The following is a 40659-nucleotide window of genomic DNA, read 5'->3' as shown; positions in this document are numbered from 1 at the left end:
AGTAGCGGGCATTATGATACGCCCCGGTCAGATAGACAGGGGAGTATCATGAAACCCGTCATTTTTGCTTAAAAGCAACAAAGAAGCAAGAAAATAACAAACTGTGTGGCAAAAATTGGCTCCCAGCAAGAAATTCGAAGCCGAAAAGCAACAAAAACAAGATAAATCAAGAAAAATGTTTCTTTCCACATCCGAGAAATCTCCCCTTCCGGAAAATTGCTGTGGGCACGAAGAAAGGCAACAAGTGAAAAAGCAACCTCTGTATATATGGCTTCGGTTAGTTTTTTCCCATTGGGACGTAATATCACCTATTTTCAAATTTTCAGATACTGTCCGAAAAGTAATATATACAACCAATGCCATTGAAAGTTTAAACTCAACATACAGGAAAGTTAATCGTCAGAGAAGTGTATTTCCAAGCAACAAGGCATTGTTGAAAGCTCTGTTCCTTTCAACCTTTGAAGCAACGAAGAAATGGACAATGACCTTAAGAAACTGGGCTCAGGTGTATGGAGAACTGAGCATTATTTACGAAGGCCGTTTGCCTGAATAGCATAAAAAATACCCAATATCAAGGATGAATATACGCCCGTTATAAAATGGGCGTCCTTGACATGGGTATTTTTATATGCTAGTTATATAAACAAGAGCTGCAAGCTCATTTCATGAACTTACAGCTCCATCACTTATCATAGAATGTCTATTTATAGACTTTATTTCACAGACTCAAATAACAAATTATTCTATTTTTCTCATTTAGCAAATCTGTTTTAATAGCGTTGACAAATGTGTAAAACGGAACGCTACATTGAATGCTGTGCAAAAGTCACCTCGAAAATCGTTCCCCCAGTCTTGCCTGATTTGATACAAATACTGCCATCATGTACTCTAACGATTTCACGGACAAAAGCAAGACCTAGCCCTACGCCACCCAGCTCACGGCTTCTGGATTTATCCACACGGAAGAATGGCTCGAACACTCTCTCCCTAAGCTCCTTTGGTATTCCGCTTCCCGTATCTTCTACAGACAGATAAACATGCTTGTTTCTCTGATATGCGGTTACTGTAACCTGTCCCAGTGGATGATTATATTTGATGGCATTCTCAACCAGATTGTATACAAGCCTGTAAATAAGGATATCACTGCCTATCATAGTGGCATTCTCACATTTTCCAATCAGCTTTATATTCTTTTCTACGGCAAGAGGCTCAAGGTCTGCCAAAACCTCTTCAACAATAGCATCCAATATAATTTTATCATCCCTTCCCACCGTCTGAAGCTCACTCATGTCAAGAAGAGTCTTTACCATCCTGTTTAATTTATCATTTTGTTCCGTAACCATTTTTATGGTCTGCAAAGTGTCTGCATCATTTCCCGGGTGAGAGGCAGAATTATATAAATCAAGCTGTACCTGCATTAACGCTAATGGAGTACGTAGCTCATGTGCTGCATTTGCAGTAAACTGTCTCTGTACCTTAAATGCTTCCGACAGACGCTCAAGCATCTTATTATAAGAAATACCCAGCTGGTTCAGTTCCTTAACATTGTTTTCCTCTATTCTTGAATCCGACAGATTCTGAGCCTGTACCTCTTCAATTTTATCTGAAAACTCCCTGATTGGTCTGAGTGCATGCCCGCTTATAAAATAAGTGACGGCACCTCCCAAAAGCGCCAGCAAAACCGTGATTATCAGACTGTTTCTTTTATAGTCGGCCTTATTATTGTACACCTGAACCGAAAATTCATCCGCAAACTCATCCCACTTATCGTCCGGTATGCTGATATATATTTCATCTGATTTGTTTCCTTTTTCATTCCCCTGTGACTCTACCGCATCCTGCAGAGAATCGATGTAATGCACACCATTTTTATAGACAAACATAGTCAGGCAGCCACATATAATAGCAATACACAATGTAGTAATGCACGTAAGTCTCCACTGTAGCGACATTCTTTTCATCTGTCAGACTCCTCCCGTATTTTATAGCCTTCACCTACCTTGTTCTGAATGGGATCATATCCCAGCTTCGCCTTAAGCTTTTTTCTAAGTGAAGACATATGTACCCTGATTGCTCCGCTAAAGCTGTCTGCCGTGGCATCCCACACATGCTCTATCAGCTCCTCCTGACTCACTGGTCTGCCTATATTGATAAGTAAATATTCCAAAATACCATTCTCTTTTCTTGTCAGTGAAACCGGCTCTTCCTTTGCATATGCCTCGCGTTTAATCGTATCAAACTTTATTTCTCCGTATTTAAGACATATATCATTCTGTACAAATTTTCTTCTTGTCAGGCTTCTGATACGTGCCTCAAGCTCCTGCAGATGGAATGGTTTTTCCATGTAATCATTTGCTCCTGCATCCAGTCCCTCTACCTTATCAGCAATCTGACCTCTCGCAGATAATATCAAAACCTTAGTTTCATCATTGTATTTTCTAAGCTCCTTAAGAAGCTCCATGCCATCCATCCCCGGCAGATTCAAATCCAAAACTATCAGATCATAATTCTCCGACAGTATACATTCAAGAGCCTCTTTCCCATCATAACAGATATCCACCTCATAACCGGCAGAATACAGACTCTTTGCAACCATATCACATATTTGTTTCTCATCCTCAACAATTAATAATCTCAAAATGTTCTCCTGCTTCTTAACAATAATTTTACAACCTATATTGTATAATACCAAAGTCAGCTGGTCAACAATACAACAAAAAGGAGCAACATTATGTTGAAATACCAAAAAACATGTCAAATCATTCTGCTTATCCTTGGTGTATCCATGATAAGCTATGGTGCAGTCAGAGGTGAGGCGGCTACAGTGCTTGGTAAAGCAATAAAACTATGTCTGGAGTGTGTCGGAATTGGATAAGGAAAAGAAATTACTATCAAGAAAACTGGCAAAAATACGTGGCTGGATACAGGCCGCGGCAACGCTGCTGACCAATATTCATATTCCAAATTTATTTAAGGGTAAAATATATCAGGGCAATGCAAAAACAGTATGCGTACCCGGATTAAACTGCTACTCCTGCCCTGCCGCGACAGGAGCCTGTCCAATAGGGGCATTTCAGGCAGTTGTGGGATCATCAAAATTTAAGTTTTCATACTACATAACAGGATTTTTTATTTTACTCGGTGTAACTCTCGGCAGATTTATATGTGGTTTTTTGTGCCCATTTGGATGGTTTCAGGATTTACTTCATAAAATACCTGGAAAGAAATTATCCACAGCCAAACTAAAGCCTCTTAGGTACCTAAAATATGTCATTCTTATTGTTTTCGTTATACTTCTTCCGATGCTTGTAACGAACTCTATAGGAATGGGAGACCCGTTCTTCTGCAAATATATTTGTCCTCAGGGTGTTTTAGAGGGTGCTATACCGTTATCTATTGGAAATGCTGCTATCCGTTCTGCGCTGGGAAAGCTTTTTTCTTTCAAGTGTATGATTTTAATTGCAGTGATTATACTAAGTATCTTATTTTACAGGCCCTTCTGTAAATGGATTTGTCCGCTTGGAGCAATCTACTCATTATTTAATAAGGTCAGCCTGCTCAAAATCACCGTTGATAGCGGCAAATGTGTCGGATGCGGTCAATGCTCAAAGGCATGTAAGATGGATGTGGATGTGTGTAAGACACCGGATCACCCCGAGTGCATACGCTGTGGTGCCTGCATAAAGGCCTGTACGAAGGACGCCATCTGCTACCGGTTTATGGGAAAATCATGCCAAAAAAATGACAACAGATAGCTATTAAACATTTTACTATTATTTTAAAGGAGAAATTACTCATGAAAAAAAAATTATCATTTATTTCTATTTTTACACTCTGCATAGCATTATCACTTACAGCATGTGGCGTAAAGCAGGCTTCCACAACAGATTCTAAGAACACTCAGACTGAAGCCGGCTCAGAAGCATCCGGCAAATCAGATTCCAGGCGTGATGATTTATATCAGCAGGAAAATCAGCTTTTTGCAGATCATGCTGATGTGTGGAACAAGGCATTTGGCATGATGAACAAAAGCGACGCCGATCCAAACGGAAATTATGCTGATTATCTTGCCGGTACCGTAGAATCAAACAAGAATTCATTCACACACGATGAGCTTAAAACACTTAATGAGGATATTGAAATCATACGAAAAATCGAGGAACAGATAGCAGAGCTTGAAAACAAAAATACATCATCAGACGATAACAAGAAGGACAGCTCTAAAGCCTCATCTGTATTCAGTGATTTTTCCGGTGAGGATTTTGATGGCAATAAGGTTGATGACAGCCTGTTTTCCGGTAATGCAGTAACAGTTGTCAATTTCTGGTTTACCGGCTGCAAACCATGTGTCGCTGAATTATCCAAGCTTAACGAATTAAATGATGCTATCAAATCAATGGGCGGAGAAGTTGTTGGCATCAACACAGAGACCTTCGATGGCAATAAAACAGCTATCAAAGAGGCTGCCTCTGTTCTTGAAAGCCAGGGTGTCAAATATCGTAATCTGTCAATTGACTCCTCTAGTGCTGCTGGTAAATATGCCTCAGAAATCATGGCCTTTCCAACAACTATACTTGTTGACAGAAATGGCAATATTGTAGGCAAACCAATGCTCGGCGGAATTGATAACAAGGACAACTATGATGCCCTTATGAAGCAGATTAAGTCTGTAATTGATGCAGACAGCACAAATAAATAGAGGTCTGCATATAAAAAGCTCCTGTGCATTGCACAGAGAGCTTTTTTGAACATTACTATAATGTAAAGGAATCTTCTGCATCTACCCACATCTGTAAATTCCCATCAAGATACAGTCTCGCATATTCTAGTGGTTCATCAATGGCAAGTGTGTTTAATGCACAATCTGATCAGGGTGTGGTTCTCAAATTCTTTTCTGCTTCCCAGCAGTCAATGCGAAGCATATAGTATGCACCGGTATAAACATCAATGCTTTTTCGTCCGGGATTATATTCTGCAAATATTGTTCTCATCGTATCTTATCTCCTTATCCTTCAATCAATTATTTGCTACAAAAATCAGAAGCATTTCAATCAGTTCACCATGTTACTTTTATTTTGTGTTATACTGTTTTATATAATTTTTTTGTCTCCGCTGCCGCTTCGGTCGGCACAGAGCAGAGGTCCACCGGACTTCTTGTGCCCTTGTATTTTCCCTTATCAGAGTTCGTAAACACTGGTGGGACGATATAACACAAGAAAAACAATAAGGGAAAGCTCACCTGGGACAAATCCAGTGTTTTCAATGGTTTGCGGAGAATTTAATAACAAAATATAACAGTTATTAAATTTCTTTAAACAGGTGAAATCTCAATCGGAATTTGGAGGGATAGATTTCTATGATTATCAGATATGCAGAAGAGAAAAATTTTATAGAATTGCGACAGTTTTATGACGGTATGTGTAAAGTTTTGAGCGGAAAAGATTTTCTGCCGGAGGGAGATAAAGGTGGTTTCCCTCCAGATGAAATGATCAAAGATGCAATCAAAGAGAGAAATCAGTTTATCGGTATTGAAGATGGTCGAATTGTTGCGGCGTATATTATGAATCATGATCGTGATGAGGCGTATCACGCAGTTAAATGGATTATTGATGCAAATGATAACGAGACAGTAGTTCTTCATGCCTTGCGTGTCCTTCCAGAATATGGAGGTCGTGGATACTCGAAGCAGTTAGTTCAACACGCAATAGACACAGCAAGGGAAAGAAACCTTAAATCAATTCGTCTTGATTGCATAGAGGGAAATGATATTCCACAGAAAATGTATATGTCGTTTGGATTTAAGTATGTGGATAAGGTTGAAATCACATATGTTGATATTGGAGTACCGAGGAAGTTCTTCTTATATGAGTTTGTACTCTAATCAAGACATAATAACAGTTATATCTTGAACATTGTACAAACAAATTCCAGTTTGCAGAACTAATAGAGAAATAACATATAAAACAATAAATATGCCGCCACAATTCCGTAATGATTAATGCTTGAAAGTCTCCTGAAAGAATGCTATAATATTGAGCGTAAAATTTGAGTGGACTTTTCCGGATTCGGTCATCTTTTTGCCACACAGCTATCTTGTGATAGCCGTGTGGCTTTTTTGTTGTCTGCATCCTGGAAAATCTGGCAGAACGGAGGATGGAAGCTGCCGGACACTTTGTGGAGAGGAGGGAAAGTATGCAGACCAATAATAAAATGGCGGTCGCTCCTGTTGGAAAGCTCATCTGGCAAATGTCGATACCGCCGCTGATTTCCATGTTCCTGCAATATTCCTATAATCTGATAGACAGCGCGTTTGTGGCGCGGTTGAGTGAGAATGCATTGACCGCTGTTTCTCTGTCATTCCCGATTACAACATTGATGAATGCAGCGTCTATCTGGATCGGTGTCGGCGTGAATGTGCTGATAGCAGGGTATCTTGGACAGAAAAAGCAGGATGAGGCAAATGCAACTGTCACACATGGATTGTTACTGGCTTTTGGAATAGGTGCCTTGCTCAACCTTATGTCATTACTGATTATGAAACCCTATTTTCGGGCATTCACCAATAATGAAGAAATTTATCAGCTGAGCATCGCCTATATGAGTGTGTGCTCCTTCATGCAAATTCCCAATATGGTGCATATCTCCATCCAGAAGATGATACAGGCCACCGGGAACATGGTCGCTCCCATGTGGTTCCAGATCGCGGGCGTGGTTGTTAACTTTGTGTTCGACCCCATTCTGATTTTTGGGATTGGTATTTTCCCGGCTATGGGAATCCGCGGCGCTGCGGTAGCTACCGTTGCAGGCTATCTGCTGTCCATGATTTTGGCATTTGCTTTACTGCTGGGCAAAAAGCAGAAAGTGCAGGTGAAAATCAAAGGCTTTCATTTGAAAAAGCAGATGATCTACCGTATTTTTGCCTTTGGCCTGCCATCTTTTATCATGAACGCCCTCAGTTCGTTTGTGGTGACCTTTGTCAATCTGTTTTTGGTGGCGTATTCCGATACGGCGATCGCTTTCTTCGGCGCATATTTTAAGGTGCAGCAGCTGATTGTTATGACGGTAAACGGCTTGATTCAAGGCTGTTTGCCTGTCATGCGGTTTAACTACGGCGCAGGCAACAGCGAACGGCTGCATTCAGCTTTCCGATATGGAACTGTTTTGGTCACCGGCATGATGATACTGGGGACGTTGGCTGTCCTCCTCTTTCCGGCGCAGATTCTGGGATTGTTTACGGCGTCGGAAGCCATGCGCTCCTTTGGAATCTCCGCCATGCGGATCATGGCGGCAAGCTATCTGTTTTGCGGCCTTTCTACGATGATTTCCACCTATTTTCAGACCACAGAAAAAGTAGGGTCCAGCATAGCGATCCAATTATGCAGGCAAATGCTTTTCCTTGTGCCTGCCCTGTGGTGTCTGGACAAATTGTTCCAGCTGAACGGAATCTGGCTTGCATTTCCGGTTGCGGAAACCGCCACTTTGCTCGTTGCACTTGTGATGATGGCATGGCATCGACGCAAAAATATCTCATAACGTGTTTTGCGAAGGAGGAATTATGAACGACACTTTCATGAAAGAGAAACCGATATTGCCGCTGATTTTATCCATGTCCCTGCCGATGGTGTTATCTATGCTGGTCAACTCCCTCTACAACATTGTGGACAGCTTTTTTGTCGCGCAGATCAGCGAGGAAGCGATGACGGCGTTATCATTGGTTTACCCGGTTCAAAATTTTATCAATGCGGCTGGAATTGGGTTTGGTGTTGGAATCAACGCAGTGATTGCCTTCTATCTGGGCGCGGGAGATCACGAAAAAGCAGATCAGACTGCCACACAGGGACTTGTGCTTGCCGTGATTCATGGCGTTGTTATGACAGTCTGCTGTATCGCAATTATGCCGGTTTTTCTGCGGATGTTCACTGCATCCGAAGCGGTCATTGAACTTGGCGTCCGCTATTCTGCCGTTGCGTTCGGCTTTACACTCATTGTTACCGTCAGCATGATGTTTGAGAAACTGTTCCAGGCAGTAGGAAACATGAAAACGACCATGATCAGCCTGATGTGCGGGTGCATCACAAACATTGTCTTGGACCCCGTTCTGATTTTTGGCTATGGCCCATTCCCGGAAATGGGGATTGAAGGCGCAGCGCTGGCCACCGGCATCGGGCAGGTCCTGACGCTTGCGATTTATCTGGTCATCTACTTTGTGCGGCCCATTCGCGTGCATATCCGCAGGCAGCACATTCTGCCCGGCAAAAAGATGGTCATAAAGCTGTATTCCATCGGCATTCCCGCAACCCTGAATCTTGCACTTCCGTCACTTTTGATTTCGGCGCTCAATGCGATTTTGGCCACCTATTCAGAGGTGTATATCCTGGTTTTGGGAATCTATTACAAATTGCAGACCTTCATCTATCTGCCGGCGAATGGCATTGTGCAGGGGATGCGCCCTTTGATCGGCTATAACTACGGCGCGGGCGAGAGTAAAAGGGTCAGTCAGATTTATCAGATCGTCCTGTGCATGAACGGTATCATTATGGTGCTTGGGACCGCGATATGCCTGCTGATTCCCGGCCAGTTGATGGGGCTGTTTACCCACACAGAAGCGACGATCCAGGCCGGGGAAACCGCCCTGCGCATCATCGGGGCCGGATTTATCGTCTCGGCGGTTTCTGTTACCTCTTCCGGCGCATTGGAGGGACTGAGGAAAGGCACGCCCTCCTTGCTGATTTCCCTTTGCCGGTATGTGGTGATCATCCTACCGGCTGCGTTTTGGCTCAGCAGGCTTTTCGGTGCCGTCGGCGTCTGGCATGCATTTTGGGTCACGGAAGTGATCGCCGCGGTCATTTCCCTTATCATTTACCGCAAGTCGATTGCAAAACCTGTGACGACGGCCCGAAAGGAATGAATGCCTATACTATTTCAAGTGGCATTTTCCCGAAATATTTGAATGGAGAAAATATCATCTCCGTTCCGCTTGCAGAAAATGAAACAATGCATATTGGATATGTGCTGAATGAAAATCAGGAATTAAATGATCTTGGAAAAAGCTATCTGGAAGAATTATGGAAATATGCTCCAGCCAATTCATAGTCGTATGCTATGGATAATCATATAAAATAGGTGTTATGTATGTACCGCTGTTTGCTGATATAATAACAGCAGAAAGGTGGTTGATGATTATGCCTATGGCGGTACTGCGCAATTTTTGTATATGGGGTTAATTCTTTGCTTCTAAATGTAATGGAAGTGCTGAAGTACATCGGAGCAGACTATATCCTGTGGCTTGCGATTCATATTGCTTTCAGTAAGCCGTCAACAGAAAACGCAGAGCAATCGGCATCGTTTCTGAAAGGCTTCATGCTGCAATTTGTCAATGTGAAGATCTATATGTTCGGAGTTACCGCACTAACGGGTTATGTTGTAGGATATATGTCCTCTTTTCCGGCTTTGCTGTTTTTTGAGCTGGTTATTGCAACAATCGGAACGATCGCAACCTGTACTTGGACTGGCTTGGGCGCACTGATTCAGAAGTTTTATCTACGGCATTTCCGTGTTATTAACATTATCCTTGCACTAACATTACTGGAGTGTATTTGGGGAATGTTAAGATAATTGTTGCTTTGAGAGCAATTCTAATTAACAAATCCCAGTTTATAAAATTAAGAAAATAGAATTTAAGATTGAAAACAACCAATTTGAGTGGAGAAGAAAACACTTATCAGGTACAATTAAAGACAACTGAAATCACAAAGGAAGTCAAAAAGTAACTTCTAACTTCAAGTTTATGGAGAGTCACCGTTATGATTAGAGAATTTCAAAGAGATGATATAAATAAAGTTGCAGATATATGGTTGCATACGAATATAAAGGCACATAATTTTATCCCCGCCGAATACTGGAAAAGCAATTTCAAATCAGTAAAAGAAGCGTTGTTACTAGCAGAGGTTTATGTGTATGAGTATGATACAGAAATACAGGGTTTTATAGGGTTAAATGATGAATATGTTGAGGGCATTTTTGTTTCTGGTGAAATGCAATCGCAGGGTATAGGTAAAATTCTGCTGAATTATGCAAAGGATAAAAGGAATAAGTTGCACTTGAACGTATACCAAAAGAACGCACGGGCAATATCTTTTTATAAGAGAGAAGGATTTGAGATTCAGCATAGTGGCTTAGATGAGGCTACCGGAGAAAAAGATTATGTAATGACATGGCAACACAAATAGAAATTCAAGTTTGTCATACATGCAAGAACGACTACAACGGTATTGACTCGTGACAATAAAATTACAATATTTTCGTCTTAGACTATATGCAAAAATACTAAAGCAGTACAGAAATGAACTGTTAAATACAATAAATATCCTGCTTTATAAAGGAGTAAATTTTTACGAGTAGGAGTTTGAATAATGGATTAAAATGCCGAAAGCCTGTATTTATGCGGATTTTCGGCATTTACTTTATTAAATGGCTCTAGGTTGGATATATTTATGGGTAGAATAATTGATTGGAAGGGAGATAACAATGAAACAATTATCCGAGGATAATGCATATGAGAATTATTACCAATTTGTAGGTGCTACAAAATATAGAAAACCTCTTTTTCATGACAATGAGATTCGTCATAGATTAAGTTGCATTATAGCAGACATTTTTAATAAAAAAGAAGAATTCATGTGGAGTGAGTTCTTCTTTTTTGTAATAGGTAAATCTGAGTGAAGGCTGCTTTATATGTGCCACTTGTATAAAAATGTTTCAACAACTTAACATAATTAATTTATGTAAAAAAATCATACAATATAGGACGCTTCTATAGGCAACGCATACAAAATATAGTAAAATATTACCTATATTTGAGAGTCGGAAAATAATAAAAAAGCAGAGATGCATGGTATCAAAAAAAGATTTTTATTTAATAGCAGTTATATTAAATAAGTAATCGCAAAAAATTGAATAAGGGGTTAGGTAGGTGATAATTTGAAGAAATTACGATTAATTTTACTTACGCTGTTTATGTTTTTATGCGTTGGCTTTGGAAATAATATAATATATGCCAGTGGCGGAGCAGTGCTTGAAGCATCATTAACAGTAACGGAGAAGGACAAGGCAGTTGTAGATATTGATTTGAAAGGAAACACCGGAATTTGGGCACTGAAGTTTAAAGTGGGATACAACCATTCAGCTTTAAAGTTAAAATCAGTACAGAACGGGGAAGTGTTCTCAAAGGGTGACATAACTGAACCGGAAAAGCTGGACAAAGATGAATATGTTTTTTTAGCAAGTTCAAATAGTGTTAAGAATATAGAAAACAGTGGGACGGTAGTAAGACTTAATTTCAAAATTGCAGACTATGCGTTAGAAGGCGATTATCCAATCAAGGTAACTTTGGTGCAGGCTATAGACGCCAAAGGAAACGTTGTTGATATGGACACAGAGGACGGCAATGTTACTGTTTATTATGAAGTTAAGAAAAATGACATAGTGTTCGACAAGTCAAAGAGTGAAAACATCAAAATACCAACAGGAACAAACAGTTCAAAGGAATCAAAAGGCTCAAAAGAATCAAAGGGAAAAGTCAAAAAAGTTGTAGTAAATAATAAGAAAGTTGATAAGGACAATTACACCGTTGATTCAGATGGAAATGTAGAAATTTCTGAGAAGTATTTAAACACTTTAAAAGACGGCAAGTACAAAGTTACCGTACAAAAAGGACAGAAAACGTACAACACAAATTTTATTGTAAAGACGGATGCGTCGAAGAAGATTGTAAATAAGAACAAAGGGGGAGAAAACAGCAAAGCAAACAAAAAAGAAACTGTTAATGGGGCAAGACAGGAGAACGGTATAATTGTTGTGGTAGTCATAGCAGCAGTTGTTATCGCTGGAATTGCCTTTGTACTAGTAAGAAAAAGGAGAGAGAAACAATGAAAAAAAGATTATTAACCTTACTTTTAGCAATTGCGCTCACTGTCTCCCAGGTACCGGCACAAACATACGCAAAAACCAGCGGTAATATGTACGGAGATGTTAATGGTGATAAGGTAATTGATTTACGCGATTTATTATTGTTAAAAGAATATATCTCTGAGCAGGAGACAGAGGGAGTTGTATTTGCCAATGCAGATATTAATGCAGATCAGAAGGTAGATTTGAAGGACTTCCTAATTCTGAAAAAATATTTTGCAGAGTGGGATGTTCATTTAGGAGCTGAATTGCTCACAGTGTCTTTTTACGATGGAGACCGATTAATAGAAACATTACCTGCAGAAAAGGATTATCCGTTAGGGGAACTACCTTCCAAGGATAAATACACAAAAGATAATGCTATTTTAATAGGTTACTACACTGATAAGGAATGTACAGTTCCATTTTATTCAGAAGATGCAGTAACTGAAAACATGAATGTATATGCCAAGTATCAGGAAATGGGTGGTAAGGAAGAATTAAACATTACTTCTTTTGCACAGATGGACCAGCCAAAGGACATAACATTTAACATTAAAAAAACATCAGGCGATGTGGCTGCAAAAGATGCAGCAACTCTTGTTGTAAAAGATGGTTCAGACAATGTTGAATTAAAGGTTGAAGATACTGACGGCGACGGTGTATACACAGTAAGCGCACCACAAGGTTTTAACGAAGGTTGTTCTTATGAATTAAATCTCTCCGACGGTTGGGTATTTGATGGCAAAGAAGAAACAATAAGAACGGCATCATTTTCAATAGCCATGCAGGAAGTTGAAAACCTTGAAATGAATGATGACGTAGTATACATAAAGGATACAGATGAAATTTCATATTCTGTTGACGGAGAAAGTTATGATGTATTAACTTCAGACCAGATAAATGAAAGAGGCGGTAGTTTTGAATATGACAATGCATCAAAACTTAAAAAAGACGATATTCTTTGTGTTTATGTTGGCATAAAACCTACTGAAAGAGATGCAGATAAGGGCGCTGAACTTTTAGATCCGGCTGTATATGTTAAGGTGGCTGCTACAGATGGAAACAAAGTAACCTTTGCGCCACTTGATGAAAATGACCAGCTTGAAATATACAACATGCCTGACAACTTTCCATTAACAGTACAGGAGCTACCAACTGAGGAAACAGGTACAATCAGTTTTGATGAGTTGGATTTAGACATGTACGCAAACATGATGGGCGAGGACGGAACATACGAAAATGCAGTAGACTCTATTGGAGTTGGTGATTTTGTTACATTATATGTTTCAACTGATGAGATTCAATCAGGAAAAGACGTTTATTATGGCGAGATTACGGATTACAACAAAACTACAAAATTAATTACATATAAGGAAGTAACTAAATCGGACATTGAGGAAAGTATGGACCTCTATTCTGAAATTTCACTTTCAGGTAGCGACATTATAAGCGATGAAGAAAGTAAGAAGTTAGAAAATGTTTTAACACAACAGATAGAAAAAAGTGATTTTGGAGAAGCAGCAGCAGACACACTTTTTGATATGGTAACAAAGACAGATGATTTTAAGGATAATGTAAGTGTTCAAAATGTTGTTGTAAGAGATTCAAAGGGAAACAAAATTTCAAAGCAAAAACTTAAGAAAATGAATATAGGTAAAAGCTTTGAACTAACAGATGATGTAAAACTTACTGTTGAAGTTATAAATAAAGGCGAACAGCTTCATTTTAATAATGGTATCCAGCTTGCAGTTGGAGTTGAAGCAGAATTCGAAGCAGAAGTTGATGATGGCACAGTAAATATTGACCTTTCTGCAACATTTGTAGAGGAATGTGAATTAGTGCCAAGAGTAAAAGGTAGCATTGTTACAAAAGAGATTCTTTTTATTCCTATACCGGTTGGTATTAGTGTAAATACAACTATGGATGTAAAGAACTTTACTGCATTTTCATTTAATGCAAATATTTACACTGTGGCAGAAGAGGAACAGTCTCTTTGGGAACAGTTTAAAGCTATTGCAGAAGACCCATCAGAAGCAATTTGTTTATCTAATTTGCCGGATGGACTTAAAGCAGGTCTTAGTTCCGTAAAAGATGTTATGGACAAGATTGAAGAAGTTCAGGCAAAGATAGAACAGGCAAATGATACAGCAGAACAAATAAAAGGCTATAAAGAAGATTTAGAAGCTCTTTGGCAGGTAATGGAAATGAACGGTACCGATGAAGAGGAATGGAATGAAATGTGCAAGGCATTTGAAAAATCAAATGTTGCAAGTGATATTTTAGATGTTATGGATTTAAGCACTGAAACAGAACTTGGCACAGAATTCTTAGATGGAATGCAGGCACTGATGGATAAATACTCAGAAACACTCCAGAAGGAAACAGACTGGGTAACATTAGTTAATAAGGAAATCTGTTCCACAGAAGTTTGCTATTTTGGTGTAGTTATTGGTACACAGGTAAATTTCGTTGTTAGAACAGACATGAATATAGCCATTGGTTCTAATTTAGAATACGAAGTAGGAAAGAGATATAGTTTCTGGTTTAAGGTAGGTTTATTTAAACCGGAGGCTGGCTCTTCCACAATGGATTTGTTAGATGAGCATTTTGACTTCCAATTTTATGTAATGGGTAAGATTGGATTAAAGGCAGGTATTAGAGCTAAACTTTACGCAGGTATTGGTAGTGGTAAATTCGCCTCTGTGGGTGTTGCCGCAGAACTTGGACCATATGTTAAGCTGTATGGTTTCTTTATATATGAATATTCTAAGTATCGTCCTGCAAATACAAGCAATACAGTAAGTAAGGAGCGAATGGCAGGTGCACTTAGTATAGAGTTTGGTCTATATTTTATGATGAGTTTTGAAGCAAATGCCATTGGAAATCTTTTTAGTTATAGTAATGATTTTGTAGATGAGGAAATACCACTGCTGAAGGCAGGGCGAAATGTATTTTATTACAATACAGCGTATGAACCTAGTGACGATGAAGTAATAGTTGTAAGAGACGAAGACGGAGACAGAACTAATGGAATCACAATGGATGTGCCAAAGAACGTATTAGCACTTAAATATGTGGAACTTAGCACAGGTATTCAGGGGGTAGAGTCGCTTTCAACTTCAAATTATAAAATTAGATTTACAAACAGAAACTTTAGTGTAGACAATAAAACAGGAAAAATAAATGTTAATGTTCCTGAGAATACACGTTATATGTCAGGTGAAATGACAATTACTTATTTACATAGTAAGGTCGCATTCAGTCAATACGACATGACAGTAACAGTTCCGGTAGTATGGACAAACCTTACAACAGAAGAGTTAAGTGAATACTATACAGCATCTGTTCGAGTAGGTAATGACAAAGACGGTTATAAGACTGTATGGAACAAAAAAGTTTTAAAGAACGAAGAATTTAATTTACCAACAGAGGAAGAATTGAAGGAAATACTTAACTGGAATGACTATAAATATACTTTAACAGAAGGCTATAATGGTCAGAAAACCGAGAATGTAACCCTTGTAGACAATACAACTTATGATTACTATGTGGATTACAAAACATATCCAATTACAGTAACAGGTATTGAAAATGCAAACGGAACAACAAGAAGTCAGACATTCTACGCAAAATATGGCGAAAGATTTGATTTCTCAGACTTAGAATCAACAGGTTCTAACAGAAGGGGTGCCTACAACAAATTTGCAGGAGTTACAACAACAGCAACCATAAATGTAAATGGAACTGATGAGGTTATTGATTTAACACAACCAATTAACAGTAAAATCGCAGAAGCCTTGTCAAATGGTGTTAAAGCAAAAGCAAATTATGTAGACGACAGTACAACAGCAACATTTGTATTTAACGGAATTGATGTAGAAAATACAGTTGTTAAAGCTAAGAGAGGAACAATTCCTGATTATGATTACTTACAGGTAGCTGAAGAAAATAATACAGACATTATAGGCATAACACCTGAAGTAGATAAAATATCATCACCAACAATATATTACATTGAATGCAAGAATGTTGTTAAGAAGCTTGTAACAATTACTTTTGATACAAGAGGTGGTAATACAATTGATCCTATAACAAGAAAGGAAACAACAATTCTTCCAACAATTGAAACACCGGTTAAAAAAGGTTATGTATTTGATGGCTGGTGCACAGATGCACAGTGTGAAAATCCATTTACATCTAACAGAGTTCCAACAGAAGACATAACACTTTATGCAAAATGGAAACCGGCTGTATACACAATTACATTTAATGTTAATGGTGGAAATGAGTTAGAGAATAATAAGAAGAAAGTAACATACAAAGAAACTTATGGAGAAATCCCTGAACTTGTTAGAGACGGTTATGCTTTCCTTGGTTGGTACATGGAATTAGAAGGCGGAGAACAGATTACATCTGACGATAAAGTTTTAATTACATCAAATGTAACATTATATGCTCATTGGAGAAAATTAAAAGCTATACCTGCTGAAACATTTACATTTACAAAGCAGTCATATTTCTTTGATTCATTTATTCAGAGAATTGCAGATTACAGCTTTAATTTACCGGGAGGGGAAGACCTTAACGAGGGAGAAACATTTAGCGAAGACAGCTTTACAATTAAGTACAAATCTCAAAGTAAGGACGAATATGAAGATAACTTACCATCAGATATTGGAGTATACGATGTTGTAATAACACGTCCGGCAGATCAATACTATTTGAAGTTTGAACATTTATATGAGAGCGTTTTAATAATTAAACCTTATGACTTGAATTGTTCATATTACAATGTTTACGTTGACTGTAGAGATTCAGTTGGTGGCTCACAGAAATTAAATAACACTGTATCATGGGCTAATGGAACAAGCTCTTCATTCTCAATAAATATGGATACAAAGACAAGAAGTGGCTCAACAACAAAATATGCTACATATCCAACACAGATACATATGGAATCAAGTGGCAGAATGGTTGGTCAGCATGTATGGGTTACAACAAGAGTAACTGATATTACAGGTAACGTTAAGTCTATTAAAGACAGATACAAAGAATATTGGGCAAACACATTGAAATACACTTGGGGACTTGGTAGTTATCCGGCTGTAAATTATGCACCTGGAAATTATGAGGTAACTAAGAACGGAAAGATAAAAGTCAGACTTACCACATACGGAAATAACGATAAGGTGTCAGGTTTAACTTATTCAACATCAAGTAGTGGTACTAACAGTGATCCGTGTGTAGAAGTAGATGGAAATTACTTTATTATTGATGGTAGCAAATTAACAGAAGACAATCATGTTGTTAATGTATTTGCTAAATACGGTGGTTCAGGATACTCACAGGTAGGAAGCTTTACGGTTAGTCCTATTGCTGATTAGGAACAGTGTAGTGGAAAGTAATAGAAATATTACAGGAAGGTAATAGAAAAGGAGGTTCTCCGTATGAATAGTTTTAACAAAATAAACATTCGTAAATTACTTGCAATGTTATGTATTGTAGTAATATGCATAAGTGGTATATCTGTAAGTGTACCTGTATTTGCACAGACAGAAAATGAAACAAAAGAATGCGTAATTGCCGCATCATCAAAAACAGTTGAAAGAGGCAATGAGTTTTCAATTATAGTGGACATAAAAAATAACCCGGGTATATGGGGACTTAAATTAAAAGTTTCTTATGACCATACAGCATTAACTTTAACATCAGTAAAAAACGGAACAGTTTTTGATGATGAAGACACAGTGTTACCAAGTACGTTAGATAAAGAAGAGTTTGTATATCTAGCTTATCTTAACAGCCTTAAAAACAATACAGATAATGGTACTATTGTAACATTGAATTTTACAGTTAATGAGGCAGCAGAATTTAAACCATATATTATCGGAGTCAATGTTACACAGGCAATTAATGTTGACAGCGAAGACATAACTTTGAAAGCAAATGATGGCGCAGTTTCAGTAGTTAAATGTATTCATGTAAATGACACAAAGTGGGATTTTGATGCAGATACTCATTGGCACAATTGTGTATATGAGGACTGTAAAGAAAAGATTGTAAAAACTGTGGAGAAACATAAGGCAGTTGCCATTCCTGCAGTAAAAGCCACATGTACAAAGAGTGGATTAACAGCAGGAACTAAATGTTCAGTATGTGGATACGTTATTAAGAAGCAGCAGATAGTAAAAGCCAAAGGCCACACAGTAGTTAAACTTCGAGCAGTAAAAGCCACAACAGAGAGAACAGGCTTAACAAGCGGTAAGAAGTGTAAAGTATGTGGAAAGATTTTAGTAGCCCAGAAGGTTATTGCTAAACTTCCATATAAGATGCAAAAAGCTGCTAAAGTAAGTGTGCAGGACAAGATGTATAAGAAAAAGAGTACATCATCAAAGGTTGTTAGTAACTTAGTTCCAGGTAAAAAAGTTACTATTGTTGACATTAAAAAGAGTTGGTACTTAATTAAGTACAACGGAAAATTAGGTTACGTTAAGTCAACATCAATAGTTTTCAAAGGAACCGTAATAACTAAAAAAGGCAAACTTAGAGTACGTTCAGGAGCAGGAAAGAAATATCCAATTATTTCATCTTACAAGAGAGGAACAAAGGTAACCATTATAGGAAATACTTCAAAAGGCTGGTACAAAGTTCGAATTAAAGATAAGAATAAAGATGTAGTAGGATATATGTCTGCAAAATACATAAAGTTATAATAACTTTTTTGAAAGTAAAACATAAAAAAATAAAACATTAAAAAGCCCATTGGATTTATAGAGGGGTTCCTCAAAAATAGAATTCCATGGGCTTTTTTTATGTAGTAACAAACTCCTTTAGAATTTCTTATTACATAAAAACGTTCCACTAGGGATGCACACTCGTGCGAGAAGAAAATAGTTGCGTAGCAACGCGCACTCGGTGCGTAGAAGGTCCCAAGGGACATTCTATTATGTAATAAGAAAAGGAGGAGAGCAATGAAAGTAAATGGTAAGAGTTATAAGATAACAGTAAAAGATTATTTAGATGAAAAAGAGTATGTTCCTGCACATATAGTTGTTGAATTGAACGAAGAGATTTTACCAAAGAATATGTATGAAAAAACATATTTAAAAGATGACAACTGTCTGGAAACTTTCAAAATTTAAAACAATAGGAACTTCAGTTCATTCTGTGGAAGAGGCGATTGAAGCACAAAAACTAGGAGCAACCTATATAAGTGCAGGTCATATATTTGCTACTGATTGCAAAAAAGATTTACCACCAAGAGGATTGGAGTTTTTAAAAAATTAGAATACAAAGTTAATCTGGTAAATGCTATAATGAATATATAATTAAGGTTTAAAAGAATAAATGATGAAAAGGAGATTTTATGAAAAAAGGGTTTAGTATAATCATGGCGTTTGTTACGGTTATGACAATGCTTTTTAGTGGCGTAACTTTTGCTGATGATACGAATGAAAATACAGAAAGTAAAACAAAAGAATGTAATTTTACAAACCTTATTGTGTTTGCAAGGTTTTCAGACGAAGATGAGTTTGTAGACAATGAATACAGTGGAAATTCTGTTAGAAAAATCACAGACAATTCTTACAACAATGCAGATTTTAATGTTTCAGATTATTATGAAACTGCTTCAAATGGAAAGTTACATATGAATAGTGTGTATTTATTCGACAAGGGTGGTTCTATACAATTGTCACATCCAAGAGGTTACTATGCTGAATACAGCGATGAAAATCCTGAAGGCTATACGGACAATGGCGAAAAATCACAGCGTATGTACGAACTAAAAACAGACTGGTCTGAAGCTATAAACAGAGCTATATCAGCGGGCAATGTGATTACAAATTATGATGGTACAAAAAAGTACAACTTTTCTGAACTTGATAAAAACAACGATGGGGCAATTGATGCAATCACCATTATTTACAAAAATACAACTCAGAGTATTTCTGTGGGTTGGTCCTCCCCTTTATGGAATTATAAGGATTATGCAGATTACGTAAAAATAAATGCAGATGGAAAAACAATTACAAGTAAAAACTATGTACAGGTGACAAATTCTTATAATTATTTATACAAGGATAATCGGAAAAACGTGATTTTGCCTATGGCAGTGGCAACTCATGAAATGGGGCACATTTTAGGATTTAAGGACTTGTACAATAGTTCAAATAGTTCGCCGGTATATTATATGTCTGCAATGGCAAAGCATATGTCACCTGTGCCACAGTTTATATCTGTAAAAGAAAGAGAAGCAAAGGGGTGGCTTACATCTGACAATGTTAAAACAATTTATCAAAATGGACAGTATACCTTAAAGGAAGCATCGACTAGAGGAGATTCACAGATAGTCGGATACAAATTAAATTTAAAAGGAACCAATAAAACACTGTACTTAGAATATAGAAATTTTGGCACAGGTGGTAATAAGTATGATTGTCAGTCAAAAGAATTGTATAAAACAGATGGAACGAAGCTAAAAGGATTGACAATTGGTTCAGGACTTGTTTGTTATTTGGTGGACAAAGATACAAAATTCCCAAACAACATGGGATGCGTTGCAGGAAAGTGGAATTATGAAACATTAGGTGGTACATATGCAACAAAATCTGATGCACCATTAAAACTGAATCAGAGCTTGGAAATAACTGATGATATGCATGTTGAAGTCACAAATATAACTGATAATCAATTAACATTTAAAATAGAAGGTGATTTTGAAGAACAACAGACTGAAACTAAAGAGATATCAGACAGGGAAAAATACGATGGAAGGGACGATGGCATAGTAACACCAGTAAAAGATCAGGGAGATACCAATTTGTGTTGGGCATATTCAAGCATTGCAGCAGCAGAATCATCCATTTTAAAAAGTGGAATTGATCCTACAGTAACAAAAGATACATTATCATTAAATCCGATGGCGGCAGCTTATAGAGTTTTTAAGAGAGAAAGCGATCCATTGGGAAATACAGATGGAGACTGGCAATCAGTAAATTATTTGATGCAGTCAGGAGACCCGTTAAAAATTGCCAAGTTATATTCAATGTGGTGGGCACCGGTATCGGGTAATGTGGTTACCACAAACCCATATGATAATCCGTCATATAGATTTGAAAATGCAATTTATATACCTGAAAACAAATCAAATCCGGAAGAATACATTAGGTCAATAAAAAAAGCCATAGCAAAATATGGGGCAGTAACATTTCAGTACAATAATGCAAGAGAAACGTTATACTACAATCCAAAGAATGAACATAGCAGTACAATTTCTCCGCATGCATGCACAATCATTGGATGGGATGACAATATTCCATCAGACAAATTTGTACCAAATGGTGCTACCAAAAATGGTGGTTGGCTTGTAAAAAACAGTTACAAATCATTGGAGTATTTTTGGCTGTCATATGACAATACAAGCAGTTGTTCTTATGCATTTTCATTTGCACCAAAGGATAAGTATGACTTTAATTATTACTATGATGGAAGCATGGACGATTTCCCATTAAGAAAAGATAAGTCAGTGGCAAATGTATTTAAAGCAAAAAAATCTGATAATCTAAAAGACGAATATATAAAAGCAGTAAATGTGGCTATTGGTGGTGAAAATGTAACCGCTAAAGTGGAGATATATAAAAATGTAGATTATCCTTATGGTGGACAGGAAAATGTACCAGTTTCAGGTGGTTATCTGGCAAATACTACAACGGCATATTTTGAAAATAGCGGATATGTAACAATAGAACTGAATCAGCCGGTAAAAATCGAAAAAGACCAATGGTTCTCTGCAATAGTAAGTGTTTCAAATGAAAAGGGCGACGCCAAAATAATGACTTCATATAAAAATGGCAGGGAAATGTCATATATAAACAACGGTAGTGGATGGACACAACTTAAAAATTATGTGGGAAGAATAAAGGTATACACAAAATTGGAGAACAAAGTGGAGAATCCAACTATAGAAGTGCCTACAACGGAAGCACAAACCACAACTGAAGTGCCTACAACATCAGAGCCAACAACAGAAGCACCAACCACATCAGTGACAACAACACCAAAGGCAACAACGGAAGTGACAACAACATTAGAGCCAACAACGGAAGCACCAACCACATCAGTGACAACAACACCAAAGGCAACAACGGAAGTGACAACTACATTAGAACCAACAGCAGAAGCACCAACTACATCAGTGACAACAACACCAAAGCCAACAACGGAAGTGACAACTACATCAGAACCAACAACTGAGAAACAAACTGAGACAACTGTCACAGTAGAACCCACAGCTGAAATATTGACTACAGAAAATACAACATCAGAAACTACTGGAGAAAATCAAACAACTGACGAAACAACATCAGAAAAAGAATCAACTACAACTTTTGGACAGGTTGTAACAAAGGAAAATGAACCAACAACTAACGGAAAAACTACAACTCGTGTTGACGGTGTAAATAAAAAGAGTTTAAAGCAAACAAAAATTTTAAAAGTAAAAAAACTTAAAAATAGAAAAGTGAGAATTACTTTTAAAAAGGTAAGTAAGGCTAAAATATATCGGATACAGTATTCAACTGACAGAAAATTTAAGAAAAACGTAAGAACAAAACGTACAAGAAAGAATACATATCTGTTAAGAAAATTACGTGTTAGAAAAAGATATTATGTAAGAGTGAGAGCAATAGTTGGAAAAGACAAAGGCAAATGGAGCCGTGTAAAATCTTTTAAAGTGAGGTAAGCGGTTTTATAAGTAATTGGACAGGGAGTTGGGGCTAACGCTCTTGCAGACATGGGAATTTGCGAAAACAATCCAGAGGAATCTTATTTTGCAAATGTGCAGGTACCGATGTATTTGGCAAAGGCGGCAAAAGGAAGAAAACTTATTTGTTTCAGCTCGGATCAGGTTTATAGTGGTTGTGACGATGATGGACCTTATGCGGAAGAAAATGTAAAGCCGGCAAATGTTTATGCAACTCATAAACTGGAAATGGAGCAGAGGGTGTTGGATATTGAACCATCAGCAGTTATGTTAAGGGCTGAATGGATGTATGATATGGAAACCACAAAAGATAATTATTTTACATTGCTAAATAAAGAAAAGACGGTTTATTTTAGTTCACAGGAATTTAGAGGAATTACATATCTGAAAGAAGTGGCAGAAAATATGGTATAGAATTCAGTGATGCACTTGACGGAGTGGTTAGATGTGCAAAGGATTATAAGATTATATAAAAATAGAGCTGTAAGTAGATTTTAAAACTTACAGCTCTGTTAATTTCTATTTTTCTTCTTCAGGATATTTAAAGCCCCACGATTTTCTAAATTCAGTCATCATATCCATAACGTCTTTTGTATAGTCAAAGTGCATGCAGTCAACATCGCCGTTAATTGCTTTTTCCATATCAGCAAGTTCGTAGGCGAGAGCGTCTGCATTTTCGCCGGTTTTGATTAATTCAGTTTTGCCAGAGTCAGTGTATGTTATGGTAGCTTCCCAAGCTCTAGGATATTCCATTATTTCAATATAACCTTTTTCGCATGAAACCATACCACGTTTTGGCTGCTTAGAATGAAGTGAAAGCATAACGCTTGCCATCTGACCTTCTTCGTTTGTTAGAAGTAAACCAGCCTGCTCGTCAACACCTGTTGGAGCAGATTTTACCTGAGATACAAGGTTGTTAGGTTTTGAATCCATAAACCAGCGGATAAATGAAAGTGCGTATACACCGATATCGAGCATTGCACCTCCGGCAAGGTTTCTGTTGAAAAATCTGTTTGTCATATCATATTCTTTAAAACTTCCAAAGTTCATGGTAATAAGGTTCACTTTTCCAAGTGCTCCGGATTCCAAAATTTCGTTTAATTTTTTGTAAATTGGCATGTGGAAAATTGTCATTGCTTCACCAATAATAACACCTTTTTCTTTTGCCAAAGAAATTGCTTCGTTTAATTCATCACTGTTAAGTGTTATGGATTTTTCAACAAGTATATGTTTTCCGTTCTCAATTGCCTTCTTCATAAATTCAAGATGTGTGTTATGTGGAGTTGTGATGTAAACAACATCAACTTCTGGATCAGTAAACACATCATTCATATTGTCATATACTTTTCCGATATTATATTTTTGGGCAAAATCAACAGCCTTTTGGTGTGTGCGGTTTGCAACAGAATAAATATTTTTTCCATTTTTGATTAATGCCTGTGCCATTTGGTTGGCAATAACTCCGGTACCTAATACAGCCCATTTAATTTCCTTCATAATAAACCTCCTTGTGGTTAGATAAACACGTAAAATTTCACAAAGCATATTGTAAAAAGCGGTTTAATAGATAAACACGCATAAAAATTAATTTTACGAATAAATACACTGTGAAAATCAATTTCATAGTACAAAGATACCATGACATATAAATTTCGTCAATAGAAAAATTATTCTTTTGTGAAAGCTATAGATGATTCATGCTGAATAATGGAATCATAAGCTTCTTTTCTCATAGATGTAAGGAAAAGATAAAGCACTTCGATTACCATTGTGGCAGAAACTCTCGAAAAACGATATTCATCAAGAAATAATTTTTCGCGGGTTGCTGTTGTTATATGATAATCACTGATTTTAGCAATAGTCGATTTCTCGCTATTGGTTATTGAAATTGTAGTTGCCTTCTTTTGTTTTGCTGCTTCTAAAATATTAATGACACCGGTTGACTCCCCTGAATTTGAAATTGCAATAACTACGTCATCAGGTGAAAGGTTGTAACTGTAGGCAAGCTGGGTTTCCCAAACAGGAGTAGAAACTGCGGAAATCCCAATCTGGTTAAGCTTGTAGGCTCCGTCCATTGCTACAGGAACAGTGTTGCCAACAGCAGCAAAAAGAACATTTTGGGCATTATTTATTCTTTTTAAAATGTCCTGCAGATTTTCAGAATTCATCATTGAAACTGTTTGAGTAAGTTCGGCAACTTTATTTGCCAATATATTTTTCAATGATTGTTCCAAATCATCTACTGAAATATGATTAGACAATTCATCGTCTTCCGACTGGGAAACCATTTCTTTTGCAATAGAAATTTTAAGATGGTGAAAGCCCTTCATATCAATTTTTTTACAAAAACGTGAAACGGAAGCTTCACTTACCTGACATTCTTTGGCCAGTTCGCCAACGGTCATATCCACGATTTCTTTTGGATGATGAATGATGAAATTGCCAATCTTCTTTTCGGTTTCAAAAAAAGTATCCATAGAAGCACATATTTGATTAATAACTGATTTTTCCATATATAAAGTCCTTTTAATAAAAAATTTATGGGTTGCTAGAAATTTACTTCAATTCGAGCTTGCTTGTAAGATTTAGTGAAATAGTATTTCTTCGTACAAAACACTTAGTAAACAAAGTTTCATAAGTAACTTTACTTTAATAATGAAAAAAATGCAATAGCCTCATAAAAGTGTGAAAACTATGGCAAAATATGCTCATAAAAGTGTAAAAATGTTAAGAAATATCCTCATAAAAATGTAAAATTGTGTATAATGATATGAGAAATTGAAAGGAATATAGTTATGATAAACGGAGAACAAATGGTAAAAGTAGAAAAGTATCGTGTACTTAATACAATGGTAAAAGAAGGACAGATTTTATTTACTGGTTCTTCTCTAATGGAACAATTTCCAATTAATGAATTACAAATGGATTTTGGAATTAAGGAAATTATTTACAATAGAGGGATTGGCGGATTTACAACTGCTGATATGCTTCAATGTATGGATGAGCAAATTTTTGGAGTCAAACCTTCCAAGATTTTTATAAATATTGGAACTAATGATATTAGTGATCCTAATACAGATTTTGACATTCTTTTAAAAGAAATGTTGAAAAATTATGAAGAAATATTAGGTCAGATAAAAGATAAATTACCAAAGACATCTGTGTATACAATGGCTTTTTATCCAGTAAATAGTGTTGATATGCTTCCGGATTGCCCTTTTGAGCAAACTGTTTTTTATCATAGAAATAATGAAACGGTGCCAGTAGCTAATGAAGAGGTGAAGAAATTAGCACAGAGAATGGGATGTTATTATATTGATGTGAATCAGGGGTTAACGGACCGTAGAGGAATGTTAAAGAAAGAATACACTATGGACGGAATACATATGTATGCCAATGCATATAAAATTATTTTAGATAATATGAAAAAGTATTTGTAATAAACTTAAATTGACACATACCTTTATATATGCTATCTTTTTCATAGTTAAAAAATTAAATAAAGGGAATGAGGTTCTCCCTTGATTTTATCAAAACCGCTAGTAAAGCTGATGACTTCTGTGTAACAATGCACAGGTGAATCAGCTTTTTTTATGTAATATAAATTCCACATAAGGAGACAACAAATGAACAAACAACAAATATACGAAAAAGCAATTCTAACGATCAAATATATTATCCTTTCAATTATAATCGGTGTTGTTGTGGGAATAGTAGACACAGTTTTTGGAAGAGGCTTAATTGCAATATCTGATTTCAGAACAGCCAATTACAAATATCTTATTCCGTTTTTACCGGTAGCAGGACTTTTAATTACATGGCTGTACCTACGTTTTAGCAAATTAAGTTTAAAAGGTATGACACTTGTATTTGAAGTTGGGCAGGAGAAAAGGGATTCAATACCACTTGCGCTAGTACCACTGGTTATGGTTGGAACATGGATAACACATCTTTTTGGAGGTAGTGCCGGCAGGGAAGGTGTAGCTGTTCAGATAGGGGCAACACTTTCACATTATTTGGGCCGAAAAATGAAAACACCAGACAACAGCAAAGTTATGCTAATAACAGGTATGGCAGCAGGTTTTGGTGGCTTGTTTCAAACTCCTTTGGCGGCGACTTTTTTTGCTATGGAAGTAATTGTTGCAGGTTATATGGATTATCAGGCATTGCTACCTGCAATAATCGGAGCCTTTGTAGCTTCATATACGTCCCACTTTCTTGGACTTGAAAAATTTGCTGTAGAACTAAAAGGAACGGTTGATTTTTCAAATATTAAAATTGTGGTAGCAGTTATAATTTTAGGATTAGCATTTGGAATTGTAGGAAGATTGTTTTCAAAGTTACTTCAAGTGCAAAAAAAAATTATGGCAGAAAAATTTATAAATCCGTACATAAGAATTGGTGTTGTTTCAATACCATTGGCAATAGTGTTGATTTTCCTTTGGCAGGGAAGATACAGCGGACTTGGAACTAACTTGATTTCCAGCGTTTTTTCAGGTGGAGAGGTTTATGGCATTGACTGGATTTTGAAACTGTTACTAACAGTGCTTACTTTATCAATTGGTTTTCAGGGCGGTGAAGTAACACCACTGTTTTCAATAGGGGCAACTTTAGGAGCAGTTCTCGGACAACTTTTAGGCATATCACCAATATTATGTGGAGCGCTAGGTTATGCAGCAGTATTTGGAAGTGCTACAAATACATTGATTGCGCCAATAATGCTTGGAATAGAAGTGTTTGGTGGAAGTAACATGTCATTGTTTGTGGTGGTGTGCAGTATTGCATACATTGTTAATGGAAATAAATCAATTTACGGTGCACAGGAAAAAAGTAGTAATTTACAAATAAAATAAGTTTTATTAGGCAGATAAATGTGTTAGTCTAGTTATAAAGGTACGTTACTAAAAAATATGACAGGAATAATATATTGACAGAAAATACAAAAGGAGAAAAAGTACAATATCTAATATTTACAATGCTATTAGCAGTATTGGTAATTGGCTTTGCAGGCACAGCAAAAGCTGAGAATTGGTACGACGGCTGGCATGAATCAAGTTCAAGATTACAAAAGATGAAAACGGAGGGCTTATATATACTGAAGAACCATTGCACCGGGAACATCAACTATTACAGGTAAGATAGGAGACAAAGAATATAGCTTCAAGGTAATCGTAAAACCTTACATGGGTGCAAAAATGAGTTCGGTTAAAGCAGTGGATTATAAGTCTGTTAAGGTTACATGGCAAAAAGCAAATGCGGCAACAGTTGGAACCCATACATTTAAGCAATAGGCAGGAAAATCTTACATATATAAAATAAAATATGTATTTCCTGAATATTCAGTGGATTCAAAGGAACGTTCATGTTTAAACTTTGCAAGTATGATTATTGGGGTGGTGTTTACTGTGCACCGGATGGAAACTTCTATGTAGCAGTTGGTTATTCTAATGACAAACAAAAACAGTAATTAAAGTTTTGAAATATTCATCATCATGGAAACTTCAAAAAACATGTAGCATTACAGGTGATGCCTGGAATGTGTTTGGCGGAATAGTGACGCCTTTTACATCAGGTAATGTAAGAATGGATATGCGTGGAAACTACTTTGGACAACATTATTACTGTTGGAACATCAGTCACACAGAACTATAAAGTTGCCGGTGTAACAGGAAATAGTGGAAAATATAAAAAGAATGTATTTATGACAATTACAGACAAAAATACATTAAAATCTAAAATAAAATGGCTTACTACTTACAATCCTAAGAAGTCAAAAATAACAGTACGAGAAGTAAGAACTGTTAAACTTTCAGATGATGCCATTGTAATTATGTACACTACTGTAAAGAAATCAAAATCAACATTACATTACATTGTAGTAAATAATCAGGGTAATGTAATTTGCAAAAAGACTTATAAAAACATGGAATTTACAGCAAGTTCACAGCCAAAATTATACAATGGAGCAATTAACTGGGTAGATATGAATTTAGTTTACAAAAAAGTAAAGTGGCATGGCAGACCACAAAACCGTCAACAAGCAGATACATTATAAAGTCGGCTTGAAAGTTTTTAGTTTTAGCGGAAATTTAATAGGAGGGCGTATGGGTATTTTTAGTAGTAAACAGGAACTTGAAAGAAACATAAAGGAGCTTAACAAAAAAGTTGAAGCTTTAAGCGGTGAGAAAGAGGCTCAAATTAATGAGATAAAAAAATTAAAAATGGATGTTGCAGTTTTAACAAATGCCAACAAAGAATATGAGAAAAAATACGTTAATACAAATTTGGAATGCTCATTTTGTTATACAACATTGCAGAAAAATTTTGTATATTGTCCTAAATGTGGTAAGAAAATTGAGAGAAAGATTCAGGTAGAAATTGAAAACAAAAATCATAATATGTTTGAGATTGAAAATGACAAGGACGGTGTGTTGATAACACAATACAATGGCTTTTCAGACAAAAAAATAGTTATTCCGTCAAAAATAAATGGTCAAACGGTAATAGGTATTTGGAATAATGTTTTTGAAAAATGTACTAATTTAGAGGAAGTAGTGTTTCAGGAAGGCTGCAAATATATAGGAAAGGATGTTTTTACTAATTGTAGTAATTTGCAAAAAGTCACTCTTCCCAAAAGTTTGCTAGAAATAGGAGATGGAGCTTTTTCTAAAACAAAAATTATAGAGATAGCGATTCCACCAAATGTGAAAGTAATAGGAGACTGTGCTTTTTCATATACACCTTTAGAAAATATTATTTTACCTGATAACTTAAAGTGCATTACAGCAGATATGTTATCTAACACTGAACTTGAAAAAATAACAATACCGGAAAGTGTTGTGCATATTGAGTATGGAGCCTTTGAGGATTCTAAGTTAAAAGAAATTGAGCTTCCGCAGAATTTATACTCAATAGGTAGATTTGCATTTGATATACCGTCGCTGAAAAAAATTATTATTCATTCAAATGTGGAGATTATGGAAGAAAATATTTTTGGTAAACAGTATGGTGAAAAAACAATTGATTTGACAATATGTTGCCCTGCTGGCTCAAAGGCACAGTTATATGCAAGGAAATATAGGTGCAATTGTTGCGAAATTCCAAAAAGCTTAACAGCAAATAAGGAAATTTGTGCAAGGGGACTTTGGGTAAAATTTGTATTATTAAAAGAAACAATTGATTTAAATGTGTTGTGTAAAAAATTATCAATTAATAAAGGGGAAACCTGGTCATGGAAAACAAGTTCAAGTTCTGTTGAAATTAACAAAGTTATGAGTATGGATGAGGCTGAAAGACTAAAGAAAAATTTTGAATGGTACATCAATGCATATCAGAAGGAATTATTTATGGGTGGTGTAGCTATAAAAGATAATCTTGTGGAAATACTGGAGTATTGGTAACCATAACATCCCACAAATTACCAACACGACAATTATTGACAATATAAAATCATTGTGCTAGACCATGCAAGTTAGCACAAACTAACACAAGTAAGCGAAGAATAATAAAGAGGCATTTATATGAAAAAATTATTAGCAATTCTTTTAGCATCGATGTTACTTGTATGTGGATGCAGTAAAAATAATATATCAGAAAATCATGCAGGAGGAGTATCGGCTGATTCCAAATCAGAGGAACAAAAAATTACAGCGGATCTTTTTGCAATGGACACATACATGCAGGTGACAGCTTACGGAAAAAATGCAAACAAGGCAGTAGAACAGGCAAAAAAAAGAATAAATCAGCTAGACAGCATGCTTTCTACAGGCAAGAAGGAAAGTGAAGTCAGCAAGTTAAACAGTGAAAAAACTTTAACACTTTCAGAGGATGTAGGAAACATTGTGGAACGTTCTTTGGAAATCTACAAAAGTACAAAGGGTGTTTTTAATCCGGCAATTTATCCTGTAATGCAGGCTTGGGGATTTGATACAAAAAAATATAAAGTTCCATCAAAGGAAAATTTGCAGGCAACTTTAAAAAATACAGATGCTTCAAAAATCAAATATAATAAGTCTTCAAGAGTCGCAACATTTGAAAATAAAAAAATGGAAATTGACTTTGGAGGAATTGCAAAAGGTTACACATCGGCAGCAGTTATGAAGATTTTTAAGGACTGCGGTGTGACAAGTGGTCTGGTTAGTCTTGGTGGTAATGTTCAGGCATTAGGTAGCAAGGTTGATGGCAGCAGTTGGAAAGTGGCAATTCAAAATCCTGACAGCGAGGAAAACTATCTTGGAGTGCTTAATATAAGGAACAAAGCAGTTATTACATCAGGTGGCTATGAACGTTATTTCGAAAAAAACGGAAAAGTTTATCACCATATAATTGATCCGGCAACTGGCTATCCGGCAAATGCAGGTCTTAAATCAGTGACAATTGTTAGTGAGGATGGAACACTTGCAGACGGTTTGTCAACATCACTATTTATTATGGGACTTGAGAAAGCCGAGAATTATTGGAGAGAAAACAGTGATAAGTTCGATGTGATTTTCTTAACAGACGATAACAAACAGTACGTTACGGAAGGAATTTACAAAGATTACTCATCTGATAATAAAGTAATAAAAATTACTAAGGATAAGTAATAAAAGTAAATAAAATTAAAAAAGACGAATGTTATAAAACTTTGTAAAAAGATAATCAGAAACTAAGCAGATAAAAATAATTTGTAAATATAAACAGGACTGAAAAATTACAAAAGGCAAAATAGAAAACAAGGTGGAAACATACAAATGAAGAAGATAAACAAAAGGAAAATTCAAAAATATATCAGAATGATAATTCTGCTAATATTCTTCACAATTATGCTATCAATTTACACCACAGCCTTTTCAGGTGTTAAGTACATTTTCACCCAAATTGGAAATGGACAGCAGGTGGAATTAACATCTTTTGTTACAATATTAATTGTGTTATGCTTATACACGATAGTTTTTGGCAGATTCTTTTGTGGCTTTGCATATGCTTTTGGCAGTTTAGGCGACTACCTTCAGGAATAGAACTACCAAATAGTGGTGAGAACATTCAATCAGGAGAATGTTTTATGTGTCAAAAATGTATGAATATATGCCCAAAACAAAATGTTAAAACATCTACAATAAAAGGAAATGGCATTGGTTTTATTTTAATAAGAGCAGCCATTCTTATAATCATAATGAAGTGGGCTGGTATTTAAGATTGGTAAACTAGGAGCATTTTAATGAAGAAAAAAGATATTATTCTGGTGATTGTTGTTCTTTTAATAGCCGGAGTTTCGTATAGCATGATGCATTTTATGAGGTCGGGCGAAGGTCATTTGGCACAGGTATCAGTTGATGGCAAAGTGCAGGGGACTTATTCATTAGATAAAGATAGAACAATAGAAATTAAATCTTCAGAAGGAAAGAACATTCTTATCATTAAAGAAGGAAAGGTGGAGATGAAAGAGGCAGATTGTCCTGATAAGTATTGTGTTAAGCAGGGCAAAATCAAAAATGTTGGTGAGACAATAGTGTGTCTGCCACATAAAGTTGTGGTTGAAATAGAAAAGACAAGTAAAGGCACAGATTCTAATGACAATATGAAAAATGATGAAATAGATGCAGTAGTGAAATAGCTAAGCTATAAAGCATAAACAATAGTTAAATAGTTAAGATGTTAAAACATAAACAATAGTTAAATAACTAAAATGATAAAACACATACAGAAGCAAAAGGACTAAATTTTGCGAAAATTTGTAAGGTTGGAAAAGTAATTTAATATTTCAGGAAGGAGTTAATATGGATGCAAAAAGAATAGCAAATATGGCAATGCTGGTAGCGTTAGCAATAATTTTTAGCTATGTAGAATTTATGATTCCTATTAATCTTGGTATTCCCGGAATAAAATTAGGGTTGGCAAATTTAGTAATTGTAATAGCTTTGTACACACTCAAACTAAGTGATGTGTGGATTATTTCAATCCTAAGAATACTGATAATCGGCTTTATGTTTGGAAGTGGTATGTCGATTATTTATAGTTTGGCAGGGGCTATTGTAAGCTTAATCGTAATGATGCTTGTGAAAAAAATTAATGGTTTCAGCATCATGGGAGTTAGCATGATAGGAGCAGTATGCCACAATCTTGGACAGATTGCGGTAGCAATGATAGTCGTAGAAACTACAAGTATTTTGTATTATGTACCGGCTCTTTTGGTTGCCGGTTTAATCACAGGTGCAATAATAGGTATAATTTCAAAAAGAGTATTAGTTGCCATAAAAAAGTAAAACAAATTTTTTTACCCTAAAGATTAGATGAAACTAATAAAAATAAGTCAAAACAAACAAATATGTGTATGCAGGACTTACATGGCAGGAATGTTGGGCAAGTGAAGGTGTATATGAAGCAGGAAACGTACAGTCTTCAGAGGCAGAAGACAGTAGAGGTTGCAACAACAAACACTTGAATACAATGGAACAGAAAAAAAGGATGAGGTAATAGAACTAAAACTGTCAGATGCATTTGCTCATCCTGAGGATAAGGGAGAGTTTGAATGGACTGCTAAAGTGATAAATATAAATACGGGAAATAATAATAGTTTGATTTCAAAGTGTAAAGTCCTAAAGGAATATGTTATACTAACAAGTAGGATGAGAGAGTATATCAGTAAGTATTCCGGTAAGGATTTCAGTGACGAGGAAGCAGTGAAAATGGCTGTGGATGAATGTATAAATGAAGATGTGTTGCGAGAATTTCTGCTGGAAAATAAGGCGGAGGTGGTTAAAATGTTCTTGACAGAGTATAACGAAAAGCAGACATTGGAAAACACGTATAACGATGGCGTTGAAGTTGGTAAAGAAAAGGGGATAGAAATTGGCAAAGCTCAGGGCATTGAATTTGGAGAACGCAGAAAGCTTATTGAAATGGTATATAAGAAAATCAAAAGAGGAAAAACTGTAGAAGAAATAGCAGACGATTTGGAAGAAGATATAGAAGTAATTAATCCTATTTTTAATGAAATAGAGAAGGTAGGGTTAGATAAAAGTTTGGAAGAAATAATCGAAAACAGTTAAGGTTAATGTAATGAAAGGACAGTATGGCTTATTCGGAGTTAATTAAGAATTTTTCTAAAATAAGAGATTACATGAAGGAATTTTATATATATGGTTTTAAGACGCGAGAAGAATTCGATGAAAAAAGTGCAAGAAGCTATGACAATGAAAGACGACGTATAGAAAGCTATTTAGGAGAATATGTTTGTTTCAGACAAACTCAAGCAGGAAAAAATGTGTATATATCCATGGACGGAACGGAAAATACACACAATCCACTGTATAAGGCTTTTAAATCAAAAAGTTTTACTGATAAGGACATAACATTACATTTTATAATTTTAGATATTTTAGCTGATGGTAATTATTATACGTTAAAAGAGTTACTGACAAGTATAGATAATGATTACCTATATAATTTTCAGGAGCCAATGTGTTTTGATGAATCTACTTTAAGAAAGAAATTAAAGGAATACATTCAATTAGGAATTATAGAATCAAAAAAAGAAGGCCGTCAGGTTTTATATAAAATTGTAGAAGATGAGTTAGATATATCTGAATATAAAGAGGCAATTAGATTTTTTTCAGAAGAAAACATGCTGGGTGTTGTGGGAAGTTATTTAGAAGACAAAATGGAGCAGGAGAAAGAATATCTGGCTTTTAAAAATCACTACATAATGAATGCTTATGATACGGAAATAATTGAAAAGATACTTCGGGGGATTTATGAGAGAAGACAATTAATGATTGCAAATCAATCAAGAAGAAATAAAGTTATGTCAGAATGGAAAGTGGTTCCATTAAAGTTGTATGTAAGTACGCAAGGAGGAAGGAATTACTTGATATGTTCAAATATGTATGGAAAGCAAATGTCTTTTAGAATCGATTATATTAAAAGTGTGCAATTAGGCGAAATAATTGAAAATTATGATTCGTATTTAAGAGATTATCAAAACAGAGTAAAACATATGTGGGGTGTTGTTTGTGACAAGGGCAAAAACTATGAACATATAGAAATAGATATAAATGTTGAGCAGGGAGAGGACTATATTGTTAAGCGTCTCAGTAGAGAAAAGAGATGTGGAAAAATAGAAAAAATTGATGATAACACATATAGATTTACTGCAGATGTATACGATTCGAATGAAATGATTACGTGGATAAGAACTTTTATAGGAAGAATAAAAAAGATAAAGTGCGATAATCCTGAGGTAGTAAATCAGTTGAAATTTGATATTGTGAAAATGGCAAAGTGGTATGAGGTGATGTGATGATTTTTAATGAAGTATACGGTTGCTACTATAATGCAGTTTCAAAAATAATAGAAAACGCAATAGATGGAGAGTTAACTGACAGAAAATTAAATGATTTATCAAAGCAGTATGCTTTCGAAGAAAGCAATCTTACCATAGTTCCTTCAATAAAAAATCAACAATGGCAATTAATAGACGAGAACATGAAGACACCAATCTTGAATAAACCAAGGATGCCGCTAACAATGATTGAAAAGCGCTGGTTAAAAACAATATCAAATGACTCTAAATTCAAATTATTTAATGAAAATACAGAGAAAATGGATAATATTGAACCATTATATAATCCGGATGACATTGTTTATTTTGACAGATATACAGATGGTGATGATTTCGAGAATCCCGTTTATATTGAAGAATTTAGAAATATTGTTTATGCAATTGAAAATCAATTAATGGTAAAGGTTAAATATAAAACCAGAAAAAATGCTATTCGAAAACGAAAATATTGTCCAATAAAAATAGAATATTCGGATAAAGATGACAAGTTTAGAGTTATATGTGGTCAAAACGAATATATTAGTACATTGAATATAGATAGAATAGTTGAACTGGAAGTATTAGATGAGCATTTTAATTCCAGTGAAAAAATTTGTAAAAAAGAAAAGAATCAGTTGATTCTTGAAATCATTGATGAGAGAAATGCTCTTGAAAGGGTGATGATGAAATTTGCCTGCTATAAAAAACAAGTAGAAAGAGTAGATGATGAAAAATATTTAATGACTATGGATTACAACGAAGAAGATGAAACGGATATTTTAATTCAGATTATGAATTTTGGAAGTTTGGTTAATATTAAAAGTCCGTCAGAGTTAAAAAGTGAAATGAAAAATAGGTTAAAAAAGCAAATCGAAATGCTTAATTGGTAGTTCGCAACTTTTTTTCCAAGATTATTTTTCCCAAAATCTGTATATTATCAAGTGTAAAGATGCTAACAGCAAAGACAATTGGTAATATACAGATTTTCTTATTTTGAGCATCTTGCAGATAGTAAATAGATACATACAGCAAAAGGGAAGGTGAGAATATGTTTGAAATAAAAGGAAAAGTGGCAACTGCCATATGTTATGCATCGGTAGTAGAGGATATGGCAATTGATCAGATAAGAAGAATGTGTGATTATGATTTTACGGAAGGTTCAAAAGTTAGAATTATGCCTGATGTACATGCAGGAAAAGGATGTACGATTGGAACAACCATGACTATAAAAGATAAGGCAGTTCCAAATGTAGTAGGTGTAGACATTGGCTGTGGAATGTACACTGTTAATTTAGGAAAGGGAGAACTTGACTTAAAGAAATTAGATGAGATTTGTCATTATATCCCATCAGGTAAAGAAGTATGGGAAGGCAAAAAGGAAAAGTTTAATTTAGAAGAATTATATTGCTTTAGAGAGTTGAAAGATACAAGAAGACTTGTAAGAAGTATAGGAACCCTTGGTGGTGGAAACCATTTTATAGAGGTTGATAAATCTGCTGATGGAACTAAATACTTGGTAATACATTCAGGAAGTAGAAATCTGGGAAAACAGGTTGCGGAAATTTATCAGAAATTAGCCATGGATTTGGACAGGGGAATTGGAGAATATTTAGATAAACGGGAAGAAATAATTAGAACGTACAAAGAGCAGGGAAGAAGAAAAGAGATACAACAGGCGCTTGCCAAGTTGAAATGGGATAGAGAGAACAAAGAGACTACTATACCGGAAGATTTATGCTATTTATCAGGAAAATATTTAGACAGATATTTACATGATGTAGAAATTTGTCAGAGATTTGCAAGAAGAAATCGTGAAAAAATGGCAGAAATTATTTTGGAGAAAATGAATTTGACGGCAATGGATACTCCCTTTCATACAATTCATAACTATATTGATACAGAGGAAATGATTTTAAGAAAAGGAGCAATTGCAGCACACAAAGGTGAAAAAATTCTTATACCTATTAACATGAGAGACGGAAGTGTTTTAGCGTATGGTAAGGGGAATCCTGACTGGAATTATTCAGCACCACATGGAGCAGGCAGGATAATGTCAAGAACAATGGCGAAAAATACATTGAGCATAGATGAGTACAAAGACGCAATGAAGGATATTTATACTACATCAATAAATGAGTATACTTTAGATGAAGCACCTATGGCATATAAGGCAATTGATGATATAATAGATGATATTGCAGATGCCGTAGACATAATTGAGGTTATCAAACCAATTTATAATTTTAAGGCATCGGATTAATCAAAAATCATGGAGGACCTATGCCAAAATACAACGACTTATCAAAAGAATTACAGGAAAAAATAGAACAGGACCGAGCTAATCACGTGGTAAATCCATACGCTTTTCGCAATGAGGATGCTCTTCGTAGAAAGATGGACTGGGATAAAAACAAACTTCTAAGACCGGCGTTTGTACGTGACTGTGAGAAAATCCTACATCTACCAATGTATAATCGTTATGCTGACAAAACACAGGTATTTTCATTATACAGAAATGATGATATTTCAAGGCGTTCCAGTCATGTGCAGTTGGTATCAAGAATAGCCAGAAACATTGGTGGGTTGCTGGGGCTGAATACGGATTTAATAGAAGCTATTTCATTAGGACATGACATTGGTCACACACCATTTGGTCATGCAGGAGAGCACAAACTAAATGAATTATACAATGGAAACACCGGAAGATATTTTAATCACAATGTTCATAGCGTAAGAGTTCTTGATCAGATTTTTAATCTGAATCTTAGTATGGAAACGTTGGACGGAATACTATGCCACAATGGTGAGATGGAGCTGGAAAAATACAAGCCGATTGCGTATAGAGATTTTGATATTTACGATAAGAAAGTTGAAGAGTGTTATGTAAATAAAGAGGCTAACACCAAGTTAATACCGGCGACCCTAGAGGCATGTGTCATGAGAATTTCAGATATTATTGCATACCTTGGAAAAGACAGACAGGACGCTCAGGAGTTGGGACTTTTTGAGACATCGCCAAAATACTACGAAGGTAAAATCGGAACTACCAATTCCGAGATTATTAACAACATGATTGTAAATATTGTGGAAAATAGTTATGGCAAAGACTACCTGAAAATGGATGAAGATTTCTTTGAAGCTTTTTCACAGGGAAAGAGAGAAAACTATTCTTTAATTTATGGTAATTCAAAAGTTAAAAAGGTTTACGAAGAAGAAATCAATCCGATGATGGAAGAAATCTACGAGAAGCTTTTGAAGGATGCAAAGGCTCATAATAAGAATTCGGTATTGTATAAACATCACATTAATTACATTAATGATAGAGCAAAATATTATACAAATGAAGATTATGATGAAAACGAGGCAAATGAAAAGGTAGTTGATTATATTGCAAGCATGACAGATGACTACTTTGTAGACTTATACAAATACCTGTTTCCAAAGGGGAAACATCATGTAAAATACATTGGATATTTTGAATAAAAAATATGAAATTTAAAAGAATACTAAAAATGGTTTTATGAAAGAATAATGCTGCTCAGGTGTTCTTTTTTTAAAATGGTGGCTAAATTTTAGGTCCTATTGTTGAAAAAATGGGGGTATGTTAGTATAGACCGCAGACGAATAAAATTGTTCTTATTCATTTTTGACCGAATAGATTAACAGAGGAAGGAGCGCATAATACTTAGTAGAAAATATTATGTAAAAGCATTATGTTTAAGAAAATTATAGCTATAGCTACAAGCGTTACAATGTTATTTTCAGGAATAGCATTTAGCCCGGCAAAAAAGGTAAACGCGGCAGTACATTCATCACAGGGAAGCGAGACATGGAAGTTAGTATGGAATGATGAATTCAATCAAACTGTTGGAGGCGCACCTGACCAGTCAGTATGGTCTTACGATATAGGAGTAGGAAATGGTGGCTGGGGAAATGCAGAACGTCAGTATTATACAAACAGCACAAATAATGTATATATTGCAGATGTGTCAGGTGATTCAAGTTCTTCAGATGGAAGGGCACTGGCAATTAAGGCAATCAAGTCTGGAGATAGTATAACATCAGGTAGATTAAAATCATTAAATAAACAATATTTAAGATATGGAAGAATAGAAGCAAAAATCAGAACAGAAAACGGAATGCAGTCAGGTGTGTGGCCTGCATTTTGGATGATGGGAAATGATATCGAAAGTGGAGCACCATGGCCATATTGTGGTGAGATAGATATTATGGAACACAGAAATGCAGAGCAGAATGTTATTGGAACACTACATTATAATAGTGGAAAAGGTACATCAGCAGGTTACGCTCACCAATGGATTGGTAGTGAAATCAATGGTCAATATGGTTATATTGGCGATATGAATCAGTGGCATAAATATGCTGTTGAATGGTACGAAGACGTTATCAAGTTTTTTGTAGATGACACTTGCTTTGAAACACTTAACATATCAAGTGATGAAATGGAAGAATTCCAAAAAGATCATTTTATTCTTTTAAATTTAGCAATTGGTAGTAAAAATTCACCATTTACACTTGGACAAACAATCAGCGATAGTTTCACAGATGCAACAATGTATGTGGATTATGTTCGTGTATATCAGGGAACAGACAGCTCATTTAGAAGAGCAAAGTCAACTGAAGGTGTGACAAATCCTGAGCTAACAACTAGAGGTGATGGAATGACAGTATGTCAAAACAGTAGAGTTGTTCTTGGAGATTGGGGCTACAATATTTGGGATGGAACTTATGCCAAGTATTCAGGTGGCGAAAGTTTAGATAATTTTAAAATAAAAATCATTGATAACAAGAAGCAAAATTGGGGAATACAAGCATTTGTAAAAGATATTTCAGTAACGAAAGGTAAAAAGTATAATGTTAGTGTAGATGTGGATTCTGACGGAGTAACTCCGGCTATTCTGATGAAAGAAGATGGTAGCCAAACAGAGTTGTTTAATCAGGGACTTATTGCAGGAAAAAATGTTTTACATGGAACTTTTACGGCAAACTCTGACACTATGAAATTAGTATTTAACTTACAAAACGTTGATTCAGGAACAACATTGAATTTCTCAAATGTAACAGTAACTGAGGTTTCAGATGGACAGGATACAAGTAAAGAAACATCTCAGGTAACATCAACGTCCAAAGAAAATCAGACAACAGGTGGTACTGTAACTCCTTCTAATTTAACAGAAATTAAAGGTGGAGCAGAAAATACATATTACTATGATAAAGATTCAATGGAGAATATTAAAGAAGTAGTAAATATTCAGCAGGCAGGAAATGCTACAGAACCTGGTATTTATGTGAACGTTCCGGCAGGTATCAGCGATGTTAAGGTAAACGGTGTAGCATTGGATGCAACCGCTATTCAGGGTGCAGGCACATGGATTTATTTGTCAAAGCTTACAAAAAGGACAAATAACGTTGAAATAACATATGCAGGTGGCGTTGCAAAAATCACAATTACAAATAAGTCAATGCCTGAAGGTAGTGATGTAACAACAACATCACAGCAAACAACTACAACAAAGCAGCAGGAAGCAACAACATCACAGCAGACAACAACTAGCAAACAGGAAGTAACGACAACAAAACAGCAGACAACAACTAGCAAACAGGAAGTAACGACAACAAAACAACA

37 protein-coding genes, 3 pseudogenes and 1 riboswitch are annotated in these 40659 nt (G+C 35.7%); of the genes and pseudogenes, 35 read left to right on the top strand and 5 right to left on the bottom strand.

The genetic code is table 11. The annotated features are described in order from the left end of the window. Positions 1 to 289: 289 nt before the first annotated feature. Positions 290 to 553 (top strand): annotated as a pseudogene (locus DWZ69_RS10375) (transposase); the annotation flags it as partial. Between the two features lie 250 nt (positions 554 to 803). On the opposite strand, the gene DWZ69_RS10370 reads toward DWZ69_RS10375, so the two are convergent. Both DWZ69_RS10370 and DWZ69_RS10365 read right to left on the bottom strand, forming a co-directional pair. Further along, positions 804 to 1961, bottom strand: coding sequence for a HAMP domain-containing sensor histidine kinase (locus DWZ69_RS10370; RefSeq protein WP_118436967.1), 1158 nt, complete (start codon positions 1959 to 1961; stop codon positions 804 to 806). Then, a complete protein-coding gene (locus tag DWZ69_RS10365; protein WP_199640873.1) occupies positions 1958 to 2638 on the bottom strand; it encodes a response regulator transcription factor in 681 nt (226 codons plus the stop codon). The genes DWZ69_RS10370 and DWZ69_RS10365 overlap by 4 nt, the downstream gene beginning before the upstream one ends. 93 nt (positions 2639 to 2731) lie before the next feature. Here DWZ69_RS10365 and DWZ69_RS12290 point away from each other — a divergent pair, with 93 nt between their 5' ends. The 3 genes from DWZ69_RS12290 to DWZ69_RS10350 are packed head-to-tail and all read left to right on the top strand — an operon-like array spanning position 2732 to position 4699. Further along, a complete protein-coding gene (locus DWZ69_RS12290) occupies positions 2732 to 2875 on the top strand; it encodes a CD1871A family CXXC motif-containing protein (protein ID WP_009263530.1) in 144 nt (47 codons plus the stop codon). After that, the gene (locus tag DWZ69_RS10355; protein WP_118436965.1) at positions 2868 to 3755 is read left to right on the top strand and encodes a 4Fe-4S binding protein; all 888 of its coding nucleotides are present in this window, start codon (positions 2868 to 2870) and stop codon (positions 3753 to 3755) included. Before DWZ69_RS12290 ends, DWZ69_RS10355 begins: the two co-directional genes overlap by 8 nt. 41 nt (positions 3756 to 3796) lie before the next feature. After that, positions 3797 to 4699, top strand: coding sequence for a TlpA disulfide reductase family protein (locus DWZ69_RS10350; protein ID WP_118436963.1), 903 nt, complete (start codon positions 3797 to 3799; stop codon positions 4697 to 4699). Positions 4700 to 4754: 55 nt separating this feature from the next. On the opposite strand, the pseudogene DWZ69_RS10345 reads toward DWZ69_RS10350, so the two are convergent. Next, positions 4755 to 4991 (bottom strand): annotated as a pseudogene (locus tag DWZ69_RS10345) (DUF6061 family protein). A gap of 365 nt (positions 4992 to 5356) precedes the next feature. Between DWZ69_RS10345 and DWZ69_RS10335 the strand changes: the two are divergent. From DWZ69_RS10335 to DWZ69_RS10270, 13 genes and pseudogenes are all read left to right on the top strand, one after another. Then, a complete protein-coding gene (locus DWZ69_RS10335) occupies positions 5357 to 5881 on the top strand; it encodes a GNAT family N-acetyltransferase (RefSeq protein WP_118436959.1) in 525 nt (174 codons plus the stop codon). Between the two features lie 311 nt (positions 5882 to 6192). Next, positions 6193 to 7533, top strand: coding sequence for an MATE family efflux transporter (locus DWZ69_RS10330; protein WP_118000363.1), 1341 nt, complete (start codon positions 6193 to 6195; stop codon positions 7531 to 7533). A 22-nt stretch (positions 7534 to 7555) separates the two neighbouring features. Beyond that, positions 7556 to 8908 carry an MATE family efflux transporter gene (locus DWZ69_RS10325; RefSeq protein WP_118000365.1) on the top strand — a complete coding sequence of 451 codons (1353 nt, stop codon included), beginning with the start codon at positions 7556 to 7558 and terminating at the stop codon, positions 8906 to 8908. Between the two features lie 320 nt (positions 8909 to 9228). Continuing rightward, complete coding sequence (locus DWZ69_RS10315) at positions 9229 to 9615, top strand: hypothetical protein (protein WP_243081046.1); 387 nt, start codon at positions 9229 to 9231, stop codon at positions 9613 to 9615. 188 nt (positions 9616 to 9803) lie between these two features. Further along, positions 9804 to 10229, top strand: a complete 426-nt coding sequence (locus DWZ69_RS10310) for an N-acetyltransferase (RefSeq protein WP_118000367.1) — start codon at positions 9804 to 9806, stop codon at positions 10227 to 10229. Between the two features lie 298 nt (positions 10230 to 10527). Further along, on the top strand, positions 10528 to 10722 hold the full coding sequence (locus DWZ69_RS10305) for a hypothetical protein (RefSeq protein ID WP_118436957.1): 195 nt from the start codon (positions 10528 to 10530) through the stop codon (positions 10720 to 10722). 258 nt (positions 10723 to 10980) lie between these two features. Beyond that, entirely contained in the window at positions 10981 to 11931 is a 951-nt protein-coding gene (locus tag DWZ69_RS10300) for a cohesin domain-containing protein (protein WP_118436955.1), read from the top strand. Next, positions 11928 to 17333: an InlB B-repeat-containing protein gene (locus tag DWZ69_RS10295; protein ID WP_118436953.1), complete on the top strand. Its 5406-nt coding sequence runs from the start codon at positions 11928 to 11930 to the stop codon at positions 17331 to 17333. Before DWZ69_RS10300 ends, DWZ69_RS10295 begins: the two co-directional genes overlap by 4 nt. A gap of 63 nt (positions 17334 to 17396) precedes the next feature. After that, on the top strand, positions 17397 to 18662 hold the full coding sequence (locus DWZ69_RS10290) for an SH3 domain-containing protein (protein WP_118436951.1): 1266 nt from the start codon (positions 17397 to 17399) through the stop codon (positions 18660 to 18662). 258 nt (positions 18663 to 18920) lie between these two features. After that, positions 18921 to 19091: a sulfur carrier protein ThiS gene (gene thiS / locus DWZ69_RS10285; protein WP_118436949.1), complete on the top strand. Its 171-nt coding sequence runs from the start codon at positions 18921 to 18923 to the stop codon at positions 19089 to 19091. Further along, a pseudogene (locus tag DWZ69_RS10280) lies at positions 19087 to 19230 on the top strand (thiamine phosphate synthase); the annotation flags it as partial. The gene thiS and the pseudogene DWZ69_RS10280, both read left to right, overlap by 5 nt. A gap of 85 nt (positions 19231 to 19315) precedes the next feature. Continuing rightward, a complete protein-coding gene (locus DWZ69_RS10275; protein ID WP_118436947.1) occupies positions 19316 to 22690 on the top strand; it encodes a lectin like domain-containing protein in 3375 nt (1124 codons plus the stop codon). Positions 22691 to 22741: 51 nt separating this feature from the next. Continuing rightward, positions 22742 to 23125, top strand: a complete 384-nt coding sequence (locus DWZ69_RS10270; protein WP_118000379.1) for a sugar nucleotide-binding protein — start codon at positions 22742 to 22744, stop codon at positions 23123 to 23125. Positions 23126 to 23230: 105 nt separating this feature from the next. Here the strand turns inward: DWZ69_RS10270 and DWZ69_RS10265 are convergent, their stop codons facing one another. Both DWZ69_RS10265 and DWZ69_RS10260 read right to left on the bottom strand, forming a co-directional pair. Then, on the bottom strand, positions 23231 to 24208 hold the full coding sequence (locus tag DWZ69_RS10265; RefSeq protein ID WP_118436945.1) for a Gfo/Idh/MocA family oxidoreductase: 978 nt from the start codon (positions 24206 to 24208) through the stop codon (positions 23231 to 23233). A gap of 170 nt (positions 24209 to 24378) precedes the next feature. Continuing rightward, complete coding sequence (locus DWZ69_RS10260; RefSeq protein ID WP_022165402.1) at positions 24379 to 25224, bottom strand: MurR/RpiR family transcriptional regulator; 846 nt, start codon at positions 25222 to 25224, stop codon at positions 24379 to 24381. Positions 25225 to 25506: 282 nt separating this feature from the next. Between DWZ69_RS10260 and DWZ69_RS10255 the strand changes: the two genes are divergently transcribed. The 18 genes from DWZ69_RS10255 to DWZ69_RS10180 form a co-directional block, all read left to right on the top strand. Next, positions 25507 to 26151, top strand: a complete 645-nt coding sequence (locus DWZ69_RS10255; protein ID WP_118000385.1) for a GDSL-type esterase/lipase family protein — start codon at positions 25507 to 25509, stop codon at positions 26149 to 26151. Between the two features lie 55 nt (positions 26152 to 26206). Then, positions 26207 to 26279, top strand: a riboswitch (Fluoride riboswitch). A 58-nt stretch (positions 26280 to 26337) separates the two neighbouring features. Further along, positions 26338 to 27564: a chloride channel protein gene (locus DWZ69_RS10250; protein ID WP_118436943.1), complete on the top strand. Its 1227-nt coding sequence runs from the start codon at positions 26338 to 26340 to the stop codon at positions 27562 to 27564. Between the two features lie 74 nt (positions 27565 to 27638). Continuing rightward, the gene (locus DWZ69_RS12100; RefSeq protein WP_118000389.1) at positions 27639 to 27848 is read left to right on the top strand and encodes a hypothetical protein; all 210 of its coding nucleotides are present in this window, start codon (positions 27639 to 27641) and stop codon (positions 27846 to 27848) included. 338 nt (positions 27849 to 28186) lie between these two features. Beyond that, complete coding sequence (locus DWZ69_RS12095) at positions 28187 to 28363, top strand: hypothetical protein (protein WP_158561118.1); 177 nt, start codon at positions 28187 to 28189, stop codon at positions 28361 to 28363. Continuing rightward, on the top strand, positions 28317 to 28766 hold the full coding sequence (locus tag DWZ69_RS10240; protein WP_118000391.1) for a hypothetical protein: 450 nt from the start codon (positions 28317 to 28319) through the stop codon (positions 28764 to 28766). Before DWZ69_RS12095 ends, DWZ69_RS10240 begins: the two co-directional genes overlap by 47 nt. A gap of 49 nt (positions 28767 to 28815) precedes the next feature. Beyond that, positions 28816 to 30111 (top strand): leucine-rich repeat domain-containing protein, encoded by a 1296-nt coding sequence (locus DWZ69_RS10235; RefSeq protein ID WP_158573383.1) that lies wholly within the window; start codon positions 28816 to 28818, stop codon positions 30109 to 30111. 120 nt (positions 30112 to 30231) lie between these two features. After that, positions 30232 to 31296: an FAD:protein FMN transferase gene (locus DWZ69_RS10230; protein ID WP_118436939.1), complete on the top strand. Its 1065-nt coding sequence runs from the start codon at positions 30232 to 30234 to the stop codon at positions 31294 to 31296. A 147-nt stretch (positions 31297 to 31443) separates the two neighbouring features. Further along, positions 31444 to 31710 (top strand): 4Fe-4S binding protein, encoded by a 267-nt coding sequence (locus DWZ69_RS10225; RefSeq protein ID WP_118436937.1) that lies wholly within the window; start codon positions 31444 to 31446, stop codon positions 31708 to 31710. Positions 31711 to 31754: 44 nt separating this feature from the next. Then, complete coding sequence (locus DWZ69_RS12345; RefSeq protein ID WP_022165394.1) at positions 31755 to 31886, top strand: hypothetical protein; 132 nt, start codon at positions 31755 to 31757, stop codon at positions 31884 to 31886. Positions 31887 to 31910: 24 nt separating this feature from the next. Then, entirely contained in the window at positions 31911 to 32306 is a 396-nt protein-coding gene (locus tag DWZ69_RS10220) for a NusG domain II-containing protein (protein WP_118000400.1), read from the top strand. A 163-nt stretch (positions 32307 to 32469) separates the two neighbouring features. After that, positions 32470 to 32955 carry a Gx transporter family protein gene (locus tag DWZ69_RS10215; RefSeq protein WP_118000402.1) on the top strand — a complete coding sequence of 162 codons (486 nt, stop codon included), beginning with the start codon at positions 32470 to 32472 and terminating at the stop codon, positions 32953 to 32955. A 64-nt stretch (positions 32956 to 33019) separates the two neighbouring features. After that, entirely contained in the window at positions 33020 to 33166 is a 147-nt protein-coding gene (locus tag DWZ69_RS10210; RefSeq protein WP_118000404.1) for a penicillin-binding Tp47 domain A-containing protein, read from the top strand. Beyond that, on the top strand, positions 33115 to 33741 hold the full coding sequence (locus DWZ69_RS10205; RefSeq protein ID WP_118436935.1) for a hypothetical protein: 627 nt from the start codon (positions 33115 to 33117) through the stop codon (positions 33739 to 33741). Before DWZ69_RS10210 ends, DWZ69_RS10205 begins: the two co-directional genes overlap by 52 nt. A 71-nt stretch (positions 33742 to 33812) precedes the next feature. Continuing rightward, entirely contained in the window at positions 33813 to 34991 is a 1179-nt protein-coding gene (locus DWZ69_RS10200; protein ID WP_158561119.1) for a WYL domain-containing protein, read from the top strand. Further along, on the top strand, positions 34991 to 35902 hold the full coding sequence (locus DWZ69_RS10195) for a WYL domain-containing protein (RefSeq protein WP_118000412.1): 912 nt from the start codon (positions 34991 to 34993) through the stop codon (positions 35900 to 35902). The genes DWZ69_RS10200 and DWZ69_RS10195 overlap by 1 nt, the downstream gene beginning before the upstream one ends. Positions 35903 to 36060: 158 nt before the next feature. After that, positions 36061 to 37272 carry an RtcB family protein gene (locus DWZ69_RS10190; RefSeq protein WP_118000414.1) on the top strand — a complete coding sequence of 404 codons (1212 nt, stop codon included), beginning with the start codon at positions 36061 to 36063 and terminating at the stop codon, positions 37270 to 37272. A 20-nt stretch (positions 37273 to 37292) separates the two neighbouring features. After that, positions 37293 to 38495, top strand: a complete 1203-nt coding sequence (locus DWZ69_RS10185) for an HD domain-containing protein (RefSeq protein ID WP_118436933.1) — start codon at positions 37293 to 37295, stop codon at positions 38493 to 38495. 230 nt (positions 38496 to 38725) lie between these two features. Further along, positions 38726 to 40659 (top strand): family 16 glycosylhydrolase (locus tag DWZ69_RS10180; protein WP_147364280.1); only part of this gene is annotated, 1934 nt, incomplete at its 3' end.

Origin of the sequence: Eubacterium sp. AF34-35BH (assembly GCF_003477765.1) — a bacterium.
In the GTDB taxonomy this organism is placed as follows: Bacteria; Bacillota; Clostridia; order Lachnospirales; family Lachnospiraceae; genus Eubacterium_G.
This window is presented reverse-complemented; position numbering and strand designations above follow the sequence as displayed.

Excerpts from the sequence above, each read along its gene's own strand:
- DWZ69_RS10370 (WP_118436967.1), bottom strand. The coding sequence starts at position 1,961 with ATGAAAAGAATGTCGCTACAGTGGAGACTTACGTGCATTACTACATTG.
- DWZ69_RS12290 (WP_009263530.1), top strand. The coding sequence starts at position 2,732 with ATGTTGAAATACCAAAAAACATGTCAAATCATTCTGCTTATCCTTGGT.
- DWZ69_RS10350 (WP_118436963.1), top strand. The coding sequence starts at position 3,797 with ATGAAAAAAAAATTATCATTTATTTCTATTTTTACACTCTGCATAGCA.
- DWZ69_RS10335 (WP_118436959.1), top strand. The coding sequence starts at position 5,357 with ATGATTATCAGATATGCAGAAGAGAAAAATTTTATAGAATTGCGACAG.
- DWZ69_RS10330 (WP_118000363.1), top strand. The coding sequence starts at position 6,193 with ATGCAGACCAATAATAAAATGGCGGTCGCTCCTGTTGGAAAGCTCATC.
- DWZ69_RS10325 (WP_118000365.1), top strand. The coding sequence starts at position 7,556 with ATGAACGACACTTTCATGAAAGAGAAACCGATATTGCCGCTGATTTTA.
- DWZ69_RS10310 (WP_118000367.1), top strand. The coding sequence starts at position 9,804 with ATGATTAGAGAATTTCAAAGAGATGATATAAATAAAGTTGCAGATATA.
- DWZ69_RS10305 (WP_118436957.1), top strand. The coding sequence starts at position 10,528 with ATGAAACAATTATCCGAGGATAATGCATATGAGAATTATTACCAATTT.
- DWZ69_RS10295 (WP_118436953.1), top strand. The coding sequence starts at position 11,928 with ATGAAAAAAAGATTATTAACCTTACTTTTAGCAATTGCGCTCACTGTC.
- DWZ69_RS10290 (WP_118436951.1), top strand. The coding sequence starts at position 17,397 with ATGAATAGTTTTAACAAAATAAACATTCGTAAATTACTTGCAATGTTA.
- thiS (WP_118436949.1), top strand. The coding sequence starts at position 18,921 with ATGAAAGTAAATGGTAAGAGTTATAAGATAACAGTAAAAGATTATTTA.
- DWZ69_RS10275 (WP_118436947.1), top strand. The coding sequence starts at position 19,316 with ATGAAAAAAGGGTTTAGTATAATCATGGCGTTTGTTACGGTTATGACA.
- DWZ69_RS10270 (WP_118000379.1), top strand. The coding sequence starts at position 22,742 with ATGGGAATTTGCGAAAACAATCCAGAGGAATCTTATTTTGCAAATGTG.
- DWZ69_RS10265 (WP_118436945.1), bottom strand. The coding sequence starts at position 24,208 with ATGAAGGAAATTAAATGGGCTGTATTAGGTACCGGAGTTATTGCCAAC.
- DWZ69_RS10260 (WP_022165402.1), bottom strand. The coding sequence starts at position 25,224 with ATGGAAAAATCAGTTATTAATCAAATATGTGCTTCTATGGATACTTTT.
- DWZ69_RS10255 (WP_118000385.1), top strand. The coding sequence starts at position 25,507 with ATGATAAACGGAGAACAAATGGTAAAAGTAGAAAAGTATCGTGTACTT.
- DWZ69_RS10250 (WP_118436943.1), top strand. The coding sequence starts at position 26,338 with ATGAACAAACAACAAATATACGAAAAAGCAATTCTAACGATCAAATAT.
- DWZ69_RS10235 (WP_158573383.1), top strand. The coding sequence starts at position 28,816 with ATGGGTATTTTTAGTAGTAAACAGGAACTTGAAAGAAACATAAAGGAG.
- DWZ69_RS10230 (WP_118436939.1), top strand. The coding sequence starts at position 30,232 with ATGAAAAAATTATTAGCAATTCTTTTAGCATCGATGTTACTTGTATGT.
- DWZ69_RS10225 (WP_118436937.1), top strand. The coding sequence starts at position 31,444 with ATGAAGAAGATAAACAAAAGGAAAATTCAAAAATATATCAGAATGATA.
- DWZ69_RS12345 (WP_022165394.1), top strand. The coding sequence starts at position 31,755 with ATGTGTCAAAAATGTATGAATATATGCCCAAAACAAAATGTTAAAACA.
- DWZ69_RS10220 (WP_118000400.1), top strand. The coding sequence starts at position 31,911 with ATGAAGAAAAAAGATATTATTCTGGTGATTGTTGTTCTTTTAATAGCC.
- DWZ69_RS10215 (WP_118000402.1), top strand. The coding sequence starts at position 32,470 with ATGGATGCAAAAAGAATAGCAAATATGGCAATGCTGGTAGCGTTAGCA.
- DWZ69_RS10200 (WP_158561119.1), top strand. The coding sequence starts at position 33,813 with ATGAAGGAATTTTATATATATGGTTTTAAGACGCGAGAAGAATTCGAT.
- DWZ69_RS10195 (WP_118000412.1), top strand. The coding sequence starts at position 34,991 with ATGATTTTTAATGAAGTATACGGTTGCTACTATAATGCAGTTTCAAAA.
- DWZ69_RS10190 (WP_118000414.1), top strand. The coding sequence starts at position 36,061 with ATGTTTGAAATAAAAGGAAAAGTGGCAACTGCCATATGTTATGCATCG.
- DWZ69_RS10185 (WP_118436933.1), top strand. The coding sequence starts at position 37,293 with ATGCCAAAATACAACGACTTATCAAAAGAATTACAGGAAAAAATAGAA.